General features: G+C 74.5%; 46 protein-coding genes and 3 pseudogenes (2 of these 49 cut by a window edge). 25 read left to right on the top strand and 24 right to left on the bottom strand.

Features of this window, described 5'->3' with window-relative positions:
• Both ACZ60W_RS04855 and ACZ60W_RS04850 read right to left on the bottom strand, forming a co-directional pair.
• On the bottom strand, positions 1 to 1067 hold the 5' portion of the coding sequence (locus ACZ60W_RS04855) for a glycoside hydrolase family 6 protein (protein WP_469753928.1). The gene continues 685 nt to the left of window position 1, outside the view; the window shows 1067 of its 1752 coding nt (coding positions 1-1067); it begins with the start codon at positions 1065 to 1067; the stop codon falls past the left edge of the window.
• Positions 1068 to 1084: 17 nt separating this feature from the next.
• Positions 1085 to 2638, bottom strand: a complete 1554-nt coding sequence (locus ACZ60W_RS04850; protein ID WP_469753927.1) for a cellulase family glycosylhydrolase — start codon at positions 2636 to 2638, stop codon at positions 1085 to 1087.
• A gap of 275 nt (positions 2639 to 2913) precedes the next feature.
• On the opposite strand from ACZ60W_RS04850, the gene ACZ60W_RS04845 reads away from it, so the two are divergent.
• From ACZ60W_RS04845 to ACZ60W_RS04820, 6 genes are all read left to right on the top strand, one after another.
• Positions 2914 to 5823: a glycoside hydrolase family 48 protein gene (locus ACZ60W_RS04845; protein WP_469753926.1), complete on the top strand. Its 2910-nt coding sequence runs from the start codon at positions 2914 to 2916 to the stop codon at positions 5821 to 5823.
• Between the two features lie 215 nt (positions 5824 to 6038).
• On the top strand, positions 6039 to 7112 hold the full coding sequence (locus tag ACZ60W_RS04840; protein ID WP_469753925.1) for a LacI family DNA-binding transcriptional regulator: 1074 nt from the start codon (positions 6039 to 6041) through the stop codon (positions 7110 to 7112).
• Positions 7093 to 7632, top strand: coding sequence for a SigE family RNA polymerase sigma factor (locus ACZ60W_RS04835; RefSeq protein WP_469753924.1), 540 nt, complete (start codon positions 7093 to 7095; stop codon positions 7630 to 7632). Before ACZ60W_RS04840 ends, ACZ60W_RS04835 begins: the two co-directional genes overlap by 20 nt.
• Positions 7632 to 8291, top strand: a complete 660-nt coding sequence (locus ACZ60W_RS04830; RefSeq protein ID WP_469753923.1) for a hypothetical protein — start codon at positions 7632 to 7634, stop codon at positions 8289 to 8291. Before ACZ60W_RS04835 ends, ACZ60W_RS04830 begins: the two co-directional genes overlap by 1 nt.
• A 151-nt stretch (positions 8292 to 8442) precedes the next feature.
• Positions 8443 to 9039, top strand: a complete 597-nt coding sequence (locus ACZ60W_RS04825; protein ID WP_469753922.1) for a hypothetical protein — start codon at positions 8443 to 8445, stop codon at positions 9037 to 9039.
• A gap of 55 nt (positions 9040 to 9094) precedes the next feature.
• Positions 9095 to 10606, top strand: coding sequence for a carboxylesterase/lipase family protein (locus tag ACZ60W_RS04820; RefSeq protein WP_469753921.1), 1512 nt, complete (start codon positions 9095 to 9097; stop codon positions 10604 to 10606).
• A gap of 37 nt (positions 10607 to 10643) precedes the next feature.
• On the opposite strand, the gene ACZ60W_RS04815 is transcribed toward ACZ60W_RS04820, so the two are convergent.
• The 10 genes from ACZ60W_RS04815 to ACZ60W_RS04770 all read right to left on the bottom strand — a co-directional run bounded on the left by ACZ60W_RS04815 (position 10644) and on the right by ACZ60W_RS04770 (position 22345).
• Entirely contained in the window at positions 10644 to 11939 is a 1296-nt protein-coding gene (locus ACZ60W_RS04815) for a pectate lyase family protein (RefSeq protein WP_469753920.1), read from the bottom strand.
• Between the two features lie 73 nt (positions 11940 to 12012).
• A complete protein-coding gene (locus ACZ60W_RS04810) occupies positions 12013 to 13353 on the bottom strand; it encodes an ABC transporter substrate-binding protein (RefSeq protein ID WP_469753919.1) in 1341 nt (446 codons plus the stop codon).
• Positions 13354 to 13451: 98 nt separating this feature from the next.
• Positions 13452 to 15014 carry a glycoside hydrolase family 43 protein gene (locus tag ACZ60W_RS04805; RefSeq protein ID WP_469753918.1) on the bottom strand — a complete coding sequence of 521 codons (1563 nt, stop codon included), beginning with the start codon at positions 15012 to 15014 and terminating at the stop codon, positions 13452 to 13454.
• Entirely contained in the window at positions 15011 to 15856 is an 846-nt protein-coding gene (locus ACZ60W_RS04800) for a DUF6807 domain-containing protein (RefSeq protein ID WP_469753917.1), read from the bottom strand. The genes ACZ60W_RS04805 and ACZ60W_RS04800 overlap by 4 nt, the downstream gene beginning before the upstream one ends.
• Positions 15853 to 17016: a Gfo/Idh/MocA family protein gene (locus ACZ60W_RS04795; RefSeq protein WP_469753916.1), complete on the bottom strand. Its 1164-nt coding sequence runs from the start codon at positions 17014 to 17016 to the stop codon at positions 15853 to 15855. Before ACZ60W_RS04795 ends, ACZ60W_RS04800 begins: the two co-directional genes overlap by 4 nt.
• A 26-nt stretch (positions 17017 to 17042) precedes the next feature.
• Entirely contained in the window at positions 17043 to 17966 is a 924-nt protein-coding gene (locus tag ACZ60W_RS04790; protein WP_469753915.1) for a carbohydrate ABC transporter permease, read from the bottom strand.
• Entirely contained in the window at positions 17963 to 18901 is a 939-nt protein-coding gene (locus ACZ60W_RS04785; RefSeq protein ID WP_469753914.1) for a carbohydrate ABC transporter permease, read from the bottom strand. Before ACZ60W_RS04785 ends, ACZ60W_RS04790 begins: the two co-directional genes overlap by 4 nt.
• A 113-nt stretch (positions 18902 to 19014) precedes the next feature.
• Complete coding sequence (gene araD / locus ACZ60W_RS04780) at positions 19015 to 20748, bottom strand: L-arabinonate dehydratase (RefSeq protein ID WP_469753913.1); 1734 nt, start codon at positions 20746 to 20748, stop codon at positions 19015 to 19017.
• The gene (locus tag ACZ60W_RS04775) at positions 20745 to 21647 is read right to left on the bottom strand and encodes a dihydrodipicolinate synthase family protein (RefSeq protein WP_469753937.1); all 903 of its coding nucleotides are present in this window, start codon (positions 21645 to 21647) and stop codon (positions 20745 to 20747) included. Before ACZ60W_RS04775 ends, araD begins: the two co-directional genes overlap by 4 nt.
• A 47-nt stretch (positions 21648 to 21694) precedes the next feature.
• Positions 21695 to 22345 (bottom strand): GntR family transcriptional regulator, encoded by a 651-nt coding sequence (locus tag ACZ60W_RS04770; protein WP_469753912.1) that lies wholly within the window; start codon positions 22343 to 22345, stop codon positions 21695 to 21697.
• Positions 22346 to 23051: 706 nt separating this feature from the next.
• Here ACZ60W_RS04770 and ACZ60W_RS04765 point away from each other — a divergent pair.
• Positions 23052 to 23486, top strand: a complete 435-nt coding sequence (locus tag ACZ60W_RS04765) for a YdeI/OmpD-associated family protein (RefSeq protein ID WP_469753911.1) — start codon at positions 23052 to 23054, stop codon at positions 23484 to 23486.
• A gap of 186 nt (positions 23487 to 23672) precedes the next feature.
• On the opposite strand, the pseudogene ACZ60W_RS04760 reads toward ACZ60W_RS04765, so the two are convergent.
• Positions 23673 to 24794: pseudogene (locus ACZ60W_RS04760) on the bottom strand (glycoside hydrolase family 3 C-terminal domain-containing protein); the annotation flags it as partial.
• Here ACZ60W_RS04760 and ACZ60W_RS04755 point away from each other — a divergent pair.
• The 3 genes and pseudogenes from ACZ60W_RS04755 to ACZ60W_RS04745 form a co-directional block, all read left to right on the top strand.
• Positions 24681 to 25154, top strand: coding sequence for a Beta-galactosidase C-terminal domain (locus ACZ60W_RS04755; RefSeq protein ID WP_469753936.1), 474 nt, complete (start codon positions 24681 to 24683; stop codon positions 25152 to 25154). The pseudogene ACZ60W_RS04760 and the gene ACZ60W_RS04755 sit on opposite strands and share 114 nt — an antisense overlap.
• Positions 25151 to 27385 carry a glycosyl hydrolase family 95 catalytic domain-containing protein gene (locus ACZ60W_RS04750; protein WP_469753910.1) on the top strand — a complete coding sequence of 745 codons (2235 nt, stop codon included), beginning with the start codon at positions 25151 to 25153 and terminating at the stop codon, positions 27383 to 27385. The genes ACZ60W_RS04755 and ACZ60W_RS04750 overlap by 4 nt, the downstream gene beginning before the upstream one ends.
• Positions 27386 to 27553: 168 nt before the next feature.
• A pseudogene (locus tag ACZ60W_RS04745) lies at positions 27554 to 27712 on the top strand (IclR family transcriptional regulator domain-containing protein); the annotation flags it as partial.
• A 112-nt stretch (positions 27713 to 27824) separates the two neighbouring features.
• Here the strand turns inward: ACZ60W_RS04745 and ACZ60W_RS04740 are convergent.
• The 4 genes from ACZ60W_RS04740 to xylA form a co-directional block, all read right to left on the bottom strand.
• A complete protein-coding gene (locus ACZ60W_RS04740; protein WP_469753909.1) occupies positions 27825 to 28475 on the bottom strand; it encodes a LutC/YkgG family protein in 651 nt (216 codons plus the stop codon).
• Positions 28472 to 29926, bottom strand: a complete 1455-nt coding sequence (locus ACZ60W_RS04735) for a lactate utilization protein B (protein ID WP_469753908.1) — start codon at positions 29924 to 29926, stop codon at positions 28472 to 28474. Before ACZ60W_RS04735 ends, ACZ60W_RS04740 begins: the two co-directional genes overlap by 4 nt.
• Entirely contained in the window at positions 29923 to 30639 is a 717-nt protein-coding gene (locus ACZ60W_RS04730; RefSeq protein ID WP_469753907.1) for a (Fe-S)-binding protein, read from the bottom strand. The genes ACZ60W_RS04735 and ACZ60W_RS04730 overlap by 4 nt, the downstream gene beginning before the upstream one ends.
• Positions 30640 to 31085: 446 nt before the next feature.
• The gene (gene xylA, locus ACZ60W_RS04725; RefSeq protein WP_469753906.1) at positions 31086 to 32255 is read right to left on the bottom strand and encodes a xylose isomerase; all 1170 of its coding nucleotides are present in this window, start codon (positions 32253 to 32255) and stop codon (positions 31086 to 31088) included.
• A 104-nt stretch (positions 32256 to 32359) separates the two neighbouring features.
• Between xylA and ACZ60W_RS04720 the strand changes: the two genes are divergently transcribed.
• The 4 genes from ACZ60W_RS04720 to ACZ60W_RS04705 all read left to right on the top strand — a co-directional run bounded on the left by ACZ60W_RS04720 (position 32360) and on the right by ACZ60W_RS04705 (position 36402).
• On the top strand, positions 32360 to 34015 hold the full coding sequence (locus ACZ60W_RS04720; protein ID WP_469753905.1) for an FGGY family carbohydrate kinase: 1656 nt from the start codon (positions 32360 to 32362) through the stop codon (positions 34013 to 34015).
• A 216-nt stretch (positions 34016 to 34231) separates the two neighbouring features.
• Positions 34232 to 34462, top strand: coding sequence for a hypothetical protein (locus ACZ60W_RS04715; RefSeq protein ID WP_469753904.1), 231 nt, complete (start codon positions 34232 to 34234; stop codon positions 34460 to 34462).
• A gap of 9 nt (positions 34463 to 34471) precedes the next feature.
• Entirely contained in the window at positions 34472 to 34990 is a 519-nt protein-coding gene (locus tag ACZ60W_RS04710; RefSeq protein WP_469753903.1) for a hypothetical protein, read from the top strand.
• 161 nt (positions 34991 to 35151) lie between these two features.
• Positions 35152 to 36402 carry a serine hydrolase domain-containing protein gene (locus tag ACZ60W_RS04705; RefSeq protein WP_469753902.1) on the top strand — a complete coding sequence of 417 codons (1251 nt, stop codon included), beginning with the start codon at positions 35152 to 35154 and terminating at the stop codon, positions 36400 to 36402.
• A gap of 156 nt (positions 36403 to 36558) precedes the next feature.
• Here the strand turns inward: ACZ60W_RS04705 and ACZ60W_RS04700 are convergent, their stop codons facing one another.
• Both ACZ60W_RS04700 and ACZ60W_RS04695 read right to left on the bottom strand, forming a co-directional pair.
• Positions 36559 to 37485, bottom strand: a complete 927-nt coding sequence (locus tag ACZ60W_RS04700; RefSeq protein ID WP_469753901.1) for a ketopantoate reductase family protein — start codon at positions 37483 to 37485, stop codon at positions 36559 to 36561.
• Positions 37482 to 38054 (bottom strand): winged helix-turn-helix transcriptional regulator, encoded by a 573-nt coding sequence (locus ACZ60W_RS04695; RefSeq protein WP_469753900.1) that lies wholly within the window; start codon positions 38052 to 38054, stop codon positions 37482 to 37484. Before ACZ60W_RS04695 ends, ACZ60W_RS04700 begins: the two co-directional genes overlap by 4 nt.
• 80 nt (positions 38055 to 38134) lie before the next feature.
• On the opposite strand from ACZ60W_RS04695, the gene ACZ60W_RS04690 reads away from it, so the two are divergent.
• Entirely contained in the window at positions 38135 to 39343 is a 1209-nt protein-coding gene (locus ACZ60W_RS04690) for an ROK family protein (RefSeq protein WP_469753899.1), read from the top strand.
• A 333-nt stretch (positions 39344 to 39676) separates the two neighbouring features.
• Here ACZ60W_RS04690 and ACZ60W_RS04685 read toward each other — a convergent pair whose 3' ends face one another.
• Positions 39677 to 40522 (bottom strand): MBL fold metallo-hydrolase, encoded by an 846-nt coding sequence (locus ACZ60W_RS04685; RefSeq protein WP_469753898.1) that lies wholly within the window; start codon positions 40520 to 40522, stop codon positions 39677 to 39679.
• 167 nt (positions 40523 to 40689) lie between these two features.
• Here ACZ60W_RS04685 and ACZ60W_RS04680 point away from each other — a divergent pair, with 167 nt between their 5' ends.
• The 4 genes from ACZ60W_RS04680 (at position 40690) to ACZ60W_RS04665 (ending at position 45096) form a co-directional block, all read left to right on the top strand.
• Positions 40690 to 42150, top strand: a complete 1461-nt coding sequence (locus ACZ60W_RS04680; protein ID WP_469753897.1) for an ABC transporter permease — start codon at positions 40690 to 40692, stop codon at positions 42148 to 42150.
• A 78-nt stretch (positions 42151 to 42228) separates the two neighbouring features.
• A complete protein-coding gene (locus ACZ60W_RS04675) occupies positions 42229 to 42936 on the top strand; it encodes an ABC transporter ATP-binding protein (protein WP_469753896.1) in 708 nt (235 codons plus the stop codon).
• Between the two features lie 232 nt (positions 42937 to 43168).
• Positions 43169 to 44602 carry a WGR domain-containing protein gene (locus tag ACZ60W_RS04670; protein WP_469753895.1) on the top strand — a complete coding sequence of 478 codons (1434 nt, stop codon included), beginning with the start codon at positions 43169 to 43171 and terminating at the stop codon, positions 44600 to 44602.
• A complete protein-coding gene (locus ACZ60W_RS04665) occupies positions 44599 to 45096 on the top strand; it encodes a hypothetical protein (RefSeq protein ID WP_469753894.1) in 498 nt (165 codons plus the stop codon). The genes ACZ60W_RS04670 and ACZ60W_RS04665 overlap by 4 nt, the downstream gene beginning before the upstream one ends.
• A gap of 32 nt (positions 45097 to 45128) precedes the next feature.
• Here the strand turns inward: ACZ60W_RS04665 and ACZ60W_RS04660 are convergent, their stop codons facing one another.
• Together ACZ60W_RS04660 and ACZ60W_RS04655 are read right to left on the bottom strand one after the other, a co-directional pair.
• Positions 45129 to 45551: a DUF350 domain-containing protein gene (locus ACZ60W_RS04660; RefSeq protein WP_469753893.1), complete on the bottom strand. Its 423-nt coding sequence runs from the start codon at positions 45549 to 45551 to the stop codon at positions 45129 to 45131.
• A 222-nt stretch (positions 45552 to 45773) separates the two neighbouring features.
• Positions 45774 to 47150, bottom strand: coding sequence for a M20/M25/M40 family metallo-hydrolase (locus ACZ60W_RS04655; protein ID WP_469753892.1), 1377 nt, complete (start codon positions 47148 to 47150; stop codon positions 45774 to 45776).
• Between the two features lie 173 nt (positions 47151 to 47323).
• Here ACZ60W_RS04655 and ACZ60W_RS04650 point away from each other — a divergent pair, with 173 nt between their 5' ends.
• The 3 genes from ACZ60W_RS04650 (at position 47324) to ACZ60W_RS04640 (ending at position 49435) form a co-directional block, all read left to right on the top strand.
• Positions 47324 to 47899: a DoxX family protein gene (locus ACZ60W_RS04650; protein WP_469753935.1), complete on the top strand. Its 576-nt coding sequence runs from the start codon at positions 47324 to 47326 to the stop codon at positions 47897 to 47899.
• Positions 47900 to 47978: 79 nt separating this feature from the next.
• A complete protein-coding gene (gene opcA / locus ACZ60W_RS04645) occupies positions 47979 to 48890 on the top strand; it encodes a glucose-6-phosphate dehydrogenase assembly protein OpcA (protein WP_469753891.1) in 912 nt (303 codons plus the stop codon).
• Positions 48891 to 49153: 263 nt separating this feature from the next.
• Positions 49154 to 49435, top strand: coding sequence for a hypothetical protein (locus tag ACZ60W_RS04640; RefSeq protein WP_469753890.1), 282 nt, complete (start codon positions 49154 to 49156; stop codon positions 49433 to 49435).
• A 105-nt stretch (positions 49436 to 49540) separates the two neighbouring features.
• Here the strand turns inward: ACZ60W_RS04640 and ACZ60W_RS04635 are convergent, their stop codons facing one another.
• Complete coding sequence (locus ACZ60W_RS04635; protein WP_469753889.1) at positions 49541 to 50377, bottom strand: class II fructose-bisphosphate aldolase; 837 nt, start codon at positions 50375 to 50377, stop codon at positions 49541 to 49543.
• Positions 50378 to 50473: 96 nt separating this feature from the next.
• A complete protein-coding gene (locus ACZ60W_RS04630; protein ID WP_469753888.1) occupies positions 50474 to 51424 on the bottom strand; it encodes an SIS domain-containing protein in 951 nt (316 codons plus the stop codon).
• Positions 51425 to 51916: 492 nt separating this feature from the next.
• Here ACZ60W_RS04630 and ACZ60W_RS04625 point away from each other — a divergent pair, with 492 nt between their 5' ends.
• The 3 genes and pseudogenes from ACZ60W_RS04625 to ACZ60W_RS04615 all read left to right on the top strand — a co-directional run.
• Complete coding sequence (locus ACZ60W_RS04625; RefSeq protein WP_469753887.1) at positions 51917 to 52705, top strand: DeoR/GlpR family DNA-binding transcription regulator; 789 nt, start codon at positions 51917 to 51919, stop codon at positions 52703 to 52705.
• Between the two features lie 418 nt (positions 52706 to 53123).
• Positions 53124 to 55616, top strand: a pseudogene (locus ACZ60W_RS04620) (DNRLRE domain-containing protein); the annotation flags it as partial.
• Positions 55617 to 56174: 558 nt separating this feature from the next.
• Positions 56175 to 56663: the 5' portion of a LamG-like jellyroll fold domain-containing protein gene (locus tag ACZ60W_RS04615; RefSeq protein ID WP_469753934.1), read on the top strand. It continues 7020 nt past the right edge of the window; 489 of the gene's 7509 nt are visible here — the first part of the coding sequence; it begins with the start codon at positions 56175 to 56177; the stop codon falls past the right edge of the window.

Below are 56663 nucleotides of genomic sequence, written 5' to 3'. Positions count from 1 at the left end.
CCCAGCCAGCCGTGGTGGCCGGCGTCGATGTAGTTGTAGACGTTGCCGATGGCGCCGAGCTTCTTCAGCGCGTAGCCGACGCCGGTGATGTAGTTGCCGTTCGCCTTCATGACGTCGCAGTTCGGGGTGGCCGTGGGGCGCCCGGAGACGTTGGTGACCAGGTTGGGCAGCGAGTCGATCTCGACCGTGGTGACGATCCGCAGGCCCGCGTACTTGGAGTCGGCGAGGATCGCGGCGATCGGGTCGATGTACTCGGTCTTGTAGCGGTTGATCTCGGTCGGGCCCAGCTCGCCGTTGGAGGCGAGCGCGGCGCAGTCGCGGCCGGGCAGGTTGTAGATGACCAGCTGGACGACGAGCTCGCCGGAGCCCTTCTGCTCCAGGGCCTTGTCGAGGTGGGCGCGCAGGCCCATGGAGGTGCTCGACCCGTTGATGGCGGCGATCCGGTCCAGCCAGACGCCGGTGGGCTGCTGGGAGACCTTGGTGCCGCCCGGCTCGGCCGCGGCCTTCGCGGACCACTCCGGGTTCACGTACACCTTGGCGCCGGCGTACGGGTTGTCGGCCTTGGTCCCGGCCGGCGGCGTGGTGGGAGGCGTGGTCGGGGGCGTGGTGGGCGGGGTGGTCGGGGGCGTCGTCGGCTCGGTGGCGCCGTTGCAGACGACCCCGTTCAGCTTGAAGGTGGCCGGTACGGCGTTGGTGCCGCTGTAGGAGCCGTTGAAGCCGAAGGAGGTGGAGCCACCGGTGGCCAGCGTCCCGTTGTACGAGAGGTTCTTGGCCGTGACGCCGGCGCCGGACTGGGTGATGGTGGCGTTCCAGCCCTGGGTGACCTGCTGGTTGCCGCCGTAGCTCCACTCGACGGTCCACGCGGCGACCGGGTCGCCGGTGTTGGTGAGGGTGACGTTGGCGCCGAAGCCGGTGTTCCACTGGTTGGTGATCTGGTAGTCGACCTTGCAGCCGGGGGTGGCCGCGCCGGCGGTGGTGCCGAAGACGGTGGCCGTGGCGCCGGTGGCGGTGATCAGACCGAGTGCCGCCAGGAGGGCGGTGCGACTGGTGCTTCTGGTGCGGCTCATGCGGGTGGGGATTCCTTTCAGGGGGTGAGGCCGCGCAGGTGGTCGCGCAGCCCGATGCCGAATGCGGTGGGAGTGCCGTCGTACGAACTGATCAGCGCGGGACCGGAGTTGCAGTTCCAGGTGTTCCAGGTCCAGCCGAGGTACGAGAGGCCGCGGTCGTCGAACCACTTCATGACGCGGTCGATGAACGCGTGTCCGCAGGTGTTCTCACCGATCTCGCCCGCGAGGAGGGGAACCTTGGCGGCGACGGGGGCGAGGGTGTTGTTCCAGCACGTCTCGTCGGAGCAGGTGTTGAAGTTGTAGACGTGCCAGGCGGCGGCGAGATTGGCCGCCGGGTCGGTGGGGGCGTACGTGAGCCACTGGCTGAGGTCGTTGGAGTACGCGAGGCCCGGGACGAGGACGAGGTTCTTCGATCCCGTGGCGCGGACCGCGTCCACCAGGTCCTGCATGCCGGCGACTTCGTAGCCGATGCCGGGGCAGCTGCCTCCGTCGCGCCAGCAGGTCCACGCCTGGGCCGCGGTGGAGGTCGCCCGGTCCGGATAGGGCTCGTTGAAGAGGTCGAAGACGACCCGCCGGTCATTCTTGAAGGTGTTCGCCACCGATGTCCAGAACGCCGGCGTGTACTGGGCGTCGGGCATCGGCTTCTGGCAGGTGGCGTGCACGTCGGCGCAGCCGGACGAGTTGCCCGTGTACTGGCCGTACGTCCAGTGCAGTTCGACCACGGGGGTCATGCCGTGGGCGAGGACCTTGGTCACCAGGTCCTTGACCGCGTCGATGTAGTGCGCGCCGCGGTACTCGGGCTTGACGTTGTCGAGCCCCAGCCAGCACTCCTCGTTGAGCGGAATGCGGACCGTGTTGGCCTTCCAGTCGGCGATGGCCCGGACGGAGGCGTCGTCGACGGGACCGTCGAAGAAGCCGTAGCCCTGGACGCACATGAACTCGCCGCCGGAGCGGTTGACGCCGAGGAGGCGTCGCACCGCGCCGTTCTGGTCGGTGAACTTGTTCCCGGTGACGCCGAGTTCGGGCGCTCCGGGGGCGGGGGTCGGTGGTGGCAGGGTCGGGGGAGGGGTGGTCGGGGGAGTGGTGGGGTCGGTGGGGGTCGGCGTCGGCGTCGTGGTCGACGGCGTCGGCGTCGGGGTGGGCGTGGGTCCGGCGGTGGTGCAGGGCGTGCCGTTCAGCGTGAAGGCGGTGGGTGCCGTGTTGGCGCCCGTCCAGGAGGCGATGAAGCCGCCGGTGACCTTCGCGCCCGTGGCGAGCGCCCCGTTCCAGCTCTCGTTCACCACGGTGACGGAACTTCCGGACTGGGACCACTTCCCGCCCCAGCCCTGACCGACGACCTGGCCGGCCGGGAAGGCGAAGCCGAGGCTCCAGCCGTTCAGCGCGGCACTGTCGTTGGTGATCGTGACGGCGCCCTGGTAGCCGCCGGCCCACTGGCCGACGACCGAGTACTCCACGGTGCAGACCGGTGCGGCCGCTGCTCCTGAGGCCGTACCCACGACGGCGAAGGCGGTGCTCGCCATCGTGAGCGCCGCTCCTGCGAGCAGCGCGGACAGACGTGGGGGATATCGCATGAGCGAGTCCTCACAGCGAGGGCACGCCCCTGATGGCGTGCCGACTGGATGGAACCGCTCCCACTGGTCGGGCAGACCGTAGCGTCAACAGCCGCCAAGCAAAAGAGGTGTTGGGTAAATTTCCCCGTCATCTGCCTTCGACTCTTCACACACCTTGACGCCGTTGCGCCCCAACTGCACAGTGGGAGCGCTCCCACTGGTTCAGGGCTTGTCCCCGCAGGCCCATCCCGCTCTTCGCACCCCCAACCTCCCGAGCCGCGAGGAGAACCACCCGCATGTCACGACCCCGTGTACGAAGACCGCGCCGGCAGCTGACCGCGCTGGCCGCGGCGCTCTCCCTCCCCCTCGGCCTCACGGCCGTCGGCGCCACCACCGCGCAGGCCGCCGCCGTGCAGTGCAGCGTCGACTACAGGACGAACGACTGGGGTTCGGGCTTCACCGCCGAACTCACGCTCACCAACCGGGCCACGACCGCGCTCGACGGCTGGACCCTCAGCTACTCCTACGCCGGCGACCAGAAGCTCACCAACGGGTGGAGCGGCGTCTGGTCCCAGTCGGGCAGGAACGTCACGGTGACCAACGCCGCCTGGAACGGCACCCTCGCCGCGGGCGCCGCCACCACCACCGGCGCCCAGTTCACCTACAGCGGGACCAACGCCGCCCCGACCTCCTTCGCCGTCAACGGCACCCCCTGCACCGGCGCCCACCAGCCCCCGGTCGCTGTCCTCACCAGCCCCACGGCGGGCGCGGTCTTCACCGCGGGCGACGCCGTCCCCCTGGCGGCCACGGCCGCCGCCGCCGACGGCGCCACGGTGAGCAGGGTGGAGTTCTACAGCGACACCACGCTCCTCGGCACGGACACCACCGCGCCCTTCTCCCACAGCGCCACCGGCCTGTCCACCGGCGCCCACTCGCTCTACGCCAAGGCCTACGACAGCCTCGGAGCCTCCGCCGAATCGGCGCCGGTCGGCGTCACCGTCGCCGCGGGCCCCGCGCTCGTCGCCTCCCCGGGCCAGTTCGGCGTCCGCCAGGGCGCCACCGGCACCTTCGACCTGAGGCTCTCCACCGCCCCCACCACCGACGTCACGGTCGGCATCGCCCGTACGTCCGGCAACACCAACCTCACGTCGACCCCCGCGTCCCTCACCTTCACCCCGGCCAACTGGAACACCGCCCAGAAGGTGACCGTCGCCGCGGCCGCCACCGGCACCGGCACCGCCGTCTTCACCGCCACCGCCCCCGGCCACACGAAGGCCGAGGTCACCGTCGCCCAGCTGGCCGCGAACTCCACCTACGACGCCCGCTTCCTCGACCTGCACGGCAGGATCACCGACCCGGCCAACGGCTACTTCTCGCCCGAGGGCATCCCGTACCACTCGGTGGAGACCCTGATCGTCGAGGCCCCCGACCACGGGCACGAGACGACCTCGGAGGCGTACAGCTACCTCATCTGGCTCCAGGCCATGTACGGGAAGATCACCGGCGACTGGACCAGGTTCAACGGCGCGTGGGACACCATGGAGAAGTTCATGATCCCCACCCACGCCGACCAGCCGACCTCGTCCTCCTACAACGCCGCCAAACCGGCCACCTACGCCCCCGAGTGGGATCTCCCCTCGCAGTACCCGGCGCGGCTCGACTCCGGCGTCACCTCCGGCTCCGACCCGATCGCCGCCGAGCTCAAGAGCGCCTACGGCACGGACGACGTCTACGGCATGCACTGGCTCCAGGACGTCGACAACGTCTACGGATTCGGGAACGAACCCGGGAAGTGCTCCGCCGGCCCGACCGCGACCGGCCCCTCCTACGTCAACACCTTCCAGCGCGGCCCGCAGGAGTCCGTCTGGGAGACCGTCACCCACCCCACCTGCGACTCGTTCGCCTACGGCGGCAAGAACGGCTACCTGGACCTCTTCACCGGGGACTCCTCCTACGCCCGGCAGTGGAAGTACACCAACGCCCCCGACGCCGACGCCCGCGCCGTCCAGGCGGCCTACTGGGCCGACCTGTGGGCCAAGCAGCAGGGCAAGGGCACCCAGGTCTCCGCCACCGTCGGCAAGGCCGCCAGGATGGGCGACTACCTGCGCTACTCCCTGTTCGACAAGTACTTCAAGAAGGCCGGGAACTGCGTCGGCCCGACCACCTGCCCCGCCGGCACCGGCAAGGACAGCGCCCACTACCTGATGTCCTGGTACTACGCCTGGGGCGGCGCCACCGACACCTCGGCCGGCTGGTCCTGGCGGATCGGGTCGAGCCACGCCCACGGCGGCTACCAGAACCCGCTCGCCGCCTACGCCCTCAGCTCCTACGCCCCGCTGAAGCCCAAGTCGGCGACGGGCGCCACGGACTGGGCGACCAGCCTCGACCGCCAGCTGGAGTTCTACCGCTGGCTCCAGTCCGACGAGGGCGCCATCGCCGGCGGCGCCACGAACAGCTGGCAGGGCCGGTACGCCACCCCGCCGGCCGGCACTCCCACCTTCCACGGCCTCTTCTACGACGAGAAGCCCGTCTACCACGACCCCGCGTCCAACCAGTGGTTCGGCTTCCAGGCCTGGTCCATGGAGCGGGTCGCCGAGTACTACCAGCAGACCGGCGACACCGAGGCGAAGACCGTCCTCGACAAGTGGGTCTCCTGGGCGCTGTCCCGGACCACGATCAACCCGGACGGCACCTACCGCATCCCCTCCACCCTCCGGTGGTCCGGCGCACCCGACACCTGGAACGCCGCGAGCCCCGGCGCCAACGCCGGTCTGCACGTCACCGTCGCCGACTACACCGACGACGTCGGCGTGGCCGCCGCCTACGCCAAGACCCTGACGTACTACGCGGCCAAGTCCGGCCACGCCGAGGCCAAGCGCGTCGCCAAGGCCCTCCTCGACGGCATGTGGAACCACCACCAGGACCCGCTGGGCATCGCCGTCCCCGAGACCCGCGCCGACTACAACCGTTTCGACGACCCCGTCTACGTCCCGAACGGCTGGACCGGCACCATGCCGAACGGCGACACCGTGAACTCCTCCTCCACCTTCGCCTCGATCCGCACCTTCTACGAGGACGACCCGGCCTGGCCCAAGATCGAGGCCTACCTGGCGGGCGGCGCCGCCCCCGTCTTCACCTACCACCGGTTCTGGGCCCAGGCGGACATCGCCCTGGCCATGGGCTCGTACGCGGAGCTGCTCGAATAACAGCCCGCCCCGCGAGAGCGCGCTCCGCGTACGACGAGGCCGGGCGGACCCCCAGGGGCCGCCCGGCCTTCCGTCCCCCACCGGCCACCCCCGCACCGCGGCCGCCCCGGACTTTCCCGACCCGCCTGGACAGCCCGTCGAGCCGCCGCTTAGGGTCGGGAGCCGAATCGTCGGGCGGTCGCCCGCGACACCGGGACACGCCCAGGAGCGCGCACGTGGTCACCCTCGCCGATGTCGCCCGCCACGCCGGGGTCTCGGCCAGCACCGTCAGCTACGTGCTCAGCGGCAAACGCTCCATCTCCGCTCCCACCCGCGAGCGCATCCGGCACAGCATCGACACCCTCGGCTACCGCCCGCACGCCGGCGCCCGCGCGCTCGCCAGCAGCCGCACCGACATCCTGGCCCTGATGATGCCGCTGCGCACCGGCCTCCACGTGCCCGTGATGATGGAGATCGCGATGGCCGTCACCACGACGGCCCGCGCCCACGGCCACGACGTCCTGCTGCTCACCGGCGAGGAGGGCCCCGAAGCCGTCCGCCGCGTCGAGGGCAGCGCCGTCGCCGACGCGATGATCGTCATGGACGTCGGCCTCGACGACCCCCGCATCCCCTGCCTCCGGGAGGCCGCACGGCCCTCCGTCCTCATCGGCCTCCCCGCCGAGACCGCCGAGGCGGCCGACGCGACCGGACTCGACTGCGTCGACCTCGACTTCGAGGCCGCCGGCGCCCGCTGCGTCGACCACCTCGCCGCCCTCGGCCACACCGCGGTCGCCGTCCTCGGCGAACCGCCCGCCGTCCACGAACGCGCCACGGGCTTCGGCACCCGCATCCTCACCGGCCTGCGCGCCGCCGCCGCCCGCCACGGCGTCGGCCTGCTCCACCGGCCCGTCGACGGGACGTACGCGGCCGTCGCCGCCGCCGTCACCCGCGTCTTCGAGGAACGCCCCGGCACCACGGCGCTCGTCGTCCGGAACGAGGCCGCCGTCGAACCGCTGCTCGCCCTCCTGCGCCACCAGGGCCGCGCCGTCCCCGAGGACGTCTCCGTCGTCGCCGTCTGCCCCGACCAGGTCGCCGAGCACGCCTCCGTACCGCTCACCGCCGTCTCCGTACCCGCCCAGGAGATGGGACGACGCGCCGTCGAACGCGTCGTCGGCCGCCTCGCCGGACAGCCCCCGCGCGGCACGGAACTGCTCACGCCCGTACTGACGGCCCGCGCCAGCACCGGCCCCGCCGCCCCCGGCCCCACCACCGCCCCGACGGAGGAACGTCGTGGTCACGACGGACGCTGACACCGGGGACGACGCCGCGGAGTTCCGGGCCTTCTTCGAGCGCCACTACGCCGAACTCGCCCGCCTCGCCCATCTGCTGACCGGCGAGACCGACGCCGCCGACGACCTCGCCGCCGACGCCATGCTCGCCCTGTGGCACCGCTGGGACCGGGTCCGCGCCGCGGACCACCCCGCCGCCTACGCCCGGGGCGTCGTCGCCAACCTCGTCCGCAGCCGCATCCGGGGCACCGTCCGCGAACGCCGCCGCATCGCCGCCTACTGGGACCGGCGCCCGGAGCACACCGAGGACCCCGACGTCCCGGCCGTCGTCGACGTCCGCACGGCCCTGCGCGCCCTGCCCTTCCGCAAACGCGCCTGCGTCGTGCTCCGCCACGCCTTCGACCTGTCCGAACGGGACACCGCGCTGGCCCTCGGCGTCTCGGTCGGCACGGTCAAGAGCCAGACGGCCAAGGGCATGGCCGAACTCCAGCGGCTCCTGGGCCCCCGGGCAGCCACCGAACTCGCCGCGGGGAGGCGCTGATGGACGAGACACGGCTCCGCCGCGAACTGAGGGACGCGGCGCTCGCGCACCGCCCCGACCACGCCCGCATCCTCGCCCGGGTGGAGCGCGGCATGGCCGGCGCCGCCCCGGCGCCCCGCCGCCGCGCACCGGCCGGGCCCGGGCCGCGCCGCCGCTGGACGGTCGCCGTCGCGGTCACCGCGGTCACCGCCGGCGTCGTCGGCATCGGCGGCCTCGCCGCGACCACCGTCGGCGACCGGCCCGCGCGGCCCGCCGCCGCGCTCCCGGCTCCCGGCCCGGTCGCCAGGGCGGCCGGCACCGTCGACGCCGGCAGCAACCGCTGGTGGGCGCAGAGCGACCTCGCCCTCACCACGGACACGCCGGTCACCGGGCTCACCGTCGAGGTGCGCGTCGCTCGCACGCCGGGCGTCGTGACCACCGGCCACTGGCAGACCCGTCCCGCCGGCGACTTCACCGTCACCGTGACCGAGCGGCCCGACGCCCTCGTCTACCGGTGGACCCTCGGACCCGGCCGGGAGGTGCCGCCCGGTCCGCACGTCTTCGCCGCCCAGTACAACCACGCGGAGGGGACGCGCGACGCGTCCGCCGACACCTACACCGCCGTCCTGACCGCCGCCGACGGCGGCCGCACCACCCTCCGGGGCGGTTTCGGCCGCTGACCGGCCGGCTGCCCCGGACCCCGGGTCGTACGCCCGTCTCGCCCGCACGGGGGAGCGGGTTCCGCCCACGGCCCGATCCCCCGGCGCCCCGTGCCCGCGATCGTCGACACCGAGCGGGCCGCCCGGCGGCCCACCGGACCGAGGACCGCGCATGCCGCACCAGCCCCGCCGCCCCGCCGCACCCCCACGCCGGCCCGCCCCCTCCGGCCGCCTCCGCGCCGCCTGGCGGGCGGCCCACGCACCCGTCGCCGGGGTGTCCCGGCGCACCCGGCTCCTCGCCTACGCCGTGCCGTTCACCGTCCTGCCCGCCGGGCTGTGGCGGCTGCCGGCGGCCTTCGGCTCCGGGATCGGCCCCGGCGAGCGGCTGTACGTCGTCTTCCTGTCGCTCTTCTCCGAGGCCGTCGCCTTCACCGCGGTCGGACTCGTCGCCCGGTGGGGCGAGGTGGTCCCCGACTGGGTCCCGGTCCTGCGCGGCCGGCGCATCCCGCCGGCCGCCGTCCTCGTCCCCGCGGCCCTCGGGGCGACGGCCCTCACCCTGCTGTGGACCGTCCTGGCGACGGCCACCGAGCTCAGGGGCACCACGATCCGCGGCCACGCCCTGCCTCCCGACTTCCCCGGCAGGGCCGGCGGCTGGGAGGCGGCGTCGTACTACCTCTGCTACGCGCCGCTCGTCCTGTGGGGCCCGTTGCTCGCCGCGCTGACCGTCGCCTACGGCAGGCGCCGCCTCATTCACCACAGAAGTGCGTGAACGGGCACCGACTCGGTGTTGGCGCGCGCGGAAGGCGGGGTGCCAGGCTGAGGACATGGACGTCTTCACCACCACGCACGGCTCGGTACGGGGCGCACGCGTCTCTCCCGACATCGTCGCCGTGCTCGGAATCCCCTACGCCGCACCGCCGTTCGGCCCCCACCGGTTCCGCGCGCCGCGGCCGGCGGCGGCCTGGAGCGGCGTGCGCGACGCCACCGCCTTCGGGCCCGTCGCCCCGCAGTCGGCGGAGCTGCCCGGCGCGCCCCTGTGGCGCCCCGGCGACGAGGACGTCCTCACCCTCAACGTGTGGACCCCGGCCCCGGACTGCGGGGCGCTGCCCGTCCTGGTCTGGATCCACGGCGGCGCCTACACCTTCGGTTCCTCCGCCCAGCCCGACCTCGACGGCACCGTCCTGGCCCGCGCCGGCCTGGTGGTGGTCACGCTCAACTACCGGCTCGGCTTCGAGGGGTTCGGTCACGTGCCGGCCGGCGACGGCGCCCACCCCGACAACCGGGGGCTGCTCGACCAGATCGCCGCCCTGCGCTGGGTGCGCGACAACATCGCCGCGTTCGGCGGCGACCCGGACCGCGTCACCGTCGCCGGGCAGTCCTCCGGGGCCGCCTCGGTGGCCTGCCTGATGGTGACGGAGCGCGCCCGCGGCCTGTTCCGGCGGGCCGTCCTCCACAGCCCCGCCGGCCCCCACCACCCGCCGGAGACCGCCGCCGCGACCACCCGCGAGGTGGCCGCCGCAGCGGGCTGCCCGGCCACCGCCGAAGGGCTGGCCTCCGTCGGCCCGGAGGTGCTCGTCACCGCCTCCGACCGGGTCGTCGACGCCTACCGCCACGATCCGGCGTCGGGCTCCCGCCACTACGACCCCTCGCTCTACGCCCCCGTCCTCGACGGCGACGTCCTGCCCGTCGACCCCCTCGCGGGGATCGCCGCCGGCGCCGCCCGGGACGTCGACCTGCTGGTCTGCCACACCACGGAGGAGTACCGGCTCCTGGACGCCGTCGGGAGCAGTGCCAAGGTGACCACCGAGGAACGACTCGGCGCGTTCGCCCGGGACTTCGGGCTGCCGGACGGGCTGGTCGAGGGGTACCGGGCCGCGCTGCCGGACGCCCCCGTCCTCGACGTGTACCTCGCCGTCTTCGGCGACCTCCTCTTCACCGAGTACGCCGCCCGCCTCGCCGAGCGGCACGCCCTCGCCGGCGGCCGGGCCTTCCTGGCACGCTTCGACCGCCGGCGGCCCGGCCCGGACGGCGGCGTCCGCGCCTGGCACTGCGCGGACGTCCCCTTCGCCTTCGGCACCCTCGGCCTGGACTGCGCCGCCTTCCTCGTCGGCGGCGCCCCCACCCCCGAGGACCACGACCTCTCCCGGCGCATGGTGCGGGCCTGGGCCGACTTCGCCGCCCACGGGAGCCCCGGCTGGCCCGCGGTCCGGTCCGCGCCCGCCTCCGCCCACCGCTGGAGCACCGGAGAGGAGCCGGGCGACGGGCCGGGCGGGCTCGCGCCCGACGCGGTCAGGGCGCTGTGGGCGGGGGCGGAGTTCCCGCTGCTGCTCCCGTGACCGGGCCGGCTCGACCGCTGTCCCGGGGTGCCGGGGCTCAGCGCGGACGGCCGGCGCCCGCGAGCCTGCCGACGAGCGCGGGGACGGCCCGGGGGTGGTCGACGCGGGTGCGCAGGACGGGGGTCCAGCCGGCGTCGGCGCGCAGGGCCTCGGCCGGGTACTGCTCGTTGTGGACGGCGAGGAGGTCGACGGGGCGGCCGTCGACGAGGTTGCCGGCGACCGTGACGGGCGCGTCCTTCCACTTCTTCAGGATCTTCCCGGCCGGTACGCCGGGGGCGAGCGTGAACGCGTTCCGCTCGGCGTACAGCTGGGACTCCTGGCCGATGCCGAAGCTGTACACGTACGGTCCGCTCGGCACCACGAAGTGGTTGTTGTACGCGTCGACCCGGCCGAACCGGACCCGCGGCGCGCGCTCCACGACGTTCTCGAAGAGGTTGTGGTGGAGCGTGACGCGCAGCCTTCCCCGGTCGGTGGCGCCGGCACTGTCGCTGTTGCCGATCATCAGGGTCTTGTCGTGGTCGGCGAAGACGTTCCAGGAGACGGTCACCAGGTCCGCGCCCCGCACGATGTCCAGCTCCCCGTCGTGCCGCTGGTAGACCTCGCCGTAGTGGGTGGGGAGCGAACTGTCCGGGTGGGCGCCGTCGGTGAACGTGTTGTGGTCGACCCAGACGTGGGTGGAGCCGTACACGACCAGGCTGTCGTATTCGGAGTTCCAGGCCCCGGTCGCCCCGTCCGTCGGGTCCCACCGGGGGAAGCAGTCGAGGGGGCTCTCCAGGGTGAGGTTGCGGACGACGACGTTGTCGACGCCCTGCACCTGGAGGCTGCCGCCGGTGATGCCCGCGTGCCGCCCGACGCCCACGATCGTGGTGTTGGCGGGCACCTGCACCTTGATCGCCCGGCCCTGCGCGGCCGCGGAGGCGGCCCGCAGCGTCTCCTGGGGGCCGCTGACCTCGTTCTCGTACCCCCAGACCGCGGGGTCGTAGTCGGCGAGGTAGCGGGCGAAGTCGTAGCCGGGGGCCTCGAAGGCGGCGCAGCCGGCGGCGGTCGCGTCGAGCGTGCCCGCCACCTTGACGATGCGGGGCTCGGTGCCGGGCAGCGCGAGCGCGGCCCGGAACTCCTCCCACGTGGTGACGGTGAGGACCCGGGAGGCGACGGCGGCGGACCCGCCGGTGGTGCCCGTGCCGTCGGAGGCCCAGCCGTCGCCGGCCGGCAGGACGGCGCGGGCCGGGTCGGCGCCCGGCCGGTGTCCGGTGTGGGCGCCCGCCGGGGGCGCGGTGAGGGTCAGCGCGAGGGCGGTCGCGGCGACCACTCCCCGCCGGGTGCGTCGGTTCACGGTCGGCTCTCCTCGGAGACGGGCCGGATCATCCGGTCGGTGGACGGTGCGTGGGCGGGTCGGCGGGCGGCGCTCACGGGTTCTGCTGCTTCCACTCGGCCTGGGCCGTGTTCAGCTGCTCGGCGAAGTGGTCGAGGAACTCCTTGGCGGTGGCCTTGCCGAGGAGGACCTTCTGGAAGGCCGGTTCGTTGTCGGCCTTGGAGAGGGTGTTCCAGTCCGGCAGGTAGTACGGCAGTTCCACGATGGCGGCCTTGCCGCTGAAGAGGACCTCGGCGCCGAGCTTGGTCGGCTCGGACTCCTGCAGCCAGGCGTCCCGGGCGGCCTCCGTGTTCGCGGGGATGGCGCCGGCCGATTCGTTCCACTTGCTGTTGGAGGCGTGCGAGGCGGCGAACTCGATGAACTTCCACGCCGCGGCCTTGTTCCTGCCGGAGGAGAAGAGACCGAGCCCGTCGACGGGGTTGGAGACCTGCACCCGGGTGCCGTCGTCCAGCGTCGGGTTGGGGATGCCCCGGAACTTCTCCGTGCCGAGCGCCTTCACGTGGTCCTGGTAGGAGCCCAGGTTGTGGTTGAGCATGCCGATCTGGCCGCTGTCCCACTGCGCGACCATCTTGGTGAAGTCGTTGTTGACGTCGGCGGCGGGCGTCGTCCGCTTGAACAGCCCGGCGTACTTCTCCAGGGCGGCGACGTTCTTCGGGTCGTTGACCGTGGTCCGGTCGCCGTTCCAGAAGGACGTGATGCCGCTCTGGCCGTACATGGCGTCCAGGGCCTGGGCGATGGAGCCGGCGCCGCCGCGGATCGTGTAGCCGAACCGGTTCTCGTCCGCCGCGGTGAGCCGGTCGGCCGCCGCGTAGAACCTCGACCAGGTGGACGGCTCCTCCAGACCGGCCGCCCGGAACAGGTCGGTGCGGTAGTACAGCACGCCGTTGCTGGCGGACGTGGGGACCGTGAACAGCTTGTCCCGGCCGCCGGCCGACCTCACGCTCGCGAGCATGCCCGCGTTCAGCCTGCCCTTGAGGGCGCTTCCCTCGATCCGGGCGTCCAGCGGTTCCAGGGCGTTCTGCGCGGCGATCCCGGCGAGCATCGCCGCGCCCACGCCGCCGACGTCCGGCAGGCCGCCGCCCTGGATGGCGGTGTCGTACTTCGACTGGACCTCCTTGGAGGCGATCCCGACGTACTCGACGTCGATGCCGGGGTTCGCCTTCTCGAAGTCCGCGATGATCTCCTTCCAGACCTCGGTGCGGACGCCGCCGTTGTTGTCCCAGAAGGTGATCTTTCCCTTGCCCGAACCCTCGGTGCCCTGGTCGCCGCCCGCGCCGCTGCCGTCGTCACCGCAGGCGGTGGCGGTCAGGGCGAGGACGCCGGACAGGGCGAGGGCGAGGGCGGCTCTGCGCCGTCCGCCGGGGAGGATGGTCATCGTCGGCTCTCTTCTCTGCGGGTGGTGCCGGAACGTGCGAAAAGGGGGTGTGGGGGAGTCCTGAGGGGGCGCCGGGGCGCCCGGCGCCAGGGACGGCGTCAGGCGGGGGTGACGCGGAAGGCGGAGAACACGGCCGTCCCGGCGTGCCCCGCGCCCGCCGGCGCGGCCGCGAACAGGCCGAGCAGGGCGCCGACCCAGCGCCAGGGCGTGGCCGCGAACTCCGGCCCGAGGCGGACCGGCCGGGGCGTGCCGTCGGCGGAGTACGAGAACCGGCAGCGCGCGTCCGCCGTGATCTCGATCCGCAGCAGGGCACGGTCGCCGGCGAGCGGCAGGGAGTGCGCCGCGTCCCGCTCGGCGTCGGCTCCCGCGGGGGCGAAGCGGTGCACGAGCCGGGTCGTGCCGTCGGGAGCGCGCTCCGGCCCGATCCAGGCATAGGCGTCGCCGAGGACGACCAGTCCGGCACGGGCGCCGGGCGCCGCCGCGTCGAGCCGCACGCCCACCTCGACCGCGCACGCCCCGGACGGCAGCCGCTGCGTGAGGACGTGCGGCACGCTCCGCAGGTCGACCGGGCGCCCGCCCCGGACACAGGCGAGGCGCAGCCCGTCCCCCGCGTGGTGACTGGCCCAGCCCTCGTCCGGGTTGGCGGTCCACTGCCACTGGCGTCCGAACCGCCCGCCCGGGAAGGAGTCGTCCACGGCGGGGCGCGCCGCGGGCTGCTCCGGCAGGTCGGGCTTGCGGTGGACGCGCACCGGGGCGCCGTCCTCGCCGAGCACCGGCCAGCCGTCCGCGCCCCAGCGCATCGGCTGGAGGTGGACGACCCTGCCGTGCGCGCCCGTCTGCTGGAAGTGCAGGAACCAGTCCTCGCCGGCCTGGGTGCGGACCCAGCCGCCCTGATGGGGGCCGTTGACGTCGGTGTCGCCCTGGGCCAGGACGATCCGCTCCTCGTACGGGCCGAAGAACGACCGTGACCGGAACGCGCCCTGCCAGCCGGTGGCCACGCCCCCGGCCGGTGCGAGGATCCAGAAGAGGCCGTCGTGCAGGTACGCCTTGGGGCCCTCCAGGGTGAACCAGCCCGGGATGAGGTCGCCGTCCACCAGGACCCGGCCCTCGTCGAGGACCTTCGTGCCGTCCGGGCTCATCCGGTGCCCGACGAGCCGGTTGTTCACCCCGGCCCGGGACTTGGCCAGGGCGTGCACGAGGTACGCCTCGCCCGACTCCTCGTCCCACAGGGGGCAGGCGTCGATGAGGCCCCGGCCGGCCTTCACCAGGTGCGGCGCTGTCCACGGTCCGCGGACCGAGGGGGCGTTGACCTGGTGGATGCCGTGGTCGGGGTCGCCCCAGAAGATCCAGAACCGTCCGTCGTGGTGGCGCAGCGACGGCGCCCACACGCCCCGGTCGTGCCGGGGCGAGGCGAACGCGGCCGCCGGTTCCAGCCGTTCGAGCGCGTGGCCGACGAGGCTCCAGTTCACCAGGTCGCGCGAGTGCAGCAGGGGCAGCCCGGGCGCGCGGCCGAAGCTGGAGGCGGTGAGGTAGTGGTCCTCGCCCACCCGCAGCACGTCCGGGTCGGACCAGTCGGCCGCCAGCACCGGATTGCGGTACGTCCCGTCCCCCAGGTCGCCGGTGGCGCTCGCGGACCCGCCGCCCCGGCCCGCCGCGCTCACGACGCCACCGCCTTGCGGACCAGCGCCGCCGCCCCGGCCCGGTCGAGGCGGCCGTCGGCGACGACGGTCACCACCCGGCGCACCAGGGTCCCCCCGGCCGGCACCGCGAGCCGTCCGGCGGAGGCGAGCGAGGAGCCGACACCGGGGTACTCGGCGGCGCGCACGAACCACGGGTCGGCGCGGGTCGCCGCCGTCGCCCCGGCGAACACCAGCGTCCAGCCGTCGCCCGCGAGCGCCGCCCAGTCGGCCGCGGCCCCGTGCACCGCCTCCTCGCCGTCCGCGTCCGCGCCGAACACCAGCGGCACCGTCGCCTCCTTGGGCGCCCGCCAGAAGAACCCGCCGTAGGCCGCGCCCGGCCGGCCGTTCGTCGCGGGACTGCCGATCGACAGCTCCCGCCCGGACGCGTTGGCCAGCGAGAAGGTGAGGTCCAGGGCCCAGGCGGAGTCGGTGAGCGCGACGGCCGCCACGGTCCGGTGCTCGCGGAACAGCAGCGCGCCGCCCGCCGTCCAGCTCAGCTCCGCCACGAAACCGTCCGGGTCGCACAGCTTGAACCCGTCGTGGCGCTGGACGCCGTGGTCGTCGAGCGCCACGGGACCGCGGCCGCGGACGAAGGTGCGCCCGCCCCAGAAGTTGCGGCCGTCGACGTCGGCCACGGCGACGCCCGCCCCCAGGTGGTGCGGGTGGTCCGCCGGCCCGGCCTCGGTCACCGCCCGCCCGGCGAGCGTGGTCACGGGATGGAGGAAGGGCCGCGGCACGTGACCGGGGGCCGGCCCGGGCCGCGTGGTGTAGTGGGCGACGGTGCGGCCCGCGCACCGCAGCGTGGTCGCCGTCCCGGCGGTCATCGGACCTCCGCCCGGGTCGACGGCGCCCAGGCGGCGCCGAGTTCGGAGAACAGCAGCAGTCCGTCGGCGGCCGCGTCGACCAGCGCGTCGACGCCGTCGACCACCCGGCGCGGTCCGCTCGCGCCGGACTCGGTGTGCCAGTGCGCGGCGGGGATGGGACGCGGGTCGGGGGCCGTGCGCACCGCCTCGACCACCCGCATGAACGCCCCCGTCGCGACCGGCGGCACGCACAGCGGCTCGCCGTCCCTCACGTGCGCCACCAGGTTCTCCAGGAGGTCGGTGCGGCCGTACTCGATCTCCTCGGGCCCGTGTCCGGCGCGCTGCAGCAGGACCCGGTCCTGCCGGTACCAGAAGGTGATCCGCCCCCGGCTGCCGTGCACGATCACGTACGGCTCCGAGGACCTCTCGGCGCACAGCGTCGCGGCGACCGTGACCCGGACGCCGGATGCGGTGACGACCCGGACCGCGGACGTGTCGTCGGACTCGACGGCATGCGCGCGGAGCAGCTCTGTCTCGACGCGCTCGACGTCCTCGGCGCGGGGGGACCCGGCCAGCGCGAGCGCGGTGGCGACGGCGTGGGCGAGCGGGTTGGTCAGGGCCCCGTCGACGACGTCCGCGCCGTCGAGCCGCCGGCGCCCGGCCCAGGGCACCCGCCGGAAGTAGGCCTCGTCCCGGACCCAGGCGCCGGCCGCGCCGACCCCGAGGAGCTCGCCGACGGCGCCGTCCCCGACCATCCGGCGGATCGCGGGCACCGCGTGCGAACCGAGGGACTGGAAGCCGATCTGGCAGGCCACCCCGGCCGCCTCGATGCCGTCGGTCATCCTGCGGAACTCCGCGTACGACGGGGCCGGCGGCTTCTCCAGGAGGAGGTGCGCGCCGTGGCGGGCGGCGGTGAGGGCCAGGTCGGCATGGGTCTGGATCGGGGTGGAGAGCACGGCGATCCGGGCGCCGGTGGAGGCGAGGAGCGCGTCGAGGTCGGCGGACTGCTCGGGGTCGCCGACGCCCTCCAGTTCGGCCGCGTCGAGCGGGCGGAGTTCGCAGACCCCGGCGAGCCGGACGAGGCCCCGCTCCTGGAGGCGGCGGATCGTGAGGAGGTGGCTGCGGCCGTGGCCGCGGGCGCCGGCGAGGACGACCGGCAGCGGGGTGCGGGGGGTGTTCATGGCCTCCCTGTTCGTGTGGGGGGTGTTCATCCCTTCACCGCCCCGGCACTGAAGCCGGTGACCAGCCACTTCTGGATGAAGGCGAAGACGACGACGACGGGGACGGCGGCGATGACGCCGCCCGCGGCGAGCGCGCCGAGGTCGACGCTGTCAGCGCCCATGAGGGTGTTGAGGCCGACCGGGATGGTCTGCTTGTCCTGGCTGCTGAGGAACATCAGGGCGAAGAGGAAGTGGTTCCAGGCGTGGACGAACGCGAAGGAGCCGACGGCGACCAGGCCGGGCCGCAGCAGCGGCAGGACCACGATCCGGAAGGCGTGGAACCGGTTGCACCCGTCGACCCACGCCGCCTCCTCCAGGGAGTACGGCACGTTCCTGATGAAGCCGCTGATGAGGATCATCGACAGCGGGAGCTGGAAGACGGTCTCGGCGATGATGACGCTGCCGAGCGAGTTGATCATCCGCAGCTCGGCGAAGATCTGGAAGAGCGGTACGAGGAGCAGCGCGCCCGGCACGAACTGCGAGCAGAGCAGGGCCAGCAGGAAGCCCTCCTTGATCCGGAAGTCGAAGCGGGCCAGCGCGTAGCCGCCGGCCAGTGCGACGACCGTCGTCATCACCAGCACCGCGACGCCGATGAGGAGGCTGTTCTGGAAGAAGACGCCGAAGCTGCGGTCGTTCCACACCTTCTCGAAGTGCGCGGTGGTCATCGGCCAGGGCAGCAGCGAGGTGGAGCCGGCGGGCCGCACGGCGAACAGCAGGATCCAGTAGAAGGGGACGAGGGTGAAGAGGAGGTACACGCCCAGCGGCAGGTAGATCTGCCAGCGGGGCACCTCGTCCCAGGCCCGGCGCCTGCCGCGGCCGGCGGCCGGCGGTGTCCGCCCCGGCGGCGGGGCGTCCGGCGCGGCGGCCGCCTGGGCGGCGGGGGCCGCGCTCAGGATGGGCTCGGCTGTCATGCGGCGTCGCCTCCGAACTTGCTCAGGCGCAGGTAGACCATCGAGCAGAAGAGAAGGATCACGAACGCCACCGTGGTGAGCGCGGAGGCGTATCCGAAGTTGTGGGCGTCGACGCTGGTGTGGGCGATGTACAGCGGCAGGGTGGTCGTCTCGCCCGCGGGTCCGCCGCCGGTCAGCGTGTAGAGGAGGTCGACGTTGTTGAACTCCCAGACCGCGCGCAACAGCGTGGAGAGGACGATCGCGTCCCGGATGTGCGGCAGCGTGATGTGCGTGAACTGGCGGAGGCGGCCCGCCCCGTCGACCTCGGCCGCCTCGTACAGGTCCTTCGGCACGGACTGGAGGTCGGCGAGGATGAGGATGGCGAAGAAGGGCACGCCCCGCCAGAGGTCGGCGACGACCGCCGCCGGGAACACGGTCGCCGTGTCGGAGAGCCACGACGTGCCGTAGGTGCCCAGACCGAGGTCGGCCAGGTAACGGGTGATGCCCGTCTGCGAGTTGTAGAGCAGCACCCAGATCGCGGACGTCAGCACGCCCGACACCGCCCACGGCGAGAACACCAGCGCCCGGCCCAGCGCGCGGCCGACGAACGTCTGGTTGACGATGAGGGCGAGCGCCAGCCCGAAGAGGAGCTGGAGCGTCACCTCGACGACCACCCACTTGAGGCTGAAGGTCAGCGTCCCCCAGAACCGCGGGTCGTCCGTGAAGATCCGGGTGAAGTTGTCCAGCCCCGCGAACCCGTTCCGCCAGGGCTTCGTGGGGTTGTGGTGCCGGAGGCTGTAGTGGAAGACGCTGAGCACCGGGTAGGCGATGAAGCCCAGCATCAGCAGTCCGGCGGGGGCGATCAGCAGGTACGGCAGTCGGCGGGGCGTCGCTCCCGTGCGACGGCGTGCCCGGGCCGGGACGGCCCGGGGCGGTGGGGTCACAGCTGAGGCCATGACGGCGGCTCCGTTCTCGGTGAAGCGCTTCGCGAACGACGTTCGAGATCTCGGACAGGCGGGGTGGGGTGCGGGGGACGGCCGGCCGAGGCGCCGGGACCGCCGGGCGGGTCTCAGCCCGCGTACGGATCGGGCGTCGTGCCCGGCCGGGACAGGAAGGCGAAGTCGCAGCCGGTGTCGGCCTGGGTGATCTGCTCCATGTACAGCGCGCCGTAGCCGCGTTCGTACCGGGCCGGCGGCGGCGTCCACGCGGTCCGACGGGCGGTCAGTTCCTCGTCGGGGACGTGCAGGTGCAGGGAGCGGGCCGCGACGTCGAGGGTGATCGTGTCGCCCGTGCGGACCAGGGCCAGGGGCCCGCCCACGTGGGACTCGGGTGCCACGTGCAGCACGCAGGCCCCGTAGCTCGTCCCGCTCATCCGGGCGTCGGAGATCCGGACCATGTCCCGCACCCCCTGCTCCAGGAGGTACCGGGGGATCGGCAGCATGCCGTACTCCGGCATCCCCGGCCCGCCCTTCGGACCCGCGCCGCGCAGCACGAGCACGTGGTCGGCCGTGATGCCGAGCGCCGGGTCGTCGATGGTCCGCTGCATCGTCCGGTAGTCGTCGAAGACGACCGCCGGGCCGGTGTGCTTCAGCAGCCGCGGATCGGCCGCGATGTGCTTCACGACCGCGCCGTCCGGGCAGAGGTTGCCCCGCAGCACGGCGACCCCGCCCTCCTCCGCCAGCGGCCTCGACCGCTCCCGGATCACCTCGTCGTCGTGGACCAGCGCTCCCGCGAGCTGTGCGCGCAGCGTCGGGTGCGACACCGTCGGCCGGTCCAGGTGCAGCACGTCGGTGAGCCGGGACAGGAACCCCGGCATCCCGCCCGCGAAGTGGAAGTCCTCCATGAGGAACCGCCCGCCGGGCCGCAGGTTCGCGAGTACCGGCACCGTCCGGGCGATCCGGTCGAAGTCGTCGAGCGTGAGCGTCACCCCGGACCGCCCGGCCATCGCGATCAGGTGGATGACGGCGTTCGTCGAGCCGCCCAGTGCCAGGACCGCGGCCACCGCGTCCTCGTACGCCTCCCGGGTGAGCAGCCGGGAGAGCCGCAGGTCCTGCCGTACCAGCTCCACGATCCGCAGGCCCGAGGCCGCCGCCATCCGGTCGTGGCCCGAGTCCACCGCCGGCACCGAGGAGGCGCCCGGAACCGTCACGCCCAGCGTCTCGGCCGCAGCGGTCAGCGTGGACGCCGTGCCCATGGTCATGCAGTGGCCGGGGGAGCGGGCCAGCCCGTTCTCCAGCTCGGCCATCTCGCAGTCGCCGATCGTCCCGGCCCGCTTCTCGTCCCAGTACTTCCACATGTCGGTGCCGGAGCCGAGCGTCTCGCCGCGCCAGTGGCCCGGCAGCATCGGACCGGCCGGCACGAACACGGTCGGCAGGTCGACCGACGCGGCGCCCATCAGCAGCGCCGGCGTGGTCTTGTCGCAGCCGCCCATCAGCACCGCCCCGTCCACCGGGTAGGAGCGGAGCAGTTCCTCGGTCTCCAGGGCCAGCAGGTTGCGGTAGAGCATCGGGGTCGGCTTCTGGAAGGTCTCCGAGAGGGTGGAGACCGGGAACTCCAGGGGGAAGCCGCCCGCCTGCCACACGCCCCGCTTCACCGCCTGGGCCCGGTCGCGGAGGTGGACGTGGCAGGGGTTGATGTCGGACCAGGTGTTGAGGACCGCGATCACCGGCTTCCCGAGGTGCTCCTCGGGGAGGTAGCCGAGCTGCCGGGTGCGGGCCCGGTGGCTGAACGAGCGCAGCCCGTCCGTGCCGTACCACTGGTGGCTGCGGAGCTCCTCGGGCCGGCGGCCCCCGTCGGCGCTCATATCGGCCACCCGCCGGCGATCGCCGCGACCTCGGCCCGCTCCGGCTCCGGGAGTTCCCGGCTCGGCGGGCGGATCGCCCGGCGGCACAGGCCGAGGGAGGCCAGCGCCTCCTTGACGACGGTGACGTTGTCGGCGCTGCCGTTCGCCGCCCGCAGCTCCTCGAAGCGCCGGACGCGCTCCCACACCTTCATGGCCGTCGGATAGTCCCCGGCGCGCAGCGCGTGCAGCATCTCCAGGGAGAGCGCGGGGGAGACGTTGACCAGGCCGGAGGTGAAGCCGGTCGCCCCGCTCGCGAAGTACGCGGGGGCGTACGGCTCGGCGAGGCCCGCCACCCACACGAACCGGTCGAGCCCCGCGTCCCGGGCGAAGCCGGCGAACCGGGCCGCGTCCGGGACCGCGTACTTCACGCCCACGACGTTCGGGCAGGCGGACCCCAGCTCGGCGAGCCGGGCCCCGCTCAGCAGCGGGTTGCGGACGTAGGGGACGACGCCGAGCTCCGGGACGGCCTCGGCGATCGCGCGGTGGTAGTCGACCCAGCCGCTCTCGGAGACGTACGGGTGGACGGGCTGGTGGACCATCACCATGTCGGCGCCGGTGGCGTGGGCGTGCTGGGCGGCGTCGACGGCGGTCGGCAGGTCGTGGCCGACGCCGACCAGGATCAGGGCGCGCCCGCCCGCCTCCTCGACGGTCGCCTCGGTGACCGCCCGGCGCTCCTCGGGGGCGAGCGCGTAGAACTCGCCGGTGTTCCCGTTGGGGGTGAGGGTGCGGACCCCGCCGTCGAGCAGCCGCCGCAGCAGCGCGCGGTGGGCGGCGGTGTCGACCGAGCCGTCCTCGGCGAAGGGGGTGACCGGGATCGCCACGACGTCGGCGAGGGCGGTCCTCAGCGTCTCGAATTCCATGGTGCCTCGCAGTTCGCTCACGGGCTGGGCGCCCACGGGGTGGACGCTCACCCGCCGGTCACGGGGGAAGGGGGGAAGGCGCGCTCGACGAAGGAGGCGATGTGCTCGTGGACGGCCCGGCCGGCCCCCGCCGCGTCGCCCGCGACGGCCAGCCGCAGGATCTCCTCGTGCTCCGCGGCCTCGCGCTCCCAGGAGGGGACCGCGGCCCAGGCGACGGTGGAGACCAGGGCGGCCTGGTCGCGGACCTCGTCGAGCATCCGGCCGAGCAGCGGATTGCCGCAGGGCAGGTAGAGCGCGCGGTGGAACTCCCGGTTGGCCAGGGACCGTTCGGCCGGGTCCTCGGCGCTCGCGGCCCGGCGCAGCGCCTCGTGCGCCGCGTCCAGCGGGGCTCCGGAGACGACGGCGCGGCGGACGGCCTCGGGCTCCAGGAGCAGGCGGACGTCGTACACGGCGCGGGCCATGTCCGCGTCGACCATCCGGACGGTGACGCCCTTGTACTGGTTCATCACCACGAGCCCGCTGCCCGCGAGGGTCTTGAGCGCCTCGCGGACCGGGGTCTTCGACACCCCGAAGCGCGCGGCGAGTTCGGTCTCCACGAGCGCCTGGCCCGGTCGGAGACCCCCGGTGAGGATGTCGTGCTTGATCGCCTCCAGGACGTACTGGGTGCGGGACGGGATGGGACTGGGGGCGAAGGTCATGGAGCACTCTCAGATCTCGTGTATCGCGTCTCATATATGACGTACGCAGTGCAACGGGCATGAAGCTAGGGGGGCTTCGATGTTTCGTCAATGCTTCGCACAGGGTTCGTGAAAGCGTTTTCTGTCCCGCGGGATCCGGGCGGCGCCGGGGCTGGTTCGCCGTTTTGCCGGGATGACCCCCGAGCGGCACGACCGCGGCCGCGCGGGGGACACCGGTTGTCGCGCTCCGGCCGGGCGCGGTGCGGCGGCGAGGGCGACGGCCCTCCCCGGCACGTGCCGGCGCCGGTGTCCGCGCGGCCACCCGCCCGGGGCCTCACGGACGCCCCGGACAGCCGTCGGACCCGTGACGGCCGACGGGCCGAGCGGAACGCGTTCCTCCCTCCAGCCGCCCACGAGCGGCCGGAGGGAGCCTGGTCGAAGCACTCGGCCGCGCGGTCCGGAGAGCTCGCGCGCCGGCCGTCTCGGGCGCCGAACTCCCCTGCTCGGCCCCGTCCCTGGGGTGCGGAGGCGCCCGGACGGAAACCGGTCCGCGACATGGCCGGGAGGCGGCGCGGAGGGGCGGAGGGCCGGCGCTACGATCCTCGAGCCCCGTCGGTGCCCTGTCGGGCGGTGGCTGGGGCGACCCGAGGGCCGGCCTGCCCGAGCGGCCTTCGGAACCGGGCGGACCCGATCCGCGGTGTGCCCGTGGAACCACAGGAGGAAGAGCATGAAGTTTCGGTCCGAGGTCGAACCGCCCGAGCGCATGCGGGGTCTGGAGGTTCCGCCCGAGGTCGTCGAGGCGCTCGGTGGAGGCGCGCGGCCGCCGGTGACGATCACCGTCAACGGGCACTCCTGGAAGAGCCGGGTCGCCATCATGCGCGGCCGCCACCTGCTCGGCCTCAGCAAGGCCAACCGCGAGGCCGCCGGCGTCGAGACGGGCGAGGAGGTCGAGGTCGAGCTGGAGCTCGACACCGAGCCCCGCGTCGTCGTCGAGCCCCCGGACTTCGCCGCCGCCCTCGACGAGGACCCCTTCGTCCGCGCCGCCTACGACAGCCTCTCCCACACCCACAAGCGCCGCCACGTGCTCGCCATCGAGAGCGCGAAGGGCGCCGACACGCGCCGCCGCCGCATCGAGAAGGCCATCGACACCCTCCGCGGCTGACACCGCGAGGCGCGCGCCGCCACCCGTCGGCCGCCCCCGCCGGGCCCGCGGCCTGCGTGGTCACCAGCGCGCGACGTCCTCCACCCGGAGCGCGGACGTCGCGTCCCCCGCGGCCGCGGGGCACGCCTCGCCCCCGCCTCCGCCCGCCCCGTCCTTCACGGCCGCCTCCGGCCCTCGGCGCCGGCCCGTCCGGAGGTCGGCGGCGTGCGCGGCGCGCCGGAGGCGGTCCTGGTGGGCGGGGAGGGCGAGCGTCGTGCGGTCCTCGGTCTCGCGGCCGTTGACGTGCGGCTCGTCGCCGGCGAGGACGACGACCACGTCCGCCGCGGCGGCGGCGCGGGCGACGGCCTCCTCGCCGCGTTCGAGGGTCCCGACGGTGAAGGTCTCGGCGGATGCGCGCGCGGCGGCAACCTTCACGGCCCCGGCGGCGACAGAGACGTAGCCCCCCGTCCCGAGGTGCACAAGGAGGTGCCCGTCCCCATGGGCTTCGAGCCGGAACGTCTCCCGTACGACCCAGCCGCCCGGCTCGTCCGCCGAGGCGCGGACGAGGCCGTCCTCGGCGACCGACAGATAGCGGCCGTCGGGAGCGCGCAGGGTGAGCACCCCGCCGCCTTGGTCGACGAGGGGGAGCGCGGAGCCCTCGGGGGCGGCGGTGAGCGGCGGAAGGCCGGTGCGGCCGGTGACCGGGGCCGGGTCGAGGGCGGCCCCGGCGTCGCGTACGGGCCCGGCCGGCCCGCCCTCCGGGAGGCGCAGCCAGAGGGCGGACGCGGTGCGCCGCCCGATCCGGTCCCCGCCCTCGGCGCAGTCCGCCCGGTCGGCGCCGAACCGCTCCCGGAGCCCGTCGAGCGGGCCGGACCGGTGGAGCAGGGCGCCGCTGTACCAGTCCCGTTCGCAGGCGCCGCCGAGGAGGCCGACGACCGCGATCCGACCCGGGTCGGCGGCGAGCGGGAGCAGGGGCCGCCCGTCGGGCGCCGGTCCATCGGGGAGGAGGACGACCGCGGACTCCGCCGCCTCGCGGTGGCCGGGGGTGTCGAACCGGTCCTCGTCGGCGTGCGGACCGCCGTCCGGGTCGAACCCGCCGAGGAGGCGCCGCACGGTCAGCTGCCGCCCCACCGCGCGGTCCACGTCCTCGGCGCCGATCAGCCCGCGCTCCAGGGTCCCGCGCAGCCGGCCCAGGATCACCGAGGCGTCCGTCCCGTGGTCGGTGCAGGAGTCGACGCCGGCCCGCGGCGCGGCCGCGCCGGCCTTCACGTGGGTGGCGAAGCGGCCCTGGGAGTCGGCCAGGTCGGACGGCGCGCCCGCGTCGGAGCACGCCTGCCCGCCGTCCTCCGCAACGGCCGTGCCGGGTACCTCTCCCCCCTCTCCGAGCCCGCCGCCCTGAGCGTGCTGCTCGCCGGCCCGGCCGGCGACGCCGGAGTGCGGCCGGCTGTCGACGGCCTCCCCGCCGGCGTCGGGGCCGTCCGCCGCGGCACGCTGCTCTTCCTCCTCCACCACGGCCGCGACGCGGTCACCGTGCCGCTGCCCGGCGCCCACCGCGACCTCCTCAGCGGCACCATCACGGAAGGGGAGCCGACGTCGGAGCGGTACGGGGCAGCCGTCCTGGACCCGCTCCCGGCCCCCGGACGCGGGGACGACGGCACCACGGCGACCGGGACGGAGGGACGCGGATGAACCACGGCACCTGGGAGCCCGCGCCCGCGGCCCGCTGGGAGGACGCCTTCCTCGCCGGGAACGGGTGCCACGGTGCCCTGGTCCACGGCGACCCCGACGACGACCCGGTCACGGTCACCCACCACACCCTCGTCCGGCCGGACAACCCGCCCGCCGACACCGCCCCGCCCCGCCTCGCCGACCGGCTCCCCGCCCTCCAGGACGCCCTGCTCGCCGGGGACCCCACCGCGGCCGAGACCTTCACCGACGGCCGGCCGCTGCGCTGGGTCCGGCCCTTCCACCCCGGATTCCGCACCCGTGTCCGCCGCCCGCCCGCGGCCGACACGGCCCTCCCGGTGCGCCGGTCCGTGGACTTCGCCACCGGCGTCGTCACCGGCTCGTGCGGGGAGCGGCGGAGCGAGGTCTTCGTCTCCCGCGCCGACGACGTCGTCGTGCAGTACGTGACCGCGCCCGGCCCCCGCGTCGAGATCGACCTCGACCACCGGCTGCCCGGCGCCCCCGCGGGACTCGCGGTCGGCCGGGGCCTCGCCACCGACCGCCGCGCGAGTGTCCTCACCCTCCACGCCCGCTACCCGGACAGCCCGCTCGGCTACACCGGCCTCACCGTCCTGGTCACCGACACCGGCCGCACCACCCTCACCGACTCCGGCGTACGGATCGAGGGCGCCGGCCGGCTGCTCCTCCTCACCCGCGTCCGCCGGCACCCCGCGGACACCGACCCCGACGAGGAGACGGAGGCGCTGCGCTCGCTGGTCACCGGCGCCGCAGCCCGGCACGCGGCGATCACCGGCACCGGCGCCACGGATCCCGCCGCCGTCCACGCCCGGCTCCTCGCCCGCCACACCGCCCTGCACGAACCCGCCTACCGGCGCGTCACCCTCGACCTCGGCGCCGACCCGGACGAACGGGCCCTCCCCGGGTCGGCGCTCCTCGCCCGCCCCGACAGCCCCGCCCTGCTCGAACGCCTCTTCGCCGCGGGCCGCTACCACCTGCTCTCCTCCTCCGGGATGCTGCCGCCCCGGCTGCCCGGACTCTGGACGGGCGACTGGGACACCCCCTGGTCCGGGGCGTTCACCACCCACGCCCACCTGAACCTCCAGACCGCGTCCGCCGTCGCCGCCGACCTGCCCGAGACGACACGGGCCCACGCGGCGCTGATCGAAGGCCGGACGGACGACTGGCGCGAGAACGTCCGGGCCGTCTTCGGCGCCCGCGGCGTCGTCGCCCCGTCCCACACGGACGGGACGTCGGGGCACGCGTACCACTTCAGCCGCGCATTCCCCCTCCACCTCTGGACCGCCGGCGCCGACCGGCTGCTCAAACCCCTCCTCGACCACGAGGAGGCCACCGGCCGCCGCACCGCGCCCGTCACCGCCCTGCTGACCGAACTCGCCCTCTTCTACGAGGACTTCCTCACCCGCACCGGACCCGACGGACGGATCGCGATCGTCCCCTCCTACGCGCCGGAGAACCACCCGGAAGGCGGGAGCCGGGGCGCGGTCGACGCCACGATGGACATCGCCGCCGCGGGCCACGCCCTGCGCGCCGCCGCCGAGCGCGCGCCCGCCGCCGACGCGGCGCGCTGGCGGGCACTCGCCGGCCGCCTCCCGGCGTACCGGGTCGACGACGACGGGGCCCTCGCCGAATGGGCCCGGCCCGGACCCGGTGACCACCACCGGCACCGGCACCTCAGCCACCTCCACCCCGTCTGGCCGCTGGAGGAGATCACCCCGTACGACACGCCCGACCTGGCCCGCGCCGCCCGCCGCGCCCTCGCGCTGCGCCGCAGCGAGAACGACTCGGCCCACGGACACCTCCACCACGGCCTCGTCGCCGCCCGCCTGGGCGACTCCGCCCGCACCGGGGACGCCCTCACGCGGGTCCTCACCGGGGACTACTTCCACGACTCCCTGATGAGCGCGCACCACCCCGCCCGCGCCGCCTACGACGCCGACGCCGCGCACGCCCTTCCGGCCCTCCTCCTCGCATGCCTCGCGCAGTCGACGCCCGGCCGGCTCGTCCTGCTGCCCGCGCTCCCGGCCCGCTGCCCCGACGGCCGCGTCGAGGGCGTACGGACCCGGTTCGGCGCCCGTCTGGACCTGACCTGGTCCCCGGGGGCGTACCGCGCCGTCCTGCGCCCCGACCGCGACGCCGACATCGAGGTCCGCGGCCCGGCGGGGGCGTCCCGGCTCGTGCTGCGCCGGGGCGAGGAGCGCGTGCTCGACGGCTGAACCGAGGGTCCGGCGGGCGGGCACGGTGGGGGCGCCGGACCGGACCGAGCGTCCCCCGCCGCGCCGTCCGGCCGGGTCCGCCCCCGTGGCGGTCCGCCAGTTCCCGGGCGGGCGGGGCGGCGGGCCGGAGCTGTCCCGCACGGTGAGGCCGGACGCCTCGGCGCCGCCCTGGAACGCCGGGAGTCCGACCCGGACGCCAACGCCGTCGCCGCCGCGGTCCGCGAGGGCTCCGGCCGGATCGTCGCCGCCCTGTCCGTCGCGGTGCCGGTGCACCGCTGGAGCGAGGACCGCGTCCCCGAGCTCACCGCCCTCGCGGTGCGGGGAGCCGGAGCCCTCTCCGCCCGCCTCGGCCACCCGCCCGCTGAACCGGACCGCCGCTCCCGGACCGCGCACGACCCGCGCCGGAGACCGGCGACGCGGGTGCTCGCGGGCCGCGCCGTCAGGGGCCGTCGGTCACCAGGACGACCTCCAGGGTCCGCGGCCCGTGCACGCCCTCCACCCGGTCGAGTTCGATGTCGCTGGTGGCGGACGGGCCGGAGATCCAGGTCAGCGGGCGCGTGGGATCGAGACGGGGAAGCGCCAGCGGCACCGAGGCCACCACCTGCGCGGGGGCCCGCACGACGCAGACGTGCAGATCGGGGACGAGGGTGAGGGCCCGCCGGCCCTGGCCGGGGCCGCCGTCGAGGACGAGCGTGCCGGTCTCGGCGATCGCCAGCGCACACCCCGTCACCACCGCGTGCGTGGCGTCGAGCTCGCCCGGGGTCAACGGCGGATCGTCGGTCCGCTGCTCGGCGTCGGTGGCGCCGAGCCAGTCGGCGGGCAGCCCGGGCGGGACGGCGACGCTGCGTGCGCCGCGCTCGGCGAGCAGCCGGGCCACGAGCGCGCCGACTCCGTCCGGCGGTGTGCGGTGCACCTGCGCGCGGTAGTCGGCGAGGTTCTCGTGGAGGAGGTCGAGGAGGGCGTCCGGGTCGTCCGGGACGTGGCGCACGCGGTACTCCCGGGTCACCCCGGGGGCCTCCGGCGCTCCGGCGACCGCGGCACGGATCCGTGCGAGGACCCGCGCGCGCGAGCCGGTGGTGTCGGGTGTCATGTCCGGTTCTTCCTCCACCAGTCGCGGAACGGTTCGGCGGGCACCTCGGGCAGGTCGCGGTGGTCCGACCACTGCCGGGCGCCCGGCCCCGGCAGCCGGCGCGGGTGGAGCGCGCGGGTCGCCGAGGCGAGCCGCTCGCCCGCCGCCAGGGCGCGCGGACGGTCGAGCAGCCAGGTGGCGGCCGTGACGGCGGCCCGCTCCAGGCGGTGCCCGTCCTGCCCGGCGACCTTCTCCCGCAGGTGCACGAGCACCTCGGGGATGTCGATGGCGACCGGGCACACGTCGTAACAGGCCCCGCAGAGCGAGGAGGCGTACGGCAGGGAGGCGTCGACCGCGCTCGTGGTGCCCCGCAGCTGCGGGGTGAGGATCGCACCGATCGGCCCGGGGTAGACGGAGCCGTAGGCGTGGCCGCCGGCCCGCTCGTACACCGGGCAGACGTTGAGACAGGCCGAGCAGCGGATGCACCGCAGCGCCTGGCGCCCCACCTCGTCGGCGAGCGCGTCGGTGCGGCCGTTGTCCAGGAGGACCAGGTGGAAGGCGCGCGGGCCGTCGCCGTCGCTGGTGCCGGTCCACATCGACGTGTACGGGTTCATCCGCTCGGCGGTCGAGGAGCGGGGGAGCGTCTGGAGGAACACCTCCAGGTCCCGCCAGGTCGGCACCACCTTCTCGATGCCGACGACGGAGATGAGGGTCTCGGGCAGCGTCAGGCACATCCGGCCGTTGCCCTCGGACTCGACGACGACGAGGGTGCCGGTCTCGGCGACCATGAAGTTCGCCCCGGAGATCCCGACCCGGGCCCGCAGGAACTTCTCCCGCAGGTGCAGCCGGGCCGCCTCGGCCAGGTCGGCCGGCGCGTCGCCGAGGCCCTCGGGTGCCGGGCGGCCCCAACGCCCCATCTTCTCGCGGAAGATGTCCCGGATCTCGCCGCGGTTGCGGTGGATCGCCGGCACCAGGATGTGCGAGGGACGGTCGTCGCCGAGCTGGACGATCAGCTCCGCGAGGTCCGTCTCGTACGCGGCGATGCCCTCGGCCTCCAGGTGCTCGTTGAGCCCGATCTCCTGGGTGGCCATCGACTTGACCTTGACGACCTCCCTCTCGCCCGTCGCCCGCACCAGCTCCGTCACGATCCGGTTGGCCTCGTCCGCGTCGGCGGCCCAGTGCACGGTGCCCCCCGCGGCCGTCACCGCCTCCTCCAGCCGGAGCAGATGGGTGTCGAGGTTCCGCAGGACGTCGTCCTTGATCCGCTTGCCCGCCTCGCGCAGCTCGGCCCAGTCGTCCAGCTCCGCCACGGCCCGCGCCCGCTTGTCCCGGATGGTGCGGGTGGCGTGCCGGAGATTGGCTCGCAGCCGTTCGTCGCGGACGGCCTCGTGCGCCGCCTCCGGGAACGCCGGCATCCCGAGGAAGGCCCGCCCGTCGCCCGTCCCGTCCGGGCGCGTCCTCTCGCCGCTCATCGCCAGGGCTCCTCTTCCGTGCTCGCCAGGATCTCCGCCAGGTGCAGGGCCCTCAGCGGCGCGTCCCGCCGCCTCAGCATCCCGCCCACGTGCAGCAGGCAGGAGTTGTCCGCGCCGCACAGCACCTCGGCACCGGTGGACAGGGCGTTCGCGATCTTGTCGGCACCCATCGCCGCCGACACGTCCGGGTTCTTCACCGCGAAGGTGCCGCCGAAGCCGCAGCACTCCTCCGCGCCCGGCAGCTCCACGAGCTCCAGGCCCTTCACCGCCTCCAGGAGGCGCCGGGGCCGCTCGCCGAGGCCGAGCGTCCGCAGTCCGTGACAGGACGGGTGGTAGGTCACCCGGTGCGGGAAGTACGCGCCCACGTCCGTCACCTCCAGCACGTCCACCAGGAACTCGGTCAGCTCGTACGTCCGCGGTCCGAGGCCCGCCGCCTCCGCGCCGAACGCCGGGTAGTGCGAGCGCACCATCGCCGCGCACGACCCGGACGGCGTCACGACGTGGTCGTACCCCTCGAAGGCCCGGACCGTGCGCCGGACCAGCGGGGCGGTCAGGTCGCGGTAGCCGGTGTTGTACTGCGGCTGCCCGCAGCAGGTCTGCGCGGCGGGGAAGTCCACCTCCACGCCCAGCCGTTCGAGCAGCCGGACCACGGCCACCCCCGTCGCGGGGAAGACGGCGTCGTTGACGCAGGTGACGAACAGGGCGACGCGCATCACGGGTTCCTCGGGGACGGTTCGAGCCGGACCCGGCCGCGTCCCGGGCGGCACGGCCGGCACGGCCATTCTGCGGGACGCAGTGTCGCAGGGGCGGCCCGCGCGCCACCAGCGCGCCTCGGGGCCGTTGCGCGTACGAGCCAGAGGCGGGACCGCCACCGGTCACCGCTCCCTCGGCCGCGTCGGCGGACCGTCCCGCTTCCGGCAGGTCCGCGACCGGCGCGAGGGCGCGCACCGCGCGGTGGCCGAGGCGGGACGGTCCGCCGCCGCGCTCCTTCTGGAGGAGACCGGCGAGGGGGCGGCCGGCCACCGGCACGCGCACGTGGCCCTCCGGCCGGAGCTGGTCGTCCGTCGCTCGACGTCCGCCGGACGCCGACCCGCGCACGGTCGCCGCCGCGACGCCCGTACGGACCCGGGCCGGTCCGTACGGAGGCGCCGGTGCCTCCTCAGCGGACGCCGAGCAGGTGCTCCAGGGCCAACTGGTCCAGCCGCTCGAAGGCCATGGAGCGCGCCGCCGCCGCGTCCGGGTCGAAGGTCTCGTACGCCGTCGGGTCGGCGAGCAGCCCGGCGAGGCCGTCGGCGGCCGTCGGCTCGGCGAGCTCCGGCAGCCGGGAGGCGGCCAGTGCGTCCAGGACGTCGGCGTCGGCGCGGAAGGCGGCCGCGCGCTCCTTCAGGATCAGGTAGTTGCGCATGCAGTTCTTCGCCGACTCCCACACGCCGTCGAAGCCGTCCGTGCGCACCGGCTTGAAGTCGAAGTGGCGCGGCCCGGCGTACCCGGCCGTCTCCAGCAGGTCCACCAGCCAGAACGCCTGCCGCAGGTCGCCCGCCCCGAAGCGGAAGTCCTGGTCGTACTTGATACCCGACTGGCCGTTCAGGTCGATGTGGAAGAGCTTGCCCGCCCACAGCGCCTGCGCGATGCCGTGCGGGAAGTTCAGCCCGGCCATCTGCTCGTGCCCGGTCTCGGGGTTCACGCCCACCAGCTCGGGCCGTTCCAGCCGCTCGATGAACGCGAGCGCGTGCCCGATGGTCGGCAGCAGGATGTCGCCGCGCGGCTCGTTCGGCTTGGGCTCGATCGCGAAGCGCAGGTCGTAGCCCTGCTCGGTGACGTACTGGCCGAGCAGGTCGAAGGCCTCCTTCATCCGGTCGAGCGCGACCGCGACGTCCTTCGCCGCGCCGGACTCGGCACCCTCGCGGCCGCCCCACGCGACGTAGACCGTGGCGCCGAGCTCGACGGCCAGGTCGATGTTGCGGAGGGTCTTGCGCAGGGCGAACCGCCGCACGTCGCGGTCGTTGGCGGTGAAGGCCCCGTCCTTGAAGACGGGGTGGCCGAACAGGTTCGTCGTGGCCATCGGCACCGCGAGGCCGGTGCGGTCCAGGGCGCCCCGGAAGCGCTTGACCACCGTGTCGCGCTCGGTCTCCGAGGCGCCGAAGGGGATCAGGTCGTCGTCGTGGAAGGTGACGCCGTACGCGCCGAGACCGGCGAGCCGCTCCACCGCCTCGACGGGGTCCAGCGCGGGGCGGGTCGCGTCGCCGAAGGGGTCACGGCCCTGCCAGCCGACGGTCCACAGGCCGAAGGTGAAACGGTCCTCGGGCGTGGGTGAGAAGCGCTCCGTCATGGTGTCTCCTTGCTACTGGCCACCGGATTTGTTTTCTGAGATAACTAATACGGGACGGGGGCGCTCGGCGCCAGACCCGACGAGTGAAGAGAAGAGGTGACGGTGTGCCCACCAGCCGCTCCGTCGTGATCGGCGTGGACAGCTCCACGCAGTCCACCAAGGCCCTCGTGGTCGACGCGGACACCGGCGAGGTCCTCGCCGCGGGCCGCGCCCCGCACACCGTCACCGGTACCGGCGGCGCGCGCGAGTCCGACCCCGACGCCTGGTGGACGGCCCTGTGCGCGGCCGTCCGCGCGGCCGTCCGGGACTCCGGCGTCCCGCCCGCCGCCGTCACCGGCATCGCCGTCGCCGGCCAGCAGCACGGCCTCGTCACCCTCGGTGCCGACGCCCGTCCCGTACGCCCCGCCCTCCTCTGGAACGACACCCGTTCCGCTCCCCAGGCCGCCGCCCTCGCCGGCCGCCTCGGCGGCCCGGCCGCCTGGCCGGCCCGCACCGGCTCGCTCCCCGTCGCCTCCATGACCGCCGCCAAATGGCTGTGGCTCCGCGAGAACGAACCGCACCACGCCGAAGCCACCACCGCCGTCCGCCTCCCCCACGACCACCTCACCGAACGCCTCACCGGCCTCGCGGTCACCGACCCCGGCGACGCGTCCGGGACGTGCTGGTACCGGACGGGCGAGGTCCCGGCGGGCTCCAAGGCACCGGCGGGTCGCCGGACGGGCGAGGTCCCGGCGGGCTCCAAGGCACCGGCGGGCCTCGGAGCCCCGGCGGGTCCCGGCCGGCCGGTCGGGACCGCCGACCACCGCCCGGACGGCACCCGTACCGACTGTCCGGCTCCGGCCGGTGCGTACGACCCCGAGGTCCTCGACCTCATCGGCCTCGACCCCGCCCTCCTGCCGGCCGTCGCCCCCACCGGCGCCACCCCCGTCGGCACGCTCACCGAAGCCGCCGCCGAGGCGCTCGGCCTGCCCCGCACCGTCGTCGTCGCCGCCGGTACCGGCGACAACATGGCCGCGGCCGTCGGCCTCGGCCTCGGCGGCGCCGGCCTGCTCGACCACCCGGTCGTCAGCCTCGGCACCTCCGGCACGGTCTTCGCCGCCACCCGCACCCGTCCCGCCGACGCCGGACTCGCCGGCTTCGCCGCCACCGACGGCACCCACCTCCCGCTCGGCTGCACCCTCAACTGCACGCTCGCCGTCGACCGGTTCGCCACCCTCCTCGGCCTCGAACGGGAGGACGCCCTCCCCGGCGAGGGCGTCGTCGTCCTGCCCTACCTCGACGGCGAACGCACCCCCGACCTGCCGCACGCCGCCGGCCTCGTCACCGGCCTCCGGCACGGCACCGACCCCCGGGCGATCCTCGGCGCCGCCTACGAGGGCGCGGCCTTCACCGTCCTCCACGCCCTCGACCGCCTCCTCGCCGCCTGCGGGCTCGACCCCGCCGACCCCGCCGTACGCGACCGCCCCCTGCGTCTCATCGGCGGCGGCGCCCGCGGCCGCGTCTGGACCGACACCGTCCGCCGTCTCTCCGGCCGCCCCCTCGTCGTCCCCGCCGCCGTCGAACTCGTCGCCCTCGGCGCCGCCGCCCTCGCCGCCGGCGCCGTCTCCGGCACCGACCCCGTCGCCCTCGCCACCGCCTGGGGCACCGGCGACGGCACCCTCCTCCCACCCCTCACCCGGGACGACACCACCTGGTCCCGCCTCACCGACGTCCTCACCGCCGCGACCCCCACCCTCCTCGGCCCCCCACCTCCGGCCTGACCCAGGTGCCCCTGTCGTCGTCGGCCCCCACGACCCGGCGGCGACAGGCGTGCGCGCCCCCGACGCGGTACGGGCCCCCGGGCGCCCGGTCGAGCCCGGGGCGCGGGCGGTCGAGGGGCCCCCGGGGCGCGGGCGCACCGCACACGAACGCGCTCCATCCCCTGACACCACGCCACCCGGCGACCTACCCTGGCGGAAACGACGGGGGAGACACACATGACCGCTCTGCTGATCCTGTTCGGGGTACTCGCCGGCTTCGGTGCCCTGCTCCTGTTCACCCTCCTGCGCCGCGGCAGCAGCCGCACCGAGACGGCCGACGGCCTGCGCCAGGAGGAACGGGCCCGCCTCCAGGCCCAGCACGACCGGGTCTCCTTCGGGGCCGCCGCCGTCCACAACTCCGTCCCGACCGCGAGCGACACGTACAGCCGCCGTCAGGGGCGGTCGTAGGGGGACGGCATGGCGGTCGTCCTCGGTGAGCGGCGGCGGTTCGCCGCCGAGATCGGCGAGGGGGGCGGCGCGCTCCGACGCGTGGACCTGTGGGTCGCGGGCGAGCATCTGACGTGCGACGACAACATGGTCTACGTCCGGCAGTTCCGTCTCGCCGTGCGGAGGACCGTCGACCGCCTGCACTCCGGCACGGCGCTCGGTCCGCCGTTCGCAGACCCGTCGCCGACGGCCGCTCACCGCCGGTTCACGCGTGCGGCGGACGCTTCCGAGGAGTCCACGGCCGGCGACGAGGCGCGCCACCGGCACCGGGAGCTGGACTGGGGCCCCACCACCGACAACGCGATCGTCCATCTGTTCCGCGAGGGCGGGCAGCTGGCGCTCACGCTGCAGTTCTGGCGTCCGGAGCACCTCCTGCTGCGCCCCGAGCACGACGGAGAGGTCTTCCTGGCGGAGCTTCCCTGCCGGGCGTTCACCGGCATCCTCGACGACCTTCTGGCCCTGCTCGGCGACCGCGCGCGGGACGCCTGAGCCGGGGAGCGTCCGGACACGCCTCCGGTGCCCCGGGCCGCTCCCCGGACGACCCCCCTTAGCCCGAACGCCGCTCTCCGCCTGCCCCCGCACGAGCGGGTCCGCCGGGGCGGCGGTGTGTCAGGCGGGGGAGGTCGCGGATGCGCAGGGACAGTGCGGGCATGACTCGTACTTCCCTCCGTACGCGAGCACGTGCCCGTACGGCTACCCGAAGGGCGCTCCTGTGCGCCGCGCTGCTCGCCGTGGTGGTCCAGACCGCGGCCGTCGGACCGGCGGTCGCGGAGGGGCCGGACGGCCGCGGCGGGCGCGACTGCGTGCGGACCGAGGGGCCGCTGGACGGGCGGGCGCGGCAAGTCCTGGAGATCGCGCGCAAGGCGAAGAAGGACCTGCGGCTGAACGCCGTGGAGCTGCGGGTGACGGTGGACGGCCGGGAGGTCGTGACGGAGGCGCTCGGCGAGTCGATGACGGGGGTGCCGGCGGAGCCGGACATGCACTTCCGGGCGGGCTCGGTGGCGTTCGCCCACATCGGCACGGCCCTGCTCCGGCTGGTCGAGGAGCGCAGGGTGCGGCTGGACGACACCGTGGAGCGCTGGCTGCCGGACCTGCCGAAGGCCGACCAGATCACCCTGCGCATGCTGGCGAGCAACACCAGCGGGCTCCACGACTACGTCACGGACCCGGCGTTCGGCGCCGAGCTGGGGCCGCATCCGTTCCGCGCGTGGACCCCGCAGGAGCTGCTCGCCTTCCCGCTCGCCCACTCGTTCTGGTACCCGCCGGGCACCAGCTGGAGCTACTCGCACGCGAACTACCTGCTCCTGGTGCAGGCCCTGGAGAAGATCACGGGGATGCCGATCGAGCGGTTCGTCCGGCAGCGGGTCACCGGTCCGCTGGGCCTGCGCGACACCCGGAACGGCTTCACCCCGGACATCCCGCGCCCGGTCCTGCACGCCTTCACCTCCGACCGCGGTCTCTACGAGGAGTCGACGTTCTGGAACCCGTCGTGGACCACCGCGCCCGGTGCCGTGATCACCACGCACATCTGTGACCTGGCCCGTTCGGCCGAGGGCGTCGGGAGCGGCGAGCTGCTGTCCCGGCGCTCCTACGACACGCTGCTCGACCCGGGCACGGTCGGCCTCGGGGGCGCCTCCGCCACGTGTCCCGCCTCGATCTGTCTGCGGCAGACCGAGGCGAAGCACTTCGGTCTCGGCGTCATCGTGGTGAACGGCTGGGTGCTCCAGAACCCGTCGTTCTCCGGGTACGCGGCGATCCAGGCGTACCTGCCGTCGAAGCGCCTCGCCCTCGCCGTGGCCACCACCAAGACGGCGACGACACCCGACGGGAACACGGCCGAGGTCGTCGCCCAGCGCATCGCCGCCGCACTCGCCCCGGGCACGCCGCTGTCCATCGGCTGACGGGGGAGGGCCGGGGGCCGGGGCGCGGCGCGGACACCGCGCCCCGGCCCCCGGCCGTGCCGCGGCCGCTTCCCGCTCCCCGGCCCCTTCCCATACCGTGGCCGCGTCCTCCGTCCCGGCCCGTTCGCGCGCCCCTTCCCGTGCCCCGGCCTCCTGTCACGCCCCGGCGGTGACCCGCCGCTGGTGCACGCGCAGGTGCAGCGTCGCCAGGTCGAGGAGCGGGGTCGGCACGCCGAGCGCGCGGGCGCGCTCGGTCAGGTCGCCGAAGAGGTGCTCGACCTCGGTGGGGCGGCCGGAGACCAGGTCGCGGTAGAGCGAGGGCACCATGGGCGAGCCGGGTGCCGAGACGACGGCGAGGGTGGCGGCCCGCTCGGCGTCCGGTACGGGGTGGCCGGCGGCGCCGGCGACGGCGGCGGCCTCGTCGAGGAGCGCGGGACCGAGGGCGGGGCCGCCGGGGGTGTCGTACACGTCGCCGACGGTGCCGCGCATGAGGCTGGTCAGGGCGCCGAAGGTGGTGATGAAGACCCACTTGTGCCACATGGCCGTGACGATGTGCCCGGGCACCGGCGCGTCGATGCCGGCGCCTTCGAGGACGGTACGGATCTTCTCGACGCGCGGGGAGAGGGTGCCGTCCTGCTCGCCGAGGGCGAGGTGGGCCAGGGGCGCGAGCCGGCGGACGGCGCCGGAGTCGTCGAGGGTGGTGACCACCTTCGCGACGCCGCCGAGGACGGCGGTTTCGCCGAAGCGGGCGTTGAGCGGGGCGAGGTGGGCCAGGCCGTTGAGGAGGGGCAGGACGGTGGTGTCGGGCCCGACGGCCGGGGCGACGTCCTCGATCGCGCGGTCCAGCCCGGTGGACTTCACCGAGAGGAGGACCAGGTCGTAGGGTCCGTCCGGTTCCTCGGCGGTGACCAGACGGGGTGTCAGGACCCATTCCTCGTCGCGTCCCACGACCCGGAGTCCGCGGGCGCGGAGAGCGTCGGCGCGGGCCGGGCGGACGAGGAAGGTGACGTCCTCCCCGGCGCGGGCGAGCAGGGCTCCGAAGTAGCCACCGGTGGCACCGGCGCCGACGATAAGGATCTTCATGTCCGGGGACCTCTCGTGGGGCGCCGCGAGGGCGCGGTGGGCGTGATCAGGGGGCGCAGCAGGCGGTGGGGGCGGGCGAGCGCCGCCGTGACGGGGTCGGCGCCGGGGCCGGGCGGGGCGAGTCCGGTGCCGGGGGCGACCACGACGTCCGCGACGGGGACGGCGTCGCCGCACCCGGTGCAGCGGCCGTCCGGAGCGAGGGGAGCGTCGTCGTCGGCGTGGCGGAAGACGCGGCGCGGGCCGCCGTCGGCGGGGTGGAACTCCTCGCCCCAGAGGGAGAGGGCACGGACGGCGGGCCAGAGGGCGACGCCCTTGGGCGTGAGCGCGTACACCTCGCGGCGGCCGGTGCCCCGTTCGGGCCGGCGCTCCAGGACACCGGCTTCGGTGAGGGTGGCGAGCCGGTCGGCGAGGACGGCCCGCGGCACCGAGAGGTGGGCGGCGAACTCCCCGAACCGGCGGACGCCGTAGAAGGCGTCGCGCAGGATCAGCAGCGTCCAGCGCTCGCCGACGACCTCCATCGAGCGGGCGAGGGCGCAGCTCTGGCCGCGGTAGTCACGCGGAAGCGTCATGGCCGGAGCGTAGCCCATGAGAGTTCGGTGACCGAACTGTTTTCACGTGAGCGAAAGGGGCGACTAGGCTCTCGCTCACCATGAACCAGCCCACGGAACCCAAGGCCGACAAGTCGGGAGTGCGCCGGCACAACCTGAGCCTCGTCCTGCGGACCGTCCACGAGGCCGGCGAGACGACGCGCGCGGCCGTCGCGGCCCGCGTCGGACTCACCCGGCCGGCCGTCTCCTCCCTCGTCGAGCAGCTCCTCGACCTCGGGTTCCTCGTAGAGTCGGGCAAGACGTTCAGCGGCCAGGCGGGCCGGCCCGGCACCGTGCTGAAGCCGGCCGGCACCGGAGCGGCCGGCCTCGGCGTCGAGATCAACGTCGACTACGTCACCGTCTGCCTCGTCGACCTCACCGGCACCGACCGCGTCCGGCGCACCGAACGCCTCGACAACCGCGCGGCCGCCCCCGTGGTCCTCGCCCGCGCCGCCGCGATCGCCGCGGAGACCCTCGCCACGGCCGACGGCCTGCGGCTCGCCCCGGCGGGAGCCGGCCTCGCACTGCCGGGGCTCGTGTCCGGCGGCACGGTCCGTCAGGCGCCCAACCTCGGCTGGAACGAGGTCGAGGCGGAGCGCCTCTTCGGCGAGGCCCTCACCGCCCTCCGCCCCGGTGCCGCGGCCCTGCCGCTCACCTCCGACAACGAGGCCAACATGGCGGCCCTCGCCGAGCTGTGGTCCGGTGCCCTCGGCGACGCCCGCACCTTCCTGCACCTGACGGGCGAGATCGGCGTCGGCGGCGCGATCGTCGTGCACGGCGAACTGCTGCGCGGCGCGCACGGGTTCGCGGGCGAGATCGGCCACCTCGTGGTCGACGCCGACGGCCCCCGCTGCCGCTGCGGCTCCCGGGGCTGCCTGGAGCAGTACGCGGGACAGGCGGCCCTGCTCGCGGCGGCCGGGGCGACCGGCGTCCCCGACCTCGTCCGGCGCGCCCGGGACGGGGAGCCGCGCGCCCTCACGGCGCTCGGCGACGCGGGCCGCATGCTCGGACGGGCCCTCTCGGGCGCGGTGAACCTCCTCGACCCCGAGGCCGTCGTGCTCGGCGGCATCTTCCCCCACCTGCTGCCCTGGCTCGCGCCCGCCCTCGCGGACGAGCTGTCCGCACGCGTCGTCTCCGGGCTCTGGACCCCGGAGTCCGGCCGGCTGCGTCCGGCCTCCGCCGCCACCGACGCGTCACGCGGCGCGGCCTCCCTCGTCCTCCACGACGTCCTCGCCGACCCACTGGCCTACGCCCCGCAGCCCGACGCCTGACCCCGCCCGGCGGCCCAAGCCCTGGCGACCGGCGCCTGACCTCGCCTGGTGCTGCGCCCCGCCGACTGACGCCCGGCCACGCCCCATCCCGACGCCTGACCCCGCGCGGCGGCCCAAGCCCTGGCGACCGGCGCCGGACCTCGCCCGGTCGTCCACGCCCCGCCGGTCGCCGCCCGGCCCCGCCCGCACCCCGACGCCCTGCCTACCGGGCGCCTGCCCCTGCCCGAGGGTCTACGCCCCGCCGACCGACACCCGACCCCCACCCGCTGGTCCACGCCTCACCGACCGACATCCGGCCCCGCCCGACGGCCTGCTCCCCACCCCCCCGACGGCTTACCCCCCGCCGCCCTGCGCCCGACCCCCATCGGCCGCCGGCACCCCGACGAACGGGGTGGTCAGGTGCGCCGTCGCCAGCACCGCCCCGCGGGCCGCGGCGCGGCCGAGCCACTCCTCGCGGGAGAGCCGGGCGGCGGCGGGGTCGCGCTCGTGGGAGTACGCGACCGCCGGGTTCGCGAGCTGCACGGCGTGGACCAGCAGATCGCCGGTGACCAGGACGTCCCGGCCGTCCGGCGCCTCGACCAGGACGGACTGGTGGCCGGGCGTGTGACCGGGCGTGGGCACCACCGTCAGCCCGCGCCGCAGCCGCCGCTCCCCGTCGACCTCGTCGAGCCGCCCGTCGGACCGCAGGGGCTCCACCACCCAGGACCACACCGGGTCGTCACGGTCCAGGGCGGCCGTCTCGGCCCGCTGCACGACGTACCGCGCCCGCGGGAAGAACGGCCGCCGGTCGGCGCCGGTCGCCCAGCCGGTGTGGTCCTCGTGCAGATGCGTCAGCACCACCGTGTGCACCTCCTCCCGGTCGATGCCCGCCTCCGCCAGGAGCCCCGGAAGCCGGCCGGGTACGGGGCACCAGGGTGCCCCGGGGCCCTCGGCGGGACCGACGCCGGCGTCGACGAGCGTCCAGCCCCCGCCGCCGGGGTCGGCGACGGCGAAGCACCGGAAGTCCAGCCGCCAGCTCCCCTCGGGGCCGAACGCCCCGGGGTCCAGCGCCGCTGCCCGCTCCCAGTCCGCCGCGGCGGCCCCGGGGAACGCGTCCCGGGCCGGCGCGAAGAACGTCCCCGTGGCGTCGACCAGCGCGGTGACGGGACCCGTCCGCGCGATGTCCGTCCGTTCGTCCATCCGCCGAGCCTCCCACGGACCGGGCTGCGCAGGCCCCACGGACCGGGCTGTACAGGCCCCACGGACCGGGCTCCGCCGGGCCGTTGCGGGAATCCCGCCCTCCGCTCTCATCCCGCTCTCACGCGGGCCTTATCCCGTCATCACCCGGCGCCCCTAGCTTCGCGCTCATGTTCTTCACCTACCTCCGGCGCGAACTGCGCCGCCGCAGAAAGGCGGCGCTCGTCGTCGCCTCCGGGCTCGCGCTCGGCATCGCGCTGGTCATCGTCGTCAACTCGCTCTCCTCCGGCATGAGCCGGGCCCAGGGCAAGGTCCTGGAGTCGCTGTACGGGCTCGGCACCGACCTGACGGTGACGAAGGCCCAGGAACGGCCGGAGAGCGGCGGGCAGGCGCAGCGGCCCCGGTTCGAGTTCCAGGGCAAGGAGGACGGGGCGGCGCAGAGCAGCGACCGGCTCATGGTGCAGGGCTTCCAGACCCTCGCGGACACCACGGTCGCCACCGTCGCGCAGCAGCCCGGCGTCGACCGGGCCGTCGGCGGCCTGAGCCTGGTCGACCTGAAGATCGACGGCGAGTTCAAGCGCGGCCAGATCCAGCGCGGCCAGGGACAGCAGGCCCAGCCGGGCGGCCCCGGCGGCTCCGGCCCCGGCGACACCGTCACCGGCGGCGGCGCGGCCTTCGACGTCAACTCCTTCACCCTCTACGGCACCGACGTCACCGCCCCCGACCTCGGCCCCCTCACCACGTCCACGATCTCCCAGGGCCGTACCTTCAAGGCGACCGAGACCGACGCGAAGGCCGTCGTCCTCGACAGCGCCTACGCCCAGCAGGAGGGTCTGGCCGTCGGCGGCTCGCTCACCGTCAAGGGGGTGAAGTTCGCGGTCATCGGCATCGCGACCGCCGACAGCGGCCAGTCCGCGGCCCAGGTCTACCTGCCGCTCAAGCAGGCCCAGACGCTCTCCGAGTCCACCGCGAAGATCACCACGATCTACGTGAAGGCCGAGGACTCGACGCGGATCGACGCCGTCAAGACCGCCATCCAGAAGAACGTCTCCGGCACCACCGTCACCACCTCCGCCGACCTCGCCCAGACGGTCTCCGGCTCCCTCGACACCGCCGCCGGCCTCGCGTCCGACGTCGGCACGTGGCTCTCGTACGCCGTGCTGCTCGCCGCGGTCCTCGTCGCGGGTCTGCTCACCTCGGCCGCCGTCGGCCGCCGCGTCCGCGAGTTCGGCACCCTCAAGGCGCTCGGCTGGAAGAGCGGCCGTGTCACCCGCCAGGTCGTCGGCGAGGCCCTCGTCAACGGTGTCGTCGGCGGCGCCCTCGGCATCGCGATCGGCCTCGCCGGGGCCTACGCCGTGACCGCAGCCGGACCCACCCTCACCGCCGAACTCGGCGCCACCACCGGCGGGTTCGGCGGCCGGGGCGGCGGCATGGCCTTCGGCGGCCCGGGCGGCGGGGCGCGTGCCGCCGCCGGGAAGACCGTGGACATCGCCCTCACCGCCCCGGTGAGCGTCACCACCGTGGGCCTCGCCGTCCTCCTCGCCCTCGGCGGCGGCCTCGTCGCGGGCGCGTTCGGAGCCTGGCGCGCCTCGCGGCTGCGCCCCGCCGACGCGCTGCGCCGCGTCGAGTAGCCGACCGTCCCGGGGCGCGTCCGGCCGCCCCGCACCGCCGGACCGCCCGCACCCCTCACGCACCACAGGAGCCGCACCATGTACGAACTCATCGGCGTCACCAAGCAGTACCGGCGGGGACAGACGAGAGTCGACGCCCTCGCCGGGATCGACCTCACCCTGGAGCAGGGGGACCGGCTGGTCATCCAGGGCCCCACCGGCGGCGGCAAGTCGACCCTCCTCCAGATGCTCGGCGGCCTGGACCGCCCCACCGCCGGCCGGGTCCTGCTCGACGGCACCGATCTGGCCGGGCTCTCCGAGCGCCGCCTGACGGCCGTCCGCGGGGAGAACATCGGCTTCGTCTTCCAGAGCTTCAACCTCATCCCCACGCTCACCGCCCAGGAGAACGTGGAGACCGCGCTCGTCCCGCTCGGCGTCCGGACCGCCGAGCGCCGCGCCCGCGCGGCCGAGGCGCTGGAGTCGGTGGGGCTCGGGGAGCGCCTCGGGCACCTGCCCTCCGAGCTGTCGGGCGGCCAGCAGCAGCGCGTCGCGATCGCCCGCGCGCTGGTGAAGCGGCCCAAGGTCCTGCTCGCCGACGAGCCCACCGGCAACCTCGACGAGTCCATGCGCGACGAGATCGTCGACCTCCTCGAAGGGCTGTGGAAGGAGCACGGCCTGACGTTCGTGATGGTCACCCACGACAGCGCCCTCGCCCGCCGCGCGCCCCGCCTCGCCACCCTCCGCAAGGGCAGGATCACGATCAAGGAGAACCGGCCCGCCACCGTGACGGGACCGCCCGCCGGGTGAGCAGCGGATCACCCGCTCCGGCCGTGTTCGGCGCTGCCGCACGTCCCTGCGGTGGCGGCGAAGCCACCGGGCCGCGACCGCGGGCCCGGTGGCGCACGCCGGGGCCGGAGCCAGGTGCCGCCGTGTCCACCTTCACCTCGCGGGACGGTGTCGATGACCTGGGGCGAGCGCGTCACGGCCCGAACGCCGCCCCGGGGGGCCGTTGTCAGTGGGTGCCCCTAACGTCTTCCTCATGACGACGACCTATCTGGAGCTGTCCCAGGACGGCGGCGGTGCCCACAAGTTCTACGAAGTGACCGTCGACGACACGACGGTGTCCGTCCGGTACGGACGCATCGGCGCGGACGGGCAGACCCAGCGCTCCACGTTCCCGACCGCCGCCAAGGCCCAGGCCGCGGCGGCGAAGAAGATAGGGGAGAAGGTCCGCAAGGGATACGCCCCGGCGATCCGGGGGCAGCGCGCCGCGCGGGCCGTGACGCGCCGTGAGGTGACCTCCGCGCCCTCCACCGCGCGCGCCGTCGCCCCCGTCCTGTGGCGCTTCCGGACCGGCTCCGCCGCCTTCGGCATCCACGTCGACGAGGAGCGCTGCTGGGTGGGCAACCAGGCGGGCGACGTCTTCACCCTCGACCGGTCCGGCGAGGTGCAGGCCCGCTTCAGCCTCCCCGACGGCGTGAAGTGCCTGGTCGCCGACGACTTCTGGATCTACGCGGGCTGTGACGACGGCAAGGTGTACGACCTGTCGTCCAAGCTGCCCTTCGCCGCCTACGACATCGCCACCGACGTCGACATCTTCTGGCTCGACATCCACGAGGGCGTCCTGCACGTCGCCGACCGCTCCGGCCGGCTGACCGTCATCGACCACGAGGACGAGCACCAGTGGGCGCGCGGCGGCCAGGGCGAGCACGCCTGGATGGTCCGCGCCGACGGCGAGGCCGTCTACTACGGGGACACGCGGGGCGTCGCCGCCCACGCGCCCGACGGCGGCGGCGAGCTGTGGCACACCGCGACCGAGGGCGGGGTCCTCTTCGGCTGGCAGGAGGACACCGCGGTCTACGCGGGCACGTCGCGCAAGAAGGTCCAGCGGCTGGCGAAGAAGGACGGCCGCGTCGAGGCCGTCTACGCCTGCGACAGCCCCGTGTACTCCTGCGCCACCTCGCCCGGCGGACGGTTCGTCTTCGCGGGCGACTCCTCCTCCTCGGTCTACTGCTTCGCCGAGGACGGCACCCGGCTCTGGAAGCTCGGCACCGGCGGCGGCTCGGCGCTCTCCATGCAGTACCGCGACGAGCGGCTCTACCTGGTGACCACGGACGGCTCGCTCGTCTGCGTGGACGCGAGCGAGACGGCGATCGAGGCGGCCAAGGGAGGCACGGTCCCGGTCGCCCGCGACATCAAGCTCGCCGCCGCCCTGCCGGTGTACGAGCCGGCCACCACCGTCACCGCGGTCACCGCCGTGCACGCCGCTCCGGCCGGCTCGATCGTCGTCGAGTGCGTCACCGAAGGGGGCAGGACCCGGGTCCGGGTCGTCTCCGAGGGCTACGACTCCGCGTGGAACGTGCAGTTCCCGCGGGCGATCCGGGAGACCGGAGCGCGGTACGTGGTCGACGCCCTGCACCCCGCCGCCGGCGGGTTCTACCGGGTCCGGGGCGACATCCGGCGGCTGCTGTGACGGACGGCCGCGGCCCGGGGGAGGGCGGCGGCGCCGGGGGAGTCTTCGAGGCGGCCACGGGGGACGGCCCACCGCTGCCGGCGGCCGACGCCGAGCAGCGCTCCCGGGAGATCCGCGCCGCCCTCGACGGGCTGCTCCAGATCCGGCGGCTGACGCACCGCCAGGGCGGCGACCCCCGGGCCGCGCCGGCCGAATGGGAGCGGCGGCAGCCGGTGCGGGCGGTGGCCCTGGCCCTGGAGGGCGGCGGACTCACGCCCTCGTCGGTCGACGGAACCGGCGCCCGCGCCGGCACCGGATACCGGGTCGCCCCCGGGGAGCGGCCCGGAACGGCCGTCGTGGAGTGGCTCGGCCCGCCGGGGTCGGGCGCCGCCCGGGAGGAGGCGGCGGCTCTCGGCGCGTGCGTGCCGGCCCTGGCCCGGCTCGGCTGGGAAGCCCTGCTCTACAAGGGGCCGCGCGGCCGCCGGTTCCTGGAGGTGGAGCCGATGGCCGGCTGAGGCGGGGCGGGCCGGTGTCCGCCCCGTCGGCGTCAGGCGATCGAGGCGGAGACGATCGCCGAGACGGCGATGTTGCAGGAGGCGGTGACCCACACCGCGGGATGCGGCTCCGGGTCGACCAGCGTGGCACCCAGCTTGCCGGGCGTGACCAGGTCCACGACCAGGAACGCGACGGCCATCATCACCAGGCCCAGCAGGCCGAACGCGGCGGTGGAGGCGAGCCCCTTGCCGAAGTCGTCGTAGGTCGTCCAGATCGAGGTGAAGACGATCCCGCCGATGCCGAGCAGGGCGGAGCTGAGCAGGACGGCGGCGTTGCGGTTGCGGTCCTCCCAGATCTGCCGCCCGAGCTTTCCCGGGGTCAGCACGTCCACCAGCACGATGCCGAGGATCAGCAGGACCACGCCCAGGGCGCCGTAGGCGCCGGCCCGGCCGAGGCCGTCGAGGATGTCGCTCATGGGGTTGCCGGCTCCGAAGGATCGCGATCACGGGGGATCGGTGGTCAAGGACCGGCAAAATGTAGCGCACGCGTCAACGCCCCCCGCCGCCCGCCCGGCGAACCGGAGGGACGGCGGAGGGCGGAGCGACGCCGGAGCGGACCGGCGGTACCTCCCGGCGGAGGGTCAGGCGCACGCGGCTCCCGGACGACGGGCACGGACCGTCCCGCAGGGCCGACGGGATCAGCGCGAGGACGCGTAGCCGCTGAGGAACAGGGCCTCGGCGAGCGCCATGTGCTCGATCTCCGAGGGGTCCACGCTCTCGTTGGGGGCGTGGATGAGACACCCCGGCTCCTCGACGCCGATCAGCGCGATCTCCGCCTCCGGGAAGTGCTCGGCCAGGACGTTGCAGAGCGGGATCGAACCGCCCTGCCCCGACTGCACCATGTCCTTCCCGTACGCCGTGCGCAGGGCCGCCGCCAGCGCCCGGTAGGCGGGACCGTCGGTCCGCGCGCGGAACGGCTGTCCGGCGCTCTCGGGCTCCACCTGCACCCTGGCTCCCCAGGGAGCCGTCGACACCAGGTGCTCGGTGAGGGCGCGCCGCGCGTCGTCCGCGTCGATGCCCGGCGGCACCCGCAGGCTGACCCGCGCCCGGACCTTCGCCTGCACGGCGGCCGAAGAACCCACCACCGGCGGGCAGTCGATGCCGAGCACGGTGACGGCGGGGCGCGCCCAGAGCTCGTCGGCGACCGAGCCCGTACCGACGAGGGCGACGCCGTCCAGCACGCCCACGTCGGTGCGGAACTGCTCGGGCGGGTAGTCCACGCCGTCCCAGACCCCGTCGCCGGCCAGCCCCTTGATCGCCGTGTTGCCCTCCTCGTCGCGCAGGCCGTCGAGGATCCGGACGAGCGCGGCCAGCGCGTCGGGTGCCGGACCGCCGAACATGCCGGAGTGCATCTCGCCCTTGAGTGTGGAGACGGTGACGACGACGTTGGTCAGCCCGCGCAGCGAGGTCGTCGCGGTCGGCAGGCCGAGCGCGAAGTTGCCCGTGTCGCAGATCAACAGGGTGTCGGCGGCGAAGAGTTCGGGCTGGAGGGGGACGAGCTGCTCCAGCCCGCCCGTGCCCTGCTCCTCCGAACCCTCCGCCACGAACTTGATGTTCACGGGGAAGCCCCGGCCGTCCGGGCCGCCCAGCGCCCGCAGCGCGGTCAGGTGCATGGCGATGTTGCCCTTGCAGTCCGCCGAGCCGCGCCCGTACCACCGCCCGTCCCGCTCGGTGAGCTCGAACGGCGGCGTCTTCCAGGCGTCGTCGTCCAGCGGCGGCTGCACGTCGTAGTGGCAGTACAGCAGCACCGTGGGAGCCCCCTCGGGCCCCGGCGCGTGCCCCACCACGGCGTCCGTGCCGTCCGGGGTCGTCACCCGCCGCATGTCCCGCAGACCGGCCTCCGTGAAGGCCCGGACGAGGAAGTCGGCGGTCTTCGCGCACTCCTCGGGCGGGAACTGCCGGGGGTCGGCGACCGAGCGCATCGCCACCAGCGCGGTCAGGTCCTCCTTCGCCCGGGGCATCAGGGCCCGGACCCTCTCCCGCAGGGCTGCGGTCTCGGTGGCGTCGGCGGTCATGCGTGCACCCACTTCCCTCAGGAACGAAAGCTGAACCAGTCAAGCAATACCGATCAGAACCCGCAAAACATGACTCAAGTGGGCTATTCCGGGTGCGGCCCGAAGGGCGCCCCGCGCGGACCGGCGCCACAGTGGACGGCGTACGCCTCCGCCTCCCGCACCTGGAGAACCCCATGGGCCACCTCAACCGACGCGATCTCGGGCTGCTCGTGCTGAGGGTCGGCACCGGCGCCGTCCTCGCCGCGCACGGCACCCAGAAACTCCTCGGCTGGTTCGGCGGCGGGGGCGTCGAGGGCACCGCCAAGGCGATGGAGGCCATGGGCTTCCACCCGCCCCGCGAGAGCGCGGTCGCGGCCGGCCTCGGCGAGGCGGGCGGAGGGGTCCTCCTCGCCCTCGGCCTCGCCACCCCCGCCGCCGGCGCCGCTGCCGCCGGGGCCATGGCGGGAGCCGTCGCCGTCCACGCCCCGGCCGGCTTCTTCGCCCAGGGCGGCGGCTACGAGTACCCCGCGTTCCTCGGCTTCACGGCCGCAGCCATCGGCATCACCGGCGCCGGACGCTACTCCCTCGACCACGCCACCGGACACGTCCTCGACCGTCCCTGGGTGGTGGCCACCGCCTTCCTCGGCACGGCGATCGCCGCCGCGGCCGTCGTCGGCCGCCGCGCGGTCGATCAGGCCGATCAGGTCGATCAGGCGGAGGAGGCGGAGGAGGTCGGCCCCGGCCCGGCGTCCGGCCAGGGGTCCGCGTGACGGTGGGGGAAGGGGACCCGCACGCGTCCGCCGCGCGGGAGGGTTAGGCTCGCCGCAGAGGAAGGGACGGGGGCCGCGCATGAAGATCGATCTGACGGACACCAACTCCAGCAAGATCAACAAGGCGATCCTGCGAGGGCGCAGGGAGGTCGGCACACCCGCCGTCGGCGCCGTGCTCACCCTCATCGTCGTCACCGACGAGGAGAACGCCTACGACGCCGTCAAGGCCGCCAACGACGCCTCGCGGGAGCACCCTTCCCGCACGCTCGTCGTCATCAAGCGGCACGCCCGTTCGCCCCGCGGGCGGCAGGAGGCCCGGCTCGACGCGGAGGTCCGCCTCGGCACCGACGCCGGCTCCGGCGAGACCGTCCTGCTCCGGCTCCACGGCGAACTCGGCGCGCGCGCCGACTCCGTGGTCCTGCCGCTGCTCCTGCCCGACGCGCCGGTCGTCGTCTGGTGGCCCGTCGACGCCCCCGACGTCCCCTCGCGCGACCCGCTGGGGTCGCTCGCGCAGCGCCGCATCACCGACATGTACGCGGTGGAGGACCCGCTCGCCGCGCTGGAGGCCCGCGCCGCCTCCTACGCCCCCGGCGACACCGACCTCGCCTGGACCCGGCTCACCCCGTGGCGTTCCATGCTGGCCGCCGCGCTCGACCAGGCGCCGCTCGCCGTCACCTCGGCCGCCGTCGAGAGCGAGGCGGAGAACCCCAGCGCCGAACTCCTGGCCCGCTGGTTCGAGGTCCGGCTCCGCGTCCCCGTCGACCGGGTCGTCACCGACGGTCCCGTCGTCACGGCCGTCCGCATGGACACCGCCGACGGCGAGATCCGCATCGACCGCCCCGAGGGCCCCGTCGCCCGGCTCGCCATCCCCGGCCAGCCCAGCCGGGTGCTCGCCCTCAAGGTGCGCACCACCGCCGAGCTGATCGCCGAGGAGCTCCGCCGCCTCGACCCGGACGAGGCGTACGCCGCCGCCCTCCGCGGCGAGGTCTGACACCCCCCGGCGAGGTCTGACACCCCGCCACGAGACGCCGGAGCCCGGACCGTTCCCCGGTCCGGGCTCCGGCGTGTACGGGCACCCGCGGTTCAGCCCGCGGCCTCTTCGCCGGCCGGCCCGGCTGGACCTCCCGGGTCAGACACTCCACGCCGTACGTGCCACGAGACGGCCACAACGGTGCTTCCCGTGACATCCTCGGACGAACCGCCCATGCCGCTCGGTCGCCGTGGGCCTCCATTCGTCCTGTGCGGAGGGAATCGATGCTCATCAGCCACACCGTGGGGACGGACGCCCTGCACGTCACCCTCCACCACGACCTGGACGTGACCAACCGGGCCGCCGCCGCGCTCCAGATCCAGGCGCTGGTCCAGGACCACCGTCCCCTCCGGGTCGTCATCGAGCTCCCCGTCGCCGACCCCGCGCCGGCCACGCTCAGTGCCCTCGCCCGGGCCCACCGCATGTGCGCCGGGCTCGGCATCCCGCTCTCCCTCGGCGGCGCCAGCCCCCGCACCCGCCGCCTCCTGGACGCCAACAGCGTCTGAACGCGCAGGAAGCGGCGCCACGACGGCGGAGACCGCCGTGGCGCCGCTCCGCGCGAGGCCGGGATTCCGCACCGGCCCGGCGGGAGTCCCGGCCGGGGACGGGGCTCAGCGGCCCGCCAGGATCTCCAGGAGCCGGGCCACCTCCGAGGCCACGGCGTCACGGGCCGGACCGAGGTAGGTGCGCGGGTCGGCGACCTCCGGCCCGGTCAGCAGACGGTCGCGCACGGTCCGGGTGAAGAGCCTGTTGAGGTGGGTCGAGATGTTGACCTTCGTCATCCCGGCGGCGACCGCCTTGGCGAGGTCCGCGTCGCCGACCCCCGAGGAGCCGTGCAGGACCAGCGGGATGCCCAGGGAGTCCCGGAGGCGGGCGATCAGGCCGAAGTCGAGGCCGGCGTCCCGGGTCGGCATGGCGTGGGAGCTGCCCACGGCCACGGCCAGCGCGTCGACGGCCGTCGCCTCCGCGAACGCCCGGGCCTCACCCGGGTCGGTCCGGACGTCGGGGGCGTGGGCGCCGTCCTTGCCGCCGACCTCGCCGAGTTCGGCCTCGACCCAGACGTCGGCGCGGTGGCAGTGCTCGGTGACCTCCCGGGTGGCGGCGACGTTGGCCCCGTACGGCAGCCGCGAGGCGTCGAACATCACGGAGGTGAAGCCCAGTTCCACCGCCTCGTGGACGAGGGCGACGGTCTCGGCGTGGTCGAGGTGCACCGCGACGGGGACGGCCGCGGCCCGGGCGACCGCGAGCGACGCGAGGCCGATGGGCGCGAGCGCGCCGTGGTACCGGGCGGTGTTCTCGCTGATCTGCAGGATGACGGGCAGACCGGCCCGCTCGGCGCCGGCGACGATCGCCTCGGCGTGCTCGATCTGGACGACGTTGAACGCTCCGACGCCGAAGGCGCCCGCGTAGGCGGGGCCGACGATGTCGTCGGTGGACGTGAGGGGCATGGGGGTTCTCCACGAGGGCGGTCGCCGAGAAGCCGGTACGGCGTCGGCGCGGGTGCTGCGGGCGGACGGGGTCGGAGGGCGGAGCGGCGTCGGCCTCTACGCGGCGGGCGGGCCGAGCACCACGGACCGGGTGAGGTTGCGGGGGCGGTCGGGGTCGTAGCCGCGGGCCTCGGCGAGGCGCACGGCCAGGCGCTGGGCGACGATCAGGTCGGCGAGCGGGTCGAGGTCCCCGGGCGCCTCCGTCGACGCGCCGCGGAACAGCCCGCCGACGCGGGCGACGTCGTCGGCGAGGCCGCGCGGGGCGGGGCCGAACAGCCAGGCGACGCGACCGGGGCCGGTGATGCTGATCGGGCCGTGGCGGTACTCCATGGCGGGGTACGCCTCGGTCCACGCCCCGGCGGCCTCGCGCATCTTCAGCCCGGCCTCCAGCGCGAGACCGTACGACCAGCCCGTACCGAGGAAGGTGATCTGTTCGGCCCCGCACAGGTCGGGCCCCAGCGGTACGTCGAGGGCGCGCCGGGCGTCCTCGACCGCCCGGGCGAGGGGACGGACGCCGGCGGACAGGACGCCCTCGGACTCCAGGTGGGCGCGCAGCAGCACCAGGGCGGTGGTGGCGAAGCGGGTCTGCACGACCGACTCCTCGTCCGCGAAGTCGAGGACGACGGTGTGGTCCGCGAGCGTCATCACCGGTGTGGCGGGGTCGGCGGTGACCGCCGTGGTCGGCACCGAGCCCCTGACTCCGGCCAGCAGGTCCAGGACCTCGGTGGTGGTGCCGGAGCGGGTCAGGGTGACGATCCGGTCGTAGGCGCGGCCGGAGGGGAACTCGGAGGCGGCGAAGGCGTCGGTCTCGCCGTGTCCGCCGCTCTCGCGCAACCGCGCGTAGGCGTGGGCCATGAACCAGGAGGTGCCGCAGCCGACCACGGCGACGCGCTCTCCCCGGCGGGGCAGCGCGGTGGCGTGGGAGGCGGCGGAGCCGGCCGCGCGGCTCCAGGTGGCGGGCTGGGACGCGATCTCGGCCGAGGTGCGGGACGTTTCGAAGGTGGTCACGGAGCATTCCTTGGGTGGAGTGAGCAGGGGAGCGGACGCGCGATGGGCTTCCGCGCGGACGGGGGCGGGATCACCCGGTGGGGGCCGGCGCCACCTCCTCCACGGAGAGGCGAGGCCGGGCACACGGGACCGGGACCCTTCGTGGCGGCCGTCGTTCGGGGGTGGCGAGGCGGATAAGGCTGCGCATCCGTGTCGGGAAAGGAGCGACCATCCATCAGCTTCGAACCATCTCCATGCAGGAATCTGCTTGCAAAGCAGATTGTTAGCGCAACTTCGAGCATCCTTGATGAGTGGAGTAAACATCGAAGAGCTCTCCGCGTCCAGAGGCAGTACCCCGCGGACACCGGAGCGCGCGCAGGAGGCCCGGCCCGGAGGACGGAGGGGGCGGCACCGATACGATCGGGTCCGCGCACGTCGTCCCGAGGCGACGCGGCCGGCCCGCCCGGCCGCCGTGCGCGCACCGAGGAACCGGGGCACGGAGGGGTGCGACGCATGTCCAAGCAGGAGCGGTGGAGCAGGCTGCTGGAGCTGCTCGCGGTGGACGGGTCCCTGGACGTCGAGGACGCGGCCGCGGCCGTGGCGGTCTCGCCCGCCACCATCCGCCGTGACCTCGACGAGCTCGCCGAGCAGAAGCTCCTCGTCCGCACCCGCGGCGGCGCCCTCGCCCACGGCGTCTCCTACGAACTCCCCCTGCGCTACAAGTCCTCGCGCCAGGTCTCCGAGAAGCAGCGCATCGCCGGCGCCGTGGCCGAACTCCTCCGGGAGGGCGAGGTCGTGGGCCTCAACGGCGGCACCACCACCACCGAGGTGGCCCGCGCCCTGGCGCTCCGCACCGCCGGCGGCGCGGACACCCCGTCCGGCCCGGCGTACACCATCGTCACCAACGCCCTCAACATCGCGGCCGAGCTGGCCGTCCGCCCCCAGTTCAAGATCGTCCTGACCGGTGGCGTCGCCCGCCCCCAGACCTACGAACTGGTCGGCCCGCTGACCCGCGGCGTCCTCGACGAGGTCGTGCTCGATGTCGCCGTCCTCGGCGTCGACGGAGTCGACCCCGACCTCGGGGTCATGACCCACCACGAGGACGAGGCCGCCATCAGCAGCCTCTTCGCCGCCCGCGCCCGCAAGGTCGTCCTCGCCACCGACTCCTCCAAGATGGGCAAGCGCGCCTTCGCCCGCATCTGCGGCCTCGACCGCATCGACGTCCTCGTCACCGACTCCGGCCTCGCCCCCGACACGGCCATCCGCCTCACCGATGCCGGCATCGAGGTCGTCACCGTCTGACCCACCCCGGTGTGGGCCCCGCGACACCCCGGCACGGCTGACCCGGCCCGCGCACGGTCGTCAGGCTCAGCGGGGCGCCTTGACCTGCGGCGAGTCGGCGTCCGCGTGACACCCCCGACCCTCGCGATGACATGCCGGACCCTCTCCGGTCCGGGCGAGCGGCTCCAAGGGCTCGACGTCGCCGTGGCGAACAGTCTCTCGGCGGCGTGACGTCCGTCACGGGATCACTGCTCGCAGGTGGCGAGTTGGAAAGATCCATCACGACATGGGTGATATGGCCACACCTCCTGGCCGCCGTCCAGTTCGTCGGATCCTGTGCGGAGTTTGTGAGTTCCCTGTGAGTCCGGATAGGACTACCCCCCACTGATCATTTCCGTGGGAGCTTTAGGTGCGTATCGCGCGTCCAATCGTCATATTCATGGCGTTCATCATGGCTGTGCTCGTGGGCACAGAACAGGCAGCCCTGGCGGCCAACCGCTGGGGCGAGGCCAGATCCGGCCCAGGAGCCGGCGAACTACCCGAACAGAACTGGGCATCGGCCCGTGGGCGTGGGCACAGCGCGTCCGGCGACGCCACGGACGCCGCCGCGTCCGGTGGCCGCAGCGGTGCCCTGAAGGGCCGCGGCGAACTCGCGCCGGACTCCGGTACCACCCGTACGAAGCTGGGCGACGCGCCGAAGGCGCAGCTGCCTTCGTACCGCAAGGTCCCGTCTCCGCGACGGGCCGCGCCCAAGGGCTTCGATCCCAAGGCCAGTTCGGAGGTGCCCGGCAAGCGGACCGCGGACGCTCGTACGTTCGCGAACCCGGATGGCACCTTCACGACCCGTTACTACAACGAGCGGGTCAACTTCCGTGCCGGCGACGGCACGTGGCAGGTCGTCGACACGCGGCTGGCGAAGTCGCCGCCGCCGGTGCGCGACGAGGAGGCCCCGGGGGCCGGCTGGCAGGCGAAGTCGACCGAGGACAAGATCTACTTCTCGGAGTTCGCCGACGCAGAAACGTTCGTGCGCCTGGGGGTCGACGACTCCACCGCGATCGGCTACTCGATCGAGGGCGCGGCCCGTTCGCAGGGCCGGGTGGCCGGCAGCGCGATCACGTACCCCGACGTCCGGCCCTCGGCCGACGTGGAACTGATCGCCGGCAGCGACTCCGTCAAGGAGACGCTGATCCTCAAGGACAGGACCGCACCGACCGAGTGGCGCTTCCCGCTGGCCCTGAAGGGCCTGACGGCGAAGCTCGACGGTCGAGGCGGTGTCACCTTCCACGACACGACGGGCCGCCGGCAGGGCTGGATGCCGGCCGGCTGGATGGAGGACTCCAAGAAGGCGCCCCACTCCGACGAGGGTGCCATCTCCTCCGGCGTCACCTACGGTCTCGCGCGCGAAGGATCCCGGCAGATCCTGGTCGTCACCCTGGACCGGACGTGGCTGTCGGCCCCCGAGCGGGTCTTCCCCGTGAAGGTCGACCCCTCCGTGAACGGCCTGGAGGCGGCCTCCGGCACCTACGTCGAGTCGCCGTACAGCCAGAACTTCTCCAGCTCCACCGAACTCAAGGCCGGCACGTACGACGGAGGCAGCCACAAAGCCGCCTCTTTCCTGAAGTTCAACGGCCTGGACACCACCCTCAAGAACGCATTCGTCATCAATGCGAACCTGAGCCTCTACAACACCTTCTCGTACTCGTGCACCGCACGGCCGGTGACGGTCCACGAGATCACCTCGAACTGGTCCGAGGGAAGCACCAACAGCTACCCCGGTCCCGCCACCGGCGGCGCCCTGGGCTCCAAGTCCTTCGCGCACGCGTGGCGCCCGGAAGGCTCGACGAGCTGGCCCTGCGGCGCCGCCGCGTGGGAGTCGATCCCGCTCGGCGATGCCGGCCGCAAGCTGGTCGACGACTGGACGCACGGCCGCAAGGCCAACTACGGCCTGGCCGTGAAGGCGGCCACGAACGACTCCTACAGCTGGAAGAAGTTCGGCTCCGACAACTACCCCGGCGGCAAGCCCAGTCTTGACGTGACGTGGTCGAAGTACGGTGCCACGTACGGCCTGGGCGGCTTCGTCCAGCCCCCGACGGCCACCAGCGAGGGCGCCTTCAAGGTCACCGTCACCAACCAGGGGCAGCAGACCTGGGGCGCGAGCAGCAACTTCAAGCTGCGCTACGACCTGTTCGACGCGAACGGCAACAAGGTCGGCGGTGACTACTGGAGCAAGATCCGGTGGACCCCCATGCCCTACGACGTCGCACCCGGCGCCTCCGCCACCGTCGACGCGAAGATCGCCCCGCTGGCACCCGGCACGTACACGATCCAGTGGACCATGGACGAGTACGGCGTACGGAGCTTCGTCGACGACGGCGTCCCCGGCCCGACGGTCCGCTTCGACGCGGTCAACTCGCCGCCGTACGTGACGGGCGCGGCCCCGCCGAGCGGCACGGTGGTCGACACCCTCAATCCGACGCTGTGGGCGAAGGCGACCGACCTGGACAAGTCCCCGAGCTCGCTGACGTACCAGTTCGAGGTGTGTGAGGTCGAGGGCAAGGACGTCCGGAAGAACTGCCGTGGCAACACGCACGCGGCCTCCGAGAGCTGGACGGTTCCGGCCGGCTGGCTGAACTGGGCCAAGACGTACGCCTGGTACGCGTACGCCAACGACGGCAAGGACCAGTCATCCCGGACCGCCCCGTCGATCCTGACCACGCAGGTCCCGCAGCCCGTCATCACCTCCCACCTGGGCGGCGCCGACAGCGGGCGGACCTTCGGCGAGCGGGCCGGCAACTACGCCACCGCCGCCACGGACGCGGCGGTGCCGTCGGCGGGCCCCGAGCTCGCGGTCACGCGTACCTACAACTCGCAGGACCCGCGTACCGCCAACGCCTTCGGTACCGGATGGGCGACCCGCTGGGACATGCGGGCCGTCGCCGAGCCCGACGGCAGCGTCGTCGTCACCCTCGACAGCGGCAGCCAGGTCCGCTTCGGCAAGAACAGCGACGGCACGTACAGTGCCCCGGCCGGCTCGGTGGATGTCCTCACCGCCGTCACGGGCGGCGGTTGGACGCTGCGCGACGCGGCGGCCACGATCCACACGTTCGACGCGTCGGGCCGGCTGACCAGGCTCAAGGACGGCCACGGCCGCGAGCAGCTCCTCACGTACACGACCGGCAAGCTGACCAAGGCCACCGACGCACTGTCGAACCGCGCGCTGACGTTCACCTGGAGCGGCGCACACGTCGCCTCCGTGTCCACCGACGCCGTCGGCCCGCTCGCTCCGGCACTCAAGTGGTCGTACACGTACACCGGTGACCAGCTGACCAAGGTCTGCCCGCCCGATTCGACCACCGCATGCTCGACGTACGAGTACACGGCCGGCTCGCAGTACCGGGGCATGGTCCAGGACGCGGGCCCGGTCGGCTACTGGCGGCTGAACGAGACCGAGGGCGAGTCCGCGGCCAGCGAGGCGGTCTCCCGCACCGGCATGAACGCCGGCCACTACCGTGACGTGACGCTCGGGTCCACGGGCGTGCTGGGCGCGACCGGCAACAAGGCCGTCTCCTTCAACGGCACCACCTCCTACGTGGAGCTGCCGGAATCCACCCTGACACCCTCCACCGTGCTGTCGGTTGAGCTGTGGTTCAAGACGGACACGGCGAACGGCGTCCTCGTCGGCTTCCAGGACGACCCGCTGGGCCCGACGCACCCCCACGTCTACAACCCCGTGCTCGCCGTCGACTCGGCGGGCAAGCTGCGCGGAGCCTTCGAGAAGGCCAACGGGGGGCTCGTCCCGATCACCTCCACGGCCACGGTCACCGACAACGCCTGGCACCATGCCGCGCTGACCAGCTCCGGCACCGGCCAGACCCTCTACCTCGACGGTCAGGCCGTCGGCACCCTCGCGGGTCCCGTGAGCCACTCCACCAAGACGTACACGTACCTCGGCGGCGGTTTCACCGACCAGTCGTGGGAC

The organism is Streptomyces sp. NPDC104202, assembly GCF_055584185.1.
Note: the sequence above shows the minus strand (reverse complement) of the source record. Positions and strands in the feature narration are given on the sequence as shown.

Coding starts and splice junctions, on each gene's coding strand:
- ACZ60W_RS04850 (WP_469753927.1), bottom strand. CDS start 2,638: ATGCGATATCCCCCACGTCTGTCCGCGCTGCTCGCAGGAGCGGCGCTC.
- ACZ60W_RS04845 (WP_469753926.1), top strand. CDS start 2,914: ATGTCACGACCCCGTGTACGAAGACCGCGCCGGCAGCTGACCGCGCTG.
- ACZ60W_RS04830 (WP_469753923.1), top strand. CDS start 7,632: ATGGACGAGACACGGCTCCGCCGCGAACTGAGGGACGCGGCGCTCGCG.
- ACZ60W_RS04825 (WP_469753922.1), top strand. CDS start 8,443: ATGCCGCACCAGCCCCGCCGCCCCGCCGCACCCCCACGCCGGCCCGCC.
- ACZ60W_RS04820 (WP_469753921.1), top strand. CDS start 9,095: ATGGACGTCTTCACCACCACGCACGGCTCGGTACGGGGCGCACGCGTC.
- ACZ60W_RS04810 (WP_469753919.1), bottom strand. CDS start 13,353: ATGACCATCCTCCCCGGCGGACGGCGCAGAGCCGCCCTCGCCCTCGCC.
- ACZ60W_RS04800 (WP_469753917.1), bottom strand. CDS start 15,856: ATGACCGCCGGGACGGCGACCACGCTGCGGTGCGCGGGCCGCACCGTC.
- ACZ60W_RS04795 (WP_469753916.1), bottom strand. CDS start 17,016: ATGAACACCCCCCGCACCCCGCTGCCGGTCGTCCTCGCCGGCGCCCGC.
- ACZ60W_RS04790 (WP_469753915.1), bottom strand. CDS start 17,966: ATGACAGCCGAGCCCATCCTGAGCGCGGCCCCCGCCGCCCAGGCGGCC.
- ACZ60W_RS04785 (WP_469753914.1), bottom strand. CDS start 18,901: ATGGCCTCAGCTGTGACCCCACCGCCCCGGGCCGTCCCGGCCCGGGCA.
- araD (WP_469753913.1), bottom strand. CDS start 20,748: ATGAGCGCCGACGGGGGCCGCCGGCCCGAGGAGCTCCGCAGCCACCAG.
- ACZ60W_RS04775 (WP_469753937.1), bottom strand. CDS start 21,647: ATGGAATTCGAGACGCTGAGGACCGCCCTCGCCGACGTCGTGGCGATC.
- ACZ60W_RS04770 (WP_469753912.1), bottom strand. CDS start 22,345: ATGACCTTCGCCCCCAGTCCCATCCCGTCCCGCACCCAGTACGTCCTG.
- ACZ60W_RS04765 (WP_469753911.1), top strand. CDS start 23,052: ATGAAGTTTCGGTCCGAGGTCGAACCGCCCGAGCGCATGCGGGGTCTG.
- ACZ60W_RS04750 (WP_469753910.1), top strand. CDS start 25,151: ATGAACCACGGCACCTGGGAGCCCGCGCCCGCGGCCCGCTGGGAGGAC.
- ACZ60W_RS04740 (WP_469753909.1), bottom strand. CDS start 28,475: ATGACACCCGACACCACCGGCTCGCGCGCGCGGGTCCTCGCACGGATC.
- ACZ60W_RS04735 (WP_469753908.1), bottom strand. CDS start 29,926: ATGAGCGGCGAGAGGACGCGCCCGGACGGGACGGGCGACGGGCGGGCC.
- ACZ60W_RS04730 (WP_469753907.1), bottom strand. CDS start 30,639: ATGCGCGTCGCCCTGTTCGTCACCTGCGTCAACGACGCCGTCTTCCCC.
- xylA (WP_469753906.1), bottom strand. CDS start 32,255: ATGACGGAGCGCTTCTCACCCACGCCCGAGGACCGTTTCACCTTCGGC.
- ACZ60W_RS04715 (WP_469753904.1), top strand. CDS start 34,232: ATGACCGCTCTGCTGATCCTGTTCGGGGTACTCGCCGGCTTCGGTGCC.
- ACZ60W_RS04710 (WP_469753903.1), top strand. CDS start 34,472: ATGGCGGTCGTCCTCGGTGAGCGGCGGCGGTTCGCCGCCGAGATCGGC.
- ACZ60W_RS04705 (WP_469753902.1), top strand. CDS start 35,152: ATGACTCGTACTTCCCTCCGTACGCGAGCACGTGCCCGTACGGCTACC.
- ACZ60W_RS04700 (WP_469753901.1), bottom strand. CDS start 37,485: ATGAAGATCCTTATCGTCGGCGCCGGTGCCACCGGTGGCTACTTCGGA.
- ACZ60W_RS04695 (WP_469753900.1), bottom strand. CDS start 38,054: ATGACGCTTCCGCGTGACTACCGCGGCCAGAGCTGCGCCCTCGCCCGC.
- ACZ60W_RS04690 (WP_469753899.1), top strand. CDS start 38,135: ATGAACCAGCCCACGGAACCCAAGGCCGACAAGTCGGGAGTGCGCCGG.
- ACZ60W_RS04685 (WP_469753898.1), bottom strand. CDS start 40,522: ATGGACGAACGGACGGACATCGCGCGGACGGGTCCCGTCACCGCGCTG.
- ACZ60W_RS04680 (WP_469753897.1), top strand. CDS start 40,690: ATGTTCTTCACCTACCTCCGGCGCGAACTGCGCCGCCGCAGAAAGGCG.
- ACZ60W_RS04675 (WP_469753896.1), top strand. CDS start 42,229: ATGTACGAACTCATCGGCGTCACCAAGCAGTACCGGCGGGGACAGACG.
- ACZ60W_RS04670 (WP_469753895.1), top strand. CDS start 43,169: ATGACGACGACCTATCTGGAGCTGTCCCAGGACGGCGGCGGTGCCCAC.
- ACZ60W_RS04660 (WP_469753893.1), bottom strand. CDS start 45,551: ATGAGCGACATCCTCGACGGCCTCGGCCGGGCCGGCGCCTACGGCGCC.
- ACZ60W_RS04655 (WP_469753892.1), bottom strand. CDS start 47,150: ATGACCGCCGACGCCACCGAGACCGCAGCCCTGCGGGAGAGGGTCCGG.
- ACZ60W_RS04650 (WP_469753935.1), top strand. CDS start 47,324: ATGGGCCACCTCAACCGACGCGATCTCGGGCTGCTCGTGCTGAGGGTC.
- opcA (WP_469753891.1), top strand. CDS start 47,979: ATGAAGATCGATCTGACGGACACCAACTCCAGCAAGATCAACAAGGCG.
- ACZ60W_RS04640 (WP_469753890.1), top strand. CDS start 49,154: ATGCTCATCAGCCACACCGTGGGGACGGACGCCCTGCACGTCACCCTC.
- ACZ60W_RS04635 (WP_469753889.1), bottom strand. CDS start 50,377: ATGCCCCTCACGTCCACCGACGACATCGTCGGCCCCGCCTACGCGGGC.
- ACZ60W_RS04625 (WP_469753887.1), top strand. CDS start 51,917: ATGTCCAAGCAGGAGCGGTGGAGCAGGCTGCTGGAGCTGCTCGCGGTG.